Raw genomic sequence first — 43,151 nt, 5'->3', positions numbered from 1 at the left:
AAGAAGATTGAAGTTGTACCCAAGGAAGTTCCTTCTTTTGCCCTGCCTGTGGTTAAGCAATTGGAATAATGTGGGTAAAGGCAATTTTTTGGTTCGTACTGCTGGTATGGATTGCAGATATCTTGCAACCGGGATATTTGCAGTTTTATAACTGGCGTAATGCTGTGGCATTGGCACAAAAGCTTCAATTTTTATCGCCAACAGTTGTTTCTACTGCTGCACCTGGCGTGAATATGTCTTCTAATCCTGTCTCTACTCGCTATTCCCCTAAAGTTAAGGAATCTGCCACATCCGGAGATGGCCTAAATTCTCCTGATTGCCGTGTAGCTCAGAATGATTTTGAGGAAGTATTGAGTACTGCAAAGATTGGTTGTTGGCAGGTTTCTCCTGCTAATGCAAAAAGGCGTTGAGACAATGCGAATAATCTTTGAAACTGACGGTAAAAAGGAGGTTAGTAATTCGACTGTAACTAGTTTGGATGAGACAGCCGATACTAATTCGAGTGAAAGTTGGAGATATGCGATCGCCACCTCAGTTGTCATTGCAGCTATGGTCATTCCCCAGGTTTCTGGATGGATTGAATCTCAATTGTTAGTTAAATCTCTCCAGAATCTAATACTACCTAGAACTGTTGTTAGTAATAAGGTTTTAAATAACGGTCGAATTGCCTTTCCTACTGCGGCTGGTACTCCTGTAACTAGTGAATTTGGTTGGCGGACACACCCCATTACAGGCGATCGCAAGTTTCACAGGGGAATTGATTTTGGTGCAGCCAAGGGTACGCCAATTTATGCGGTTGATGCTGGCCGAGTAGTTTTTGCGGCTGACAGGGATGGTTACGGCAAAGCAGTTGTTATTCAGCATCAGGGAAGTTTATCCACTCTCTACGGTCATGCCAGTCAGCTGTATGTACAGGAGGGACAACAAGTTGTCCGTGGGCAGATGATTGCAGCAGTAGGTAGTACGGGCTTTTCGACGGGGCCGCATTTACATTTTGAGGTTCAGATTAATGGTGTAGCGCAGAATCCCCGCCCTTATTTACACGAGTATTTAGCTAATCGTTGAAGTTATTTAGCTATTGGCAAGAGCAATGCAAATTGTACCGATTTTTATATCAGGTGTGGTTGGTGCAGCCTGCTCTGTTGCATTTTCTTTCGGAGTAGCTTCACTGCCATGTGGATTGGTATCCAAGGGTGCGGATAGTGTTTGCCAAGTGCGTAGTTTCGGTAAGGCAGTTGATAGTTGGAAATTTGGGTTTGTTGTTGGTGGTTTAGTAGGATTGATTTTCAGTCCTCGTCATCAATTTATATCCCGTTTTCAACCTATTCATTTGTCAACTGCTTCCTTAATTACTTTAGGCATTTATTTCTCAATTTCTCAAGGTAATAGTGTTTCTTCATTGTCGTCAAATAGTTTAAGAAGCAGAGTTAATACAAGTTCTTACTCACCACATCTTTATTCACCACGGTTGAGTGCTTTTTTAGCAACAATTCGTTGGGCAGAAACAGGAACCAGTGAGTCAGAAAGTTATCGCAAGTTAGTATTTAACGGAACTTTTAATGATTTTTCTACGCACCCGTTAAAGAAACAGTGTGCTCCTATTAATGGTAAAAATGTTTGTTCGACTGCGGCTGGTGCTTATCAAATGTTGGATATAAGTTGGTACGACCTTCAGCCAAAGTTAAACTTAAAAGATTTTAGTCCAGCTTCTCAGGACAAGATGGCAATTGAATATATTCGTCGTAATAATGCTTTAAGTGACATTGAAGCAGGAAGGTTTGATACTGCTGTATGCAAAGTAGGTAGAATTTGGGCTTCGTTTCCTTGTAATAATTACAATCAAAATGCTAAATCAATTGCTCAACTAAGAACTTATTATCAGCAACATTTACAAAAGTTTGAAATTTCTAGAAAGTGAAACTTAGTAATGTTACTACCATACAATGACAATAATACTAATCCTGAATTTCAAAAACAACAGCTTTGGACTGCAATTGTACAGGCCAAACAGGATGGTTTAGACAATGAAGAGATTATAGAAAATGTAAGGGAAGCTTTGCCTGAAATAATGGTTTCTTATGCTGAAACTGTTTTAAAGCAGATTGACTTTAGAGCAAAATTATCACGTCCAGTTGTTGAATTTAACTTAGAATTTTTATTTCAGGTGATATACGAATCAGTAATTGCAGGTACAAACGATGATGAAATATTATCAATATGTGCAGAACACTGTACTTTAAATCAGTACGAGTTTGTACGTTATGCACTTGAATATATCCATCTCAATCGAATGCCCTCACAGTGGGAGCAAAATAACGTGTATCAAAAAATGATTGAGATAGTTAGCATCTCGCCAATAGAATCTTTATTTGAATATATAGAATCAATCAAAAATATTTATCTCAAGCATATTGGCTATGAAGTAGTGCAGCACAATCTTTATAATTTATTTTTAAAAAATAAACCAATTAGTTACTTTACTGATTTAGCCAATAAATCTAAAGATAAAATTATTAAAAACTATTGCTATAGAACGGCAGTGCTTGTTGCCCGTGCTACGGATAAGCCAATAGCTTTAAAGCAGGCTGTAGATGGCTCAATTATTTTAAAAGAGCCTAAAGGTTTAAATAGTGAAATTGCTAATAATGAGATTGCTAGCTCAAATGTTTTAACTATGGGACAAGCAGGAGAACTATTAGTTGATACTTTAGAAGATTTTAATATTAATGCTAAGTATGTTGATGCCAAAAATGGCCCTACTTTTAACCGTATTAGGGTAAAACTCGGACGGGGTGTGAGTTATAAAAAAGTAGAAGACATAGGTAATGACTTAGTACAGCAGCTTGGTGAAGAATTAGGCTTAAAAGTTGCGCCAATGGTGAGTGTAGTGCCTGGGGGAGTTGTATTTGACATACCCAGGTTAGACAGACAATTTGCTTATTTTCGTGATTATTTTACTTTTGAGGGCGAACCTGACATTTATTCGGTGTCTATCCCCGGTGGTGTTGATGTTGATGGCACTTATGTCGAAATTCCTCTTTATAGCGATAACGTGACTCATATCCTGGGTGGTGGGCGGACGCGGGGTGGAAAATCGCAGTTTGAGAAAGCCGCAATCTTATACTTAGTGCGACGATATCCCCCTTCTGTTGTTCGATTGGCACTTTCAGATGTTAAACGTGTGACCTTTTGTAAATTTGATGGGCTTCCCCATCTTGTAGCCCCAGTTGCACGTGATGCAGCGTCTACCGCTAACTTGCTTGATTACTTGGTCGAAGAAATGGAATTGCGCTACCAGGAATTTGAGCGCCACAGCAGTATTGAAACGATCGCACAGTACAACTCACGGTTCGCACCTGATTGCATCATGCCACGAGTGATTTGTCTAATTGACGAGTGTTTTGACCTGCTTTCCGATGATAACTACTGCGATCGCATTGAGACTGCGCTGATGAAGTTGCTTGCAAAAGCGGGTGGTGCAGGGATTCATGTATTGTTATATACTCAACGACCTGACAAAAACGTGATAGACCCGTTGATTCGCTCAAACTTTCCAGCGAAGACAGCCTTTGTTACGACCCGTCCTGAAGATAGTTGTATTATCCTGGGGGACGATAAAGATAAGCGTGCAGTTTATTTGCTGGGATACGGTGATTTTTTGTACAAGACGACTGAAGTTTTACGACTCCAAGCTTTATATGTTGCTGACGATGAAGACCCTGAATACTTTCAGCAATTACTCTTGGAAGCAAAAAACCAGAACGATCCTTATACAGCATGGAAATCCGGGTTAGACTTTGATGAATTTGTCGTTAGTTTGTATGGCGAGAGTAATGATAATGGTAAATCTAAAGCCACTACTGCTACTAAAACTAAGCAATCTAAGACTGATTTTGAGGGCAGTTTTAGTTTTAAGGTGCAGCTTGACGAAGAAGCAAGAAACTCAATTATGAATTTGCATCAAAAGGGCTATCAACTTGATGAAATTGTCAAAGCAGTATTCAATTTATCCCGTCAAGATGGTAGGTCATACAAGAAATTTAGAAACGTTGTCGAAGAATTTTTAAATAACTTTAAAGGTGGTGGTGAAGATGATATTTGAACTAACCATGCCTTTACCCCCTTGTATGAACGAAATTATTAACCAGGCACGGTCGAGTTGGCAAGCAAGTGCTGAACTTAAGAAGTACTGGACAAACTTAATTGGTGAATTTGTTAGAGAATGTGAATTTTATTTAGATAGTACAGTGTGGATTGAGTTTCATTGGTATCTCAAAAATTTTGCACGAGATAGTGATAATGTAGCTGCTGCCGCTAAATTTATTATGGATGGGCTAGTTACAGGACGAGCAATTCGTAACGATAACCTGACAGTTATCCAATCACCTGTTGTTCATTACTATCATCGCAGTAGTGGTGACGATGGTGTACTGTTAAGACTTTCACAATCACCTGATTTTTTATTAGATAATTTTATTGTATCTAACAAATTTTCTAGAAAAAGTTTAGAAAGACACAATCAAAAAATCACACATTTAATCTCAAACAAATTGTAGTTTATCTAAAGGATAATGGTAATGTTACGTTATAAAGAATATACTTGGTTGATTGGGAAACTAAAAGCAGGCAAGAATGTTAATTTATGGGGTAAACAGGATATTGGTAAGACTTTTACTGTTAAAAACTGTTTACTTAAAGATATTACTTTAAAGTCTGTTTATCTTAATCTTGAATATCCTTTTAGTGTGGCTCATCTATTTGATGTTATTCCTATGGGTTTTGATTTGTACTACCAGCAGGATTGGCAAAATATAGTAACCGAATTATCTGAAGGATTCAATAGACTACTTGTGATTGATAATTTTGATAGATTGCACTTTGTTAGCGATAGTTTTAGCGACGATTTATTGAGATTGCAACATTTGGCTAAACTAGAAAATTTTTCTTTACTATTAATATCTCGAATGCCGCTAAGATGTTTCCATTTTACGGGTTTTGCTAACTGTTTTGAAGAATTGGAATTAAACGAAACTAATACTTGGACTTTTGGAAAATAGATATGGGATTTCTAGATATTGTTATTTGGTGATATTCCAGTTCGGTTAGATTGTTGTTTTAAGCAACAAAGCAAGTTCGACTCTTGCTATCACCATTGGGAATGAAACTACTACTGAGACTGAAAATTAACGAGTACATATCTATTAAATAGTTTTGGAATTGTTAATAGAGTAAGGGGTAGGTTAGTAGTGTAATTCTCAGCAAATCCCAATTTGTGCCGGGGCGAGAGTAATTAAAAATCTTGTGACCTGCATTTTGGAGGGATGAATTATGTTGAAGAAGTTTGCGTTTAATGGCTTGAGAAACCTTAATGCTGCTTTTGGAATGGTGTCTTTGACTGCTATTGCTTTAGGCACTATAGCAACTTTTTCTGGTTTGGGCTTATTGTACTTAGCTAGGGGCGGATTCCCAATAGTTGAGAAAGAACGCTCTGGACAAATTGCCTATATTGGCACTGGTGCTATTGTATTGGGCTTTACCGGAATTATTCTTGCTTCCTTGGGCGGTGCTTTCTTAAGCATTGTTGAAGAATCGGAGGAAACTAATTCGAGTAGAAAAACTGCAAAAATAGCTGACATAAAACCGCTTGTATTAACAAAAACTGAGAACTCTGAAAAATCTGATTGTCTGCCTTTAATTTACACTTACACGGTGATGAATTTTGAGAGACATCCTGATTCAAAGTGCTTGGTTGCTTCTAGATTTGAGGAAGAACCATATCGGAAATTCGTACTTTACGAAGAATTACGTTCTCACCAAATTGACGACTTGGCAGTAATCTATGATGAAACAGATCCAGACAGATTAATTGGACAAACCTTCTCCTCATATAAACCTTTACCTTGTGAAGCTTTAGAGGAGCATTTAGATATACACCGACGCTATATTAATGCAGTTAATAGCGAAGAATTTAGTTATTGCTATTTGCGAGTATGTGCTGGGTGTAAGTTACTGCATGGTGCCAATAATATTGTTTGTGGGATTCATCCACATGGATGGTTTGACAATGGTTGCTGTCCAGATAAACAATGGGATGAACGTAAGGCGTTGTTTCCATTTGAAGATGATGCTGTTGTCGAAAATTTAAATAGAGAAATATCGTCCAATCAAGCGAATATTTACAAATTTTACGGCAATCTTATCTTGTGGGATGAATACGCTAACCGTAGGTTTTCTTTTTCCTACTCCGGTATCTTGCTTAAACATTCTGACAGACTGCTTGAGCTTGGTATGGAAGCAAAACTTCTTTCTTACATCCAGTATTTCCGTACTCGAAATGTAGTGGTCTTTGACTACGTAGCATCAGGACGAGTTTTAGAGTTTGCAAAGGAACTTAATGGCATAGCTCAAATTGAAGTTGATGGTGATGAAATATCTATCTTTTTTGATATATATGCGCCCTGTCATCGCTTTCGTCGTGATGGTGTATCGCTGCATCCCTACTCAACTTTCGTTCCTCAAGAACTTAGATATAACTACAACTTGGTTAGCTACGTTAACTACCTTAAGAGTAAAAAATCTGGAGTGCTGAGATGAATAAGGAAGTTTCTAAAAGCTGCGAGTACAAGTCGGTAAAATCACATTTTTGCAATTTCTGTATCTTGAACTGATAATTTCTCCAATTTAACAACTGCAAATTTTGGAAAACTTAGTTCATCTAATTGCTTAAAAAGGCAATTTATCCTCCTTCCTCCTGCTATTGGTTGGGATACGTATAAAAGCTTTCACTCAGTACGGGGGTTTCCCCCGCTACTGGGTGGTAAGTCGCTATAACGCCGCCCATCAGTAATTCATGGAGGAACCACATTATGTCTGCTTTTGCAATATCGCCTTTTGTGCAATCTGTTAATGATGTTTTGTTTCCAATCGAGTTGTTTTTGATGGTCTTCCCAATCTTCTATGTGATATTTGTCCCTGCTCAATCAGTATCACTTCAAGTTAGTAATAGCGTTGGGGTGATTTCTGAAGAGTTGCCAGTTTTGGAAACTCATGGGAATTTGACTGGTGTTGGTGCTGTTTCTGTTCGGGAAGAATTATCCAAACCAGAATCTTCCATTATTGAAACTGCGCCGCCAGTTGTTGAAACTGGGGTTGCGGATGAAGCTAGACAGCTTGTGCTGTTAGACGTTAAGGAAGAAAGGAAGAAGCTTTTGGATTTAGGTGCGCGTAAGCTGCGACAGTTCTGCAAAGAACGCCGAATTCAAGGCTATTCTACCGTCTACAACCATAAAAAACTCGATGGACTCGTTGATTTTCTGATCGCACAACAAGTGACTTCTGCTCAAGTAGCCGAGGTTATGGAAATGCTAGCTTAATTTTGGATGAAAAGCCTCGGTAAAAACTGGGATTGCAAAACTACCCCCTTGGGATAGGATAATACTTGCTTGATGACTCTTTCTATTAAGGTTGAGCTTCTAAAATGCGTCCTATACTTCTTGGCGATAGTGTTGGTAAACCTCTCCTAGCGGCTTCTTCTGCTACCTGCATATGGTAGTGGTGCTTTGAGCGACTAGGTTTTCGGTTCTTGCTCCATTCGCTGATTTCGACAATTTTGCTTGCCTCTGTACTTTTGCACTTCTTAGGTCTGCCTACGTTGACACCCAATACTTCATTAGCTTTTGCGATCGCTGACTCCTGGGTTTCTGACAAGATGGTACTTGATGTCCATCTTTTCTTCCACTTTGCTATTGAGTTTTCGGTAACACCAATCTCTTGGGCTAAAGCTACATATTTTTTGCCTTCGTTTAGCCCTAGCAGAATTTTCGCTCTTTTGCTAACTTCATCGCTGCTCGTTGCCGCTATGTGTTCTAGTGCTTGTTTTTCAAGAGAATTTAATATCTGAAGATGAGGCATCTAAAAATTTACCCCTCTTTACTGTACAATTTTGCCAAATGGAATGAAGCCTGATATACTCTTTTTGTAGCGTTCATTTTTTCTAAAAACCCACCCAAAGCCCTGTTTGCACCAGGGCTTTGAGGAGAAAACAAGCCCACCTGTTAGTAAAACAAGGCGGAACATTGTTTTGTCAACTTAATTAACTAGAGACATCATATCATGAGTTTAACCAGTTTTACAAACCTTTCTTTAGGTAGATGTATTTTTCCCAAAAATAACATCATAAAATCTCTCTTCAATCGCGCTGGTTTTAAATGGGTCAATAATAATATTTCTCTACTGGAAAAATTTTATTTAAGAGATTGTTTGATAAGTAATTGTTCATTATTTACATAAGTTAATTATTTTTTAATAATATTACTTCACTGTAGAAAGTGTCATAAGTTCTGCTGCTTAAGTTTTCCTGCTTTCTGCTGAGGCTTTTCAAAATTGAACTTATCTTTTTTAGGCAATTTGTAACCCGGAGTATCGATATGTCTGAGGTGCATAATCCGGCAATTACATATATTTCTCCTACGGAGTTGGTCGTTCATCCGAAGCTGATAGAAATATATGGTGAATATGAGGTTCGTCCCGCTTTAGAAAAAAGTATCTCGGAAAAAGGGATTCTGGAATCTTTAAAGGTATCTGCACGCACTGGTGTAAATGTTGTCTTGGCAGGTAAGTGCCGCTTGCAGATAGCCCGCCAGTTGGGAATTTCTGCTGTAAAGGTGGAATTTGTCGAGTCTAGTTCGCCTGAAGAAGATTTGAAATTAGTGCTTGATTTTAATCTTCATCGAGAAGGCGGAAAGACTCATTACCAAAAATTTCACGAGGGGCAGTACTGGGAGAGCGTACTTCGTCCCCAAGCGAAAGAAAGACAACGGGAAAGTGCCCGTCGTTTGAATGAAACGAAGTATTCAAATTTGAACACTTCGATAGATGAGAATCAATTTCAATTAAAGAAAGGTAAACCTGTGATTCAGGAGGTTTCAGAGAATCTAAGAATAAGCGTTGGTAGTTATCACAAGGGTAAAAAAGTATTTGAATATATTTCTCAATTAAGGGAACTGCAAAAATTTAAGGCAGTTGTTGCACTGGAGGCGGAATTTAACCGGAGTATTGATGCAGCTTACAAGTTTGTTTGCAATCAAGATATCTGTGACCAGGTGATAGACCTGATTGAAGCAGACGAGATAGGTAGTATAAGTGATGGTATCGCTTGGATGCGGAATGGCGATCGCAATCCGTTTCGGCGTTTCCAAATTGGTCAAGTATATCAATTTAAGGAAAGACTGCGGACAGAGTTAGAAATCGTGGGGCGTGTTATTGGTATAACTAATGAATTTGTTGTGTTTGGATTGAGGAATTTAGTAAATATGAACCTAGAAATTGTGAATCTACGTCCGCGACAGATTGATGCAGAGTTGCAAGATGAACCATCTGCTGAACAGAGAGCAAGAATACTTCACTTAATGGAAAAGTTTAGGGATGTTTTTCCAGTTCAGGTATCTTTAGCTGAATTGTTAAAACTACCAAATTTAACTGATAAAGAGGAGGTTTTATTGCGGATGTATGAGTCTGACGTATTTGAAAAAACTTGGGAGGATTATAAGAACCAAATGCAAGCAATGGAAGTGTCTACAAATAGAAAAAAGGATAATATTCGTGCTGCATAGGTAGCTGTGAGCAGTTAATCTAGCAGAGAATTTATCCCACAATTTAACGTTACCTAATAGATTAGCATCTCAATACTGATTGCAGTACGAGTTCATGTTTTGGGTGCCGAACTCGTATGGATATATTTGACTGTTTTTTGTGTTTAAGTTCTTTGGTGGAGTGTAATTTCATCTTCACTTATTGTACTAACTTCTGCCAGTTTTTGGTGACACTTTTAGGTGTTACTACCTTTGCATTCTTATTCCAAAACTATTTTCTAGATTTAGTAACAACTTTGCTAGAACTGACGTATTTAAATAGCTCTCAAAAAAAAGTTGGGTAGCCGCATTGTTGTTGGTGAAGCGTGTTGGACTAAATCTTAGCCTAAGCCTACGTATGTCTAAGCCTAAACAAGTATAACCTCTGTTTGCTTTCAACCATGAGACGATTACCAGTCGCCTCCAACAAGCGGATAACCAACCGCTTCTTAATCAAAATAAAAATTTCAAATTTAGGCTAACACATTTTGACCAACAGCGAGGCTACCTGATGCACTAAAACCATCAGGACAGTCACTCATGTTCCAAGAAGATTTCGGGGCAGATGTTGATAACAGGCCCCAATTAAGTCTTTCACAGCCTGCAAAAAAGAAAATTAAACCCCACCTACCCGCAGAATCTTTGGGTAAACGCTACATAGAGCGTTTTTGGCATCCATTTGGGGCGATAGTTGCCCCTTCTTTAGTAGAAGGTGCAAAACCAGCATGGCGCACTATCGATCATTACCTGCAACCTTCCCAATTGTGGAAGCTGCACCAAGATAAGTCAAAATTAGTAGGTCTGCGTTTTGACAACACAACCCGTTACGCCACAATCGATTTAGATTGTTTTGGCGACTACCATAACATTGAATCCATAAATCGCATCAAAGCGGCACTAGAGGAAATCGGCATAGTCGATGTTGTCATTCTCCAGTCCAGCTTTAGTGGTGGTTATCATTTGATTTTAAACTTTGCATCTACCCTGCCTACCTTTGCTTTAGCCTGCGCCTTAGAAATTACCTTGAGAAATGCAGGCTTTATCCTGCGTCAAGGACACCTAGAAATCTTCCCCAACACTAAACCATATAGTGCCAAACAAATAACCAACTACAAAGCCATCCGTTGTCCTATGCAACCGGGTAGCGGGTCATTTTTACTTGATGATGACTTACAACCAATTAGCGATTCCGTTTCTATCTTCCTCGATTATTGCGATCGCGCAGCCAGTCGGCAAGATTTAACCAAATTAAAACGGGTAGCGAACAAAGCCAAAAAACAAATTTCACGGGAGAGATATCGTAAGCAAGAGTCTGCTGATGCTGCACAGTGGCGTGCCAACTGGGAAGAAACAATTGCGATCGGTTGGACAGGACAAGGACAAACAAACACCCTCCTACAAATCTTTGCAGGCTACGGAATTGTCTTTCTAGACTTAAGAGGCAATAAATTAGTCGAATTTTGCGTCTCCACCGCAATCAACGCCCCTGGCTATAAGCAATATTGCCGACACCAACATGAAATCGAAGCTAGAGTACGGCATTGGGTAGAATGCACAATTCGTAACAAATGGTACAGTGCCTACGTTAGTTATCCAGAACGGCTGTTGGGTACATTCGCCAACACATTTGCAGAAGCCATAGCAGGGGTTAGCAGGATCGATCAACCCAAAGATAACGTAATTCCATTTGACCGTCGCCACCAGCAGAACTGGGAACGTAGCCAACAAGCCCAAAGACGCATCCAGATAGTAGTAACAGCAATAGAGTGGGATAGTGGGTTACCAGCAGGGGCTACTGAACGGGCAAAAGCTATACGTGCTGAGTATAAACGCCGCTTTAACAAAACTGTCTCTCAAGAGACACTACAAAAGCACTTACATTTGTGGCATCCCACACGCTACATTTTAGACCCTTGGGCAGAAAATAGCTTAAACCCTTATCAATCAAGCGAGAACGGGCAATTTTACGAATTTCAAAGCTCATTTGTAAAACACGATACTCAAAATCCTTGTGGAATAAGTAATTACGTTCATTCTTTCTATATGAAGGTTTTTTGTAGGTGTTTACCTCCTACTGCTACAGCCCCCCAAGGGCTGGAGTCAGCAGAGGTAGTTGAACAACCTGATGTTTCTCAGTCAGACTCAGCTGTCATCCTGCCTGCGGAAAATCTTGAATTTATAAATTCTTTTAATACTGCTGAAATTGATTCAAATAAAAGCAGTATTAAATTAGAGAATTCAGTTCATACAAATATTTTACAATCAAATCAATTCAGTTCTGATCAGGATTTTATATACCTGTGTAGCTCCGGCACGTCGTCAAAAATTGATAATCAAAACTTATCTAACACGGAGGATAACGGGCTGGGTGTAGTTTCGATACCTGCTGCGGTTCCATTAGAACAACCACTCCAAAACCCCAACAACGGCTTGCACGGTGCATCTGTTGGTGACGAGACTGCTGATGTTTCCTACCGCATTGAGGAACTCAAGCGAGTGACAAAACTACGGCTAATGGCTTTAACCCAAGCTAAGGCTAAGGTGCGCCAATACTGTTTAATCACGGGACATATTCTCAGCACTCAAGAACGCGATCACTTAGAGCAAAGTGCCAAAATGCAATTCTACCTCGATTCGGGTAACGAAACTTTAATTGCAGAAGCTAAGGAGTGGGCGGCTGCCAATCCTGGATGTTTACCATTTTCCTTGGAGTTAGAGAGCGAAAAATTTTGGGAAAGATGAGGGACATCAGGCGGTAAGATGTTTGGTATTTTAGACTTTAACTGCACAAAAAGAGGTGATTCAGCTTTACAGAAGTTATTATACTTGTGAGTAAAATTTGGTACAAAAATATAGAAGGAGATATGAAAGATATTTTAATGGAAAAACTGTTTAATCAAGCAGTTGAACCAATCTTCCAAGCCAACAATTTAACTAAATATTCAGCACTGAAACAAAGAGAGGATGAATTTAAATCACTGTTTAATATTGAATTAGCAGAATACGTGGACTCGAAAAGAGGATTTGATTTTTCTCTATTTATCCGCGACTTTTTAAGTGAAGATTGCTTGCCGTACAGGGACGCTATTCAGCAAAAATATGGAAAGCGGGCAGCAGATTTGATTGGGGAATTAATTTGTATTTGAAAGTAAAAAAAAGTTAGTTGATAGTTAGAATTTATGACTATACGGCCAGCGTTCCGTGCAACTTTAACACTATGTATCTGTATCTTCCTGACTTAATTGTTGCTCAAACTCAGATATTGAACCTGTAGTTACTGCTTTTTCTAACAATTGATTCAATAACTCAATATCATATAATTTATTTAATTTTTCTACTAATTCAGTAGAAACATCTTTAAATCGAATTGTTAGGATTTGAGCAATATATTTCTGGGTAGCTTCTGCTATACCTATGCGTTCTATGCTTGTCATGTATGTCATTTTTTGTTCAGCCTCAAAACGCTCCAATTCTGCTTTGAAATTTAAGTCTAACTCCGGTGGTAGAGTCATTAATCTATCTAGCAACCGGAATATTTGCTGGATTTTATCTCTACTATAGCCTAACTCATACATTCGTTTAATTAGGCTCAACTTCCACTGCAAACGACCAGTTAAATCTTGAGTTGTCGCTTGTGTCCGCAGGTGCGCCATCACCAGAACGGCAAAAGGACTATCACTTTGTTCTAATTCTGACCAACGAGATTCATAGTCCAGTAGCTTGACAATGGGAAATTGAAGACTAAGGCGACATCCCCAACGACCATAACTATACTCTTGTGGTCGCCAGTTGGCTTGATTATCCCCCAGAATTGCCAAGCTAACAACTTCTTGGTTATAACGGTCAAATATTCTGTAGTGGTAAGAAAACATCCGTTTAGTGAAGTTGGGATCTACTTGGCTTTGGATTTCTAGATGAATAAGCAACCAAGTTTCCTTTCCATTTTTTAGCCAAACTTTGATTAGCTTATCGACGAATTGTTTACCAATTTCAGATTCTCTCATCAACTGCTGCAATTCTTGATCGAGGAATTCATAGCCTCTCTCCCAGTCAATTTCTGCTTGAATATCTGGAAAAAAGAATGCAAGAAACGCCTCAAAATATTGTTCTACACCTTCCTTCCAAGCACCATCGTAATCAGCTCGTACTTCATTCATAGATTATTTCCAATCAAAATATCATAATCCCCTTTTTGAAAGTCAAGTAACTTTAAACGACATAAAATTTATGACTAATTTACATAACAACAAATGTTGGTTTAATGTGGAATTTTGTTGCTTGTCTTTTTGAACAAGAGATTACATACTCAAAGTAGTTTATTCAAAATAAATTAGGAAAAATTTATTGAGTAATATAGTTGCTAATTTCTTTATTTCATTAATTTATTGATTTTTGTTTATAAATTAAAAAGTTAGATTGACATTAACCTAACACAACAAAGTTTAGGTACTTTGTAAATAATATTATGACAAGAAAAAATAAAGAACAACCAGCCATGTCAAACAATACTTCCTCCAATACTAATGATAAGCCTCAAAAGCGACTGATAATTATAACAGGTGATAAAGGTGGCGTGGGTAAAAGTACCTTTGCACGAGCAATATTTCAACTTTACATTAATAAAAATTTACCCTGTGTTGCTTATGAAGCTGACTTAAGGAATCCTCAGATAGAAAGATATTTTCAAAAAGATTACCGCCCTATAATACGTTATATTGATATTTTTCATAGAGGTGGTGCTGATGATTTATTAATTAATCTAGATGAGAGTGATTGTCCTATCACATTATTAGACTTACCTGCACAATCTGGAGGTTTTTTTGAAAGTTATGTCAAAGAGCTTGCATTTTTTGAAGTTCTGAAAACTGAAATTAATTGTCGAGTGACAATGGTTTCAGTCATTAGTAGAGTTCTTGACTCTATAAATGTTTTAGAAAAACTTCGTGAGCTTTGTAAAAACCAAGTAGATTATATTGTTGTCAAAAATCTGTTTCATGGTGAAGAAGAAAAATTTGAGCGATATAATGACTCTTCCTTACGTCAGAATATGCTTGCAGAAGGTCTGATAGAACTTTTAATGCCAGATTTATTCTACAAGTCTTATGACTTTCTTGACCGTCATGCTTTAACCTTTAATGAAGGTCAGACTCATAAAGAAACAAATATTGTAATTAAGTCAAGAATTAAATCTTGGCTTGGTGAGTTTGAAGCGCAAATTAAGCCAGCATTTAATTTATTAGGTTTTGATATACAACCAGATGACTGTTACTACCCAGCAGTTGTGGAAAAATCTAAAGAGCTTAGAGAAAACGAAGAAAAAGAAAAAGCTAAAAACCAAGATGCAAATTTACCATCTGAAGATATAGCTGCTTAATTGAATAGTTTGCTTGGTTTTTATGTTTGGAAAGCGTTTTGTAATTACATCGGGTGATGCTCGTGTGGGTAAGTCCACAGTTTCTCGGCTCTTGCTGGAATTGTACTTGAAAAGTAAATGCAATGCGCGGGTTTTCTACCACGGTTATCGTAATAAGCTATCGATGTATAAATCAAAAGGTTTTGAAATAAACCATTTGGGATTGTCTAGGGGCGATTCGGATAGATTATTACTGGACTTAGAAATGTTTCCAAATATTGATGTAGTTTTGACAGATATGCCAGGTCAAAACCATCAAGAGTTCAAGTTTTTTGATAAAGATGTTGCACTGATAGAAAATCTTAACCATCTCGGATATCGCGTTACTTTCTTGCACCCGATATCACATCGTAAAGACTGTGTTGAAGATTATCTTCAGGATTTATACAACCATTTTGGTAGTCAAGTTGACTATGTTGTTATCAAAAATTATTACTTTGGCAAGCAATTTCGATACTATGAAGGTAGTCAATTCCAAGCCGATATTAAAAAATTAAATGGTTTGGAGCTAGTTTTGGGCGGGTTGCATAACGACTTTTACCAGTTGCTTGAGGATACTGGTTTACCCTATGCTCAACTTATTGAAACTGACTCCCCTCTTAATACTATTCAGCGTTCGATAGTATTCAACTGGATAGAGAATTTTAATAATTCTATTGTTTCTAATGAGATTGCTTTGAATTATTTAGGATTAGGTAATCACTGTACAGAACTAGCTTCTGTAGGTACAAATCAACAACATCCTTCCAATTTTGATGTAAATGAAGATATTGAATCTGAGGAATGGTAAGTATTAGCTTTACCAAATTGACAGTGAGGTTTTAAATTAACTATTTAAACAACCCATGACCAATATTGCAAAAGTTGTTGAAAAAGTTATTGCAGAATATTCTGAAGAAAAGAAAGCAGAGGTCACTGATTGGATACTTAAATTGGGTGTTCGACCTGATGACCCCTTGTTTAACCTATATGCGGAACTAGGTACAACCCAATTTGCGTTGCAGCAACTACCTGGTAGGCTTGACTCGCTTGTGGTGGGTTGGACTGACATGGTAGACGATAAGTTAAATAGTGCTTCTAAGGTGGCAATACAACAACAAAAAAGTGCGATCGCCCAAGCCGCTAAGGATCTAATTAAGATGACTAAGCAAGCTGGTGGGGCATTGCCTCTCTTGGGTGTAAGTAATTGGCGATTGGCACAAGTAGCGGGAGTGTTGGGTTTTGTACTGGCTTTGGGATCTGCAATTGGTGTTTTTACATACAAAACTATTGCTGAAAGTGTAACTTTTCAGCAGGCGGCTTCTGGAACTGCTATTTTACAACCTGAAGATAAAAAGCTTCTGGATTGGGCTAAATCCAATGAAGGTAAGGTAGCACGTAGTATTTATGTTAGAAACGCTGCCATCATTAAAACTTGCCGCCAGCAGAAGAAGTATTCAGGCGGCTGCATAATTGCAGTTGATTAATTTTTTAGGCAACCCAGCCTTTGTATCCCTTATTACTTGTTTTAGCTGTATCCTTTTGACCATTTTGGTTGGTTTTGACTCTTGTGTGGGTTTCTTGAGTAACTTCTTCTTCGATTTTCATGTCTGCAAAGCTGAGGATTCCCAGGCGGATAGCTTCCCGGATAGCGTTTAATCTATCTTTGACTCCTAACTTGATAAATGAATTATGTAAATATGACCTGACTGTACCTTCGGAAACATACATGACATTAGCAATTTCATTATTTTTCATGCCACCAGCCGCTAATTTGAGAACTGTAATTTCTTTATTAGAGAAATCACTTAACAAATCTAGTGAATTTTTATCGGCTGTGTCATTTGACCTAAGATTATCAATCAAAATGCGATTAATAGTTGGGTCAATCCATGATTCATTATTGTATGCAGCCATTACTGCTTCAATGAATCTTTCTCCTACTTCTTCTCTGGCATTATTTTTACAGTAATAGCAGTCTGCGCCATTACTAATTGCTGCGTTAATGGTATCTCGGCTGCTATTTGCAGTCATAACCACTATTTTAATTGACGTGTGTTTGCATTTAATTAAACTTATGACATCAGTGCCATTGATATCAGGTAAATCAATATTTATCACCACGATATCTGGCTTTTGTTGGTCAACAATTTCTATTCCTTCCTTTCCGGTTTTAGCAAGGCCACATACCTGGATTTTACCAGTTTCAGATAATATCGTCGCCGCACCGACCCTAGATATGTTCTCATTTTCAATGATGACAACATTAATAGGTTTCATATTACATACTGTTTGGTTTAGTATTGTCCCTGATAATAATACTTATACCACTTACTTTTTACTGTTTCTTAATCTTTACAGTTACTATAAATTAATCAGCTTATTTAAAAACTTTATTTTTAATTTTAAAAAATTTACAAAGTGATTGGATGGTTTGTGTAGTTTTCATTAAGCAATCTATTTACTAGGCAATTTTATTGATCAGTTTTAGTTTTAATAGTATTTATCAAACTTAGGGAGTAATAAACGATTTTTTATGAATTTAAATCAACTTTTAGGATGGATAGAAAATATTATTGTTTGGTCTTTAATAGGAATGCTATGTTTGGTCGGGTTAGGCAGATTACCTGTTAACCCGACAAGTTTGTTTGACTTTACTGCGTCTTTTTACTATTTTTCTGTTGCGGTTGTTATTTGCCCCAAAACTCCCTTGAGTTTTAATAACAAGCTAGTTTTGGGGTTTATAGCTTTTTCGTATGGTGTGTGTTTTGGGTTGATTTAATTTAATCTGTCTCTTGAACAGCATCCTGGTTTTTGAATTGTTGTTGGTTCTGTTCGCAGCGTGCTTGTTGCTCATCGAACAGAGCCTTAAACCGTTCAAATTCATTATGGGTAAGGTTATTGATGATGATAGAGTAATTCTCTGAGCTATTATTACGAGATGCTAGAAGTGCTTCTTGACTTGCTTCTGAATCAGGCGAATTTCTATCAAGGCTAAGAGTTTGTGAATCTTCTTCTGATTTTAGACTTGCAGTATATGCCTCACTTTTATAAATGATACTTTCTGTCTCTTTGTCTGGTTTTCCAAATATATTTAAGCGATCTAAAATTACAGGAATAACAAATTGTTGAATTTGTAAATTAGCGATAAAAGATTGCACTTTATCGTGTTGACATTCTTCTACTAGGTTGCCATTATTGTCGTCATTTTTATTTGTGAGGTGTTTTAGAACTTCTGGTTGAATTTTCGTTTCTGAGTACTGGCTGGCTTCGGGTTGTAAAGATGACTCTGGACTAACTGGATTAACAAAATTGACAGGTTCAATTTCTGTGGAGCTTAACTTGACTTCCTCTTGTGCTATTTCACTGATTCTATTTATTTCTGAATTTAACTTTAACACAGCCTCTTGTCGTTCCTCAGCAGTTGGAGGATTTTTTGCATATTCTTCAAATTTCTCATCAGGTATATTAAGCTGTGCGATTAATTCTCTGAGGAGACAAGCTTGCATTGCTGGAGTTAAACCTTCTACTGGAAGTTCGATTAGTTCTTTCATACTAAAATTACCTCTCTACTAAATATTTTTTGACATCTTTGAGTGCATTATTGATGCGATCGCTCATAACTTGAAAATCTTGTAATGTTTCATCACTAATGTTACTTACTTGAGTTTTTCCTTGTTTAACATATAACAAGATATTATCTTTTTTATCTTTAACTAGATAAGTTTGGTTTTGAGTTTGAGTGGCAATCTGATATTTCTCTGTTTGGACTGTCATAATGCCATTAATATCTTCTTGCCCAATTGTCTTAACTACACGTTGAGCAAGACTGGTCATCTCATTAACTTTTTCTAATTCTTTAATGTCTTGTTCCATTGCCTTAAAAGTATTCTCAAGACTAATATTTTCTTGAATGTATAAATTAGTTACCTCTTGAATTCTATTGAGATATGTGTCTGATTTACCGAGTTTTTCAGCCGCCATATACCAGTCTTGGAGATTTTGCACTGTATTAGCTTTCATCCGCTCGATAATGCTATCCATCGCTCCAACCTGCTGCATTTTAGGTTGAGCAAGTGATGCGAGTGCTTGGTCAATATTTGGTTGTTGGCTTTGTTGTGATGAAGAAATACTCTTGTTTTTAGCAATTAATGAGTTATCTGATACTTGTGTATTGGTAGAAATAATATCGCTACTAACTTTGGTGTATTCTACAGGATTAAATACAGCATATCCTTGGGAAGTTTGTTCTACTTTGTACCCTTTTTCTTGGAGATAATTTTTAACTAATTGGTCAGTTCCTTGTGCGCTTCCAACTATAAAAGAGCTTTTTGCTGCTATTGCCTTATCAAGTAAGGGTTTATAGTGATTTTCAAATGTTTGGGCAATTTGCTCGCTTGTTACTCCACGCCACGGGCCAGATCCGGACACCATAATGATGTCTTCTTTTGAATAATTTCCTGTGTTGGCGCGTTCCCCCCATGCTTGCTCGTAATTTCGTGTGCTTGAAGGTGTACCGGGAGGTGCAGCTGATTTACCGATAAACTGGGTAGCTAATTGGGCCATCGCAATGTCTTTTTTCATGTGTTCAGCGACGGCGGCGTTTATAGGTTCGAGTTGGGAGAGTGGATTTGTGGGCCGCAGAGCAGTCTGTTGGGACTTGTCGTGCTGGGTTTGTACTGTAGTTTGTTGTATTTTTGCAACTACATATATATACGCTTCGCTAAGAGCTTGAATAAATGCGGATTCTTTACCCTTACCCTGCCACTGTTGATCCTGGGCATTAGTAATGCTTGTACAATTCTCTAACCAATTGATTCCCCCACGTTTGGCGATCGCCTCAGTTAGCCGGGGATGTTGTTCGAGTTTAGCTTGAAGCACTTCTACCATTAGCTGGTATTCATCAACTGATGGATGCAACTGCTTTTGGTGATTAAATGCGTGTTCAGCGGATGCGTATGCTACCCCTTGAGGTTTTTGGACATGGGTTTCTAATCCATACTGCCCGGCGGGGGCTTCTGGATTATTATTGACTGAAACTTGGTAATCGTTTTGCAGCTTGCCTTGTTCTTTGGCAAGTGCAGTGGCAAGGCTGAGTGCTAGTCCCAGCCCATCTTTAGAGTCTGGGCTGATATTTACTGGAGTTGCAGCTTGTTTTTGGATGGTTGGGAACGGAATAATTTTGCCATTGACATAATCTCCTAGTGGCTCTATGAATAAGCCATATACCTGACTTTTACTCGCTTGAGTTTGGGTAAGTTCTTTTGGTGAATGCTTCTCCCATCTCGCCCAGGCTTGCTGGTAACTTGGGTCTTGAATCATTTGGGTGGTAATTTTATATTGCTTACCTACCCGAAAAGCAACTTGCTCGCCGTTTTTACCTTGGGCGATCGCAATATCTCCCTCATTGATACCATAAGTTTTTTGGTAGTCTACACCTCTGGTAGTGTGTATCCTACCGTGTCCGCGCATAGCATCGATGGTTGTGTTAACTGGTACTGTGACAGCTTCACCGTGCAGATGCAGCGAATAAACCATTGGTACTGGTTTGCCAGATATAGTCGGGTTGTCTGGAATCTGAGGATTAGCAGCGCGTGCCGCAGTAGAATTGCCAATGGCGATAATTTCTTCGACAGTTGGTTGGTTTGAAGAGTTTGAGGGTATGTTTTGGGTGACTTCTCTGAGGCTGGTATAACTGCGCTCTACTTTAATTTCTCCCCCTGGTGTCCACTCGTTAGCTTTGATGGTGAGGTCGTTGTTGCTTTGGACTACCGCACGCGGAGGTTGGTTTGAGGTGAGGAAGTTCTCAAATTTTTGGCGAACGCTGTTTTCTCTGCCCAGATCATTTTTAATTGACCAGATGTTGATAGACCATCTGCCAGCCTCAGTATTCAGTGCAGCGTGTTCGTTCTTGCAGTTAAAGCGGGTTACTGTACCTGACTCAAGTTTAAACTCTTGGTATGGTGCGTCCTGATTCTCTTCCCTAGTCCATGCCATTCGTTCCTTAGCAGCGCGATAGCCCCAGTCAGAATTTCCGATATTGATGCTGCGGGCCTCCGTCGCGGCGTAGGAGTCATCGCGGTGGTAGTTAATGCCAGCGCCGGGGTTCTCGGAATAAGTTACCAGCACAATATCAGCGTCGGGATATACTTGTTTGACAAGTTCCATTAGCTTGTCGTCCTGTACCCCTGGCTTGAAATCTTTATCCTTCAAATCCCATTTTGCACCGACCCATGCGACTTGTCTCAGTGGTGCATAGTTAGATTTGTCATTTTCAAGTATGGGTTTGAGGTGGGTTTCAAGATGCGATCGCAATTGTTCTACTTTTTCCTCGCTTACCTTACCCAATATTTCGATAGCTTTAGTTGGATCGGCTTGACGGGAGTTGGGTAGTAATATTGGTTGATTCTTAGCTTCTAATTGTGTATTCTTTACTACTTGTATCTCAACCGCGTTTTGATAGACTTGTGAAATTCCTGCAACTGTGGCGTTAGTATTTAATTGAATATTAGTTGTATTCTTTTCAGATAAAGCTTTAGCAGGAACAATTGGTACTGGAGAATCTTCTTGATTGAGTTCTCTTGGACGGTTAGGAAGTGCTTTTAGAGCTTTTTGGTAATCACTATTTTCTGGAATATGGTTTAATTTTAAAAGACTACCTTCAGTTGTAACTTTTTCATTTAACTCTGTAATAAGCTGTTCGTAGCGGTCAAAACCATCAACTTCACCAATATTAATAGGTTCTCCAAGTAAACTATTAAATTCTTTCTTAATTTCCTCACTAATTTCATTTTTATTAAAAATAAATGTAGCTGTGTTACTCTCAATAAAATAATCGTTTTCAGTAGATTTTGATTCTAACCAAGTGGCTACAAAGATTGCGTCTTGTGCAGGAACTACTAATCCAAAAGCTTCTTTAGTTTCTGTCTGCGTTCCATCGGGGGAAGTATATTGTTGATTTGGATTATAAAAATATACAGTTTGTTGGGGAATGATTGGAGTCGGTTGTGACGGTGTGTCTGCACTTTTGATATGACCACCAGCACGGTTAATAAAGGTTTGTCTTAATTCGCTACTGATAGTAGTTTCATCAAGTACGAATACAGTCATTCCTTTTTTGGCTTCTAACCGAGCTTGTGATATAGGAAGCTGTTCGTATGATACTCCTATTTTTTCGAGATACTTTTTGGTTTTTTCGGTTATATTTTCATCAACTGCTAATCCTAAAAGCCCGACTAATTTTTGTTCTTTATCTTGAAACATGATTGTAGGGCGTTCGTTAATTTTACCGAGTATTTGGTTGCGTTTTTCCTGCTGCTCGGTTATGACAGTCTTTTCATTACTTATAAGCTGGCTGCGTTTAACCCATTTGTCAGGATACTGTACTGTTTCTGGATCAATAGTTATTTTACACGTACTTTCATTACTGGTAATCTGTACAGGGATAGTGGTTCGTTGTTGGTTTGGGCGAATAATACCCGTATCAATTAATTTTTGTACAGTGCTAGTTTCTTTCCTTTGCCACTGTTTTTGTACATTCCCTTTATTTAAATCAGCTTCGAGACGTTCATTATGCTGACCAATAATACCGAGCGATTGGTCGCCAATTTTAGCAATATAAACGTGCTTTTTATCAAATGCCCTGACTAAAGTTTCTTGAAATGCTTGGTTGTTAATTTCCTGTTTCTTGTATATTGGATTCGTAATATTAATTCGTAACAGATTTCTCTGAGATGTTTCTGCTATAGCATAGGCATTTTGTCCAGTGATAATGGTTTGAATTTTAAGATGTAACTTTTGCCCATTGCCAGGCTTTTCTGCTAGCCAGCCTTGAGCAATACCTTCTTTGATTGATTCTTTATCAAGATTGCCTAGTTTTTCAGGTTTATTACCATTTTGAAGATAAATAGTATAGTCTTCCCGAATCAGGTCAACCTTTTCGATTGTTAACATTACAGGTTCATTATTAAACCTTTGGGAATTTCCAAACTTATTAACTTCGCCTACTTTGAAAGTGAGTTCTGGTAATCCGGGTACTTTGGTTGTAACAGAGGTGGTGTATACTTCACCTTTTTCAACACTGCCAATAGCAATAGTACCAATTGGTAGCCGGGCATTACTTTGTTCAATATTTCCAAATGTTTTGTAACTACCCTCTTGATTCTGGATTTCAATTACACTTTTTCCATCTTCAGCTAGATTAAATCGAATACTCTGAGGTTGATTTTTATTAAAAAACTCACTATTCCGGTCAAATCCAGTGATACTAAACTCGGTAAACTTGAGTGTATCTAACTGACTGATAATCTCTTGAGGAAAGGCAGCAAAGGCGAAATTAGAAACTTTATTTTGGCGATCACTACTTTTATCATTACTATTCTCACGAGTAGTTGATACCGCCCAGGTGGCAGCTGCCATTGCCAGCTTTTGGTCGTCTGGAATCGAATTATAAAAGCCCTCGGCTATCTGGTAAGCTCTTTGGTAAAGAAGTTTAATTTGACCTTCGCTTAGTTCAGGCTGGAATGATATTTTGTTAGATTTTATTTCTTGTCCAAGAGTAATTCCTATCTCTTCGAGTTTATTTTCTTGCTCCCTCGCCAGTGTTCCTAATTTTCTAAACTTGGGTTTACCATTCTCAGTTTCATCGTTAATTTGAGCATAAACTAAATATTTATGTGGACGGTTATTATTGCGCTTATCTTCAGATATTTCTGATAGTTTTATCGTAATTGTATTAGCTTTCCAGATAAATTCATTATCATACTGTAGAAGATTAGTTACACTTACTTGATTACCATTAGCAAGGGTAATATTTGCAGACGGCCCTTTTTCAGTTTCTTTTTGTTTAGATAGCTCACTTGCTCGGTTGAATGATTTGTCGAATTCTTTTTTGATGAGGGTAGCTCTTAATCGCTGTTCGTGAGAAAATTCAACCCCTTTAAATAAAGCTTGAAATTGAACGATTTCACGCGATTCTAGGCGAGCTTTTTCAAAATACTGATTGGTTTGAGCAATTAGCAACTCAACAGGTGAGTATCCCGTCGGTTGAATTATATTGTCAATATAAACATCTTTCTTCTTATCCTTAATATAGTTGACTTCACGGTGAAGAATCCGACTATTGCTGCGAATAATTTCAATTTCAGGTTTTTTGGCACTTTTGAAAAGGTCAACTGCAATTTGATTTTGAAATGCTGCCTCGGCAATCATTTCACGGTACATTTGGGTATTAATGTTCATCGCCACTAGTGTATTGGTGGGTTCTTGCCCAACAGTTTTGATGAACTCTTCCATGTAACTGCGATACTTGCTTGGAATTTCCTTCCCTTCAATACCCTTGGATTTTGCCCAGGCTTCTGTTTTGAATAAATCTTCGTAGTGTTTGGCTACCTGCTGTACGTATTCAATTTGGTCTTTCTCGCTACCAAAGCTTTTCAGAATCGTAATTTCTGACTCTAACGCCTCAATTGCGGTAAGGTGATTGTTGATAACACCCACACTAATGCCATCGCTCATGTGGATGGCGATTTCCTCAAATTCTGGCTGACTGCCATCTTTTTGGTAAAAAGATTGTTTTTTAAGTTTGACAGTTGGAGCGTAGGCGTTTTCAGGAAGGTTGCGCTCTTTTGCTTCGATGGTTAGGTTGGGATACTTGCTTGCCCGCTCGAAGCCGATACAATCACCATCGTAATCGCGTGCTTGACGCTCTTGTTCGGACTCTTGAGGAAGAATTTCTAATTCATAACCAGCTGATTTTAGTTCTAAAATATACTGATTAAATTTGTTAGTAAACTCGATTTTATCTTGAGTTTCCAGCTTACTAATATTTTGGTCTAAGTAATTTTCAATACCTTCTAATCGAAGATTTTTTCCTTGAGCTTCTGGCAGGATAGATTTAATTTGCTCATTAAGACGGTTGTAAATGCGATCGCTTGTTTCGTCCGAGACAGCGATCGCACCAACGAGAGGTTGACCATCAGGCCCAAGGATATCTTCTACAATTTTGTTAGTTGAGACGCACAGACCATTTGAGTTGAGGAAAGGGGAGCGGAAGTTGAGAACTTCTTCGTCATCTTGATAATGCGGTATGGAAATTTCCCCATTTTGCAAGTCTTTGGAGGGAATGACCATTGCTCGCTCAAATGTGAGCGTCTTGCCGATGGCGATTTCTTTCCACTCGTTTTGGACGAACCGGGCGAGTTCGCGCTGTACTTTCTCAGTTTCGAGAAGTTGCCCCTCTCCTTGCAGGTCAGCTTTGATGAGTTTGTAAATAAACGAGTCAGTAGCAATGCGATCGCGCAAAGTCTCTAATTCTTCTGCTACTGTTGGATCTTCTGCTGCTTGTTCTTCTAGGGTGGTTGCTTGTTCTTCAAGAAAGGCTTTCCGTTTCTCGTACTTTTCGCAGTAAAGTTGTGCAAGTTGCCGAGGATCATCCTGTGCTTCTTTAAGCTTTTTGGCTTCAAGTTCTAATTTTTCAGTAAAGTCTTTCAGTCCGTTAGGGAATGAAGCGAGTAACTGCGATATAGCTGTCTTGCCGAGTTCAGATTGTGATTTTTCACCTAGCCAGATACTTTGCCTGTACAATCCAGGTTGAATTTGAGGCTTAGTCGGGCCATTAGGATTATCTTTATCAGTTCCCTTGAACGCAGATAAGGGAAGAATTAAGTCAATTTTAGTTGAGTTATTAGGGTCTTGATAATTAAGGATTTGCTCAAGGTTAGCAGGGCGTAGTGTACCTTTACCAAAGCGGTATTTGTTATCATCTCCGTCTCGATCAGTCCAACCAAAGCGGTGCTGAATTACTCGATATTTATCACCTTTTTGATGCTTGGTTAATTCGTGATATAGATCTTTTGATATTTGTCCATAACAGTCTCCTGTTAGGCGATATGCTTGGTCATTACTGATAATGCCGCCATTTTCACCATTATTATCATCAACTATTAGGATGTTTAACTCTTTATTGACAGCATTTCTACATGAACCAAGAAAGATAGACCCGTAAGCACCTCTATCTTTGTTATCAGGGCATAATTGTCTAATTGTATCTAGGCATTCTTCGGGGCCATATAATAACCGAGTTTTTGATGATAATAATAATTTATGACCTTCAGGATGATTAGTTAATTGTTCCACAGTAGACTTTTCGTCCATATGCCCGAACGAAAAGTTTACCCCAGGAAAGAAATATTCTATTAGGGTATTATTAAGTCCTTCCTTTAACAGCGAATCTGGATTATGTGTATTACCATCTGTATGAATCCATTGATTTAATCTAGTGTCAAAATGTTTAGCTTGAATTGTCATATATGAACAATTAAACTTATAAAATTAAAGATAAATTTTCACTTTTTGGCACTAAAATACCCGTAGAGTTTAATTTTACTTTCTCTTTATGAGTAATCTATTCAACAAATTTCTAATATCAACTAACAAAATGTTGGTATTTAAAAATACTTATTTATAGAAACATTACTTAGTTTATTCCTAATAAAGCCTTATTGAACCTAATGCCATAATTTAAGTATGCCAAAAAATATACTGACTTATTGATTACTTCTTGCTTAACCCTAAATCAGTAGTAACATTCTTCATGTTTACCATTGTGGTTATGTTTGCAGTTTGAGACGGAAAGCTAAATTCGTGTGGTAGCACCTTGATAATTTTATGCCTCCCAAATTTTTTTAGTCTCTGTACATTTAAAATAAAGTCTTAAAGTTTCATCAGATGAAAGGCTTGAAGTATCGTACTTATGGTTGGGTGTAGGAAATAATAAAGTCGTGAAGTTTGAGAGGTGGACTCTCCAAGCGATCGCAGATGGAAATAATAAAGTCTTAAACTGTCATACAGAAGAAAACCCCTATACACCGCCCATTTTTGGGCTTTACCCTATTAGAGGGTAAGGTGTGAATGTGCCAGTTACTTTAGGACTTTATTTTAAATTTCAGGCGTTTATTTTAAATGTACACTCTCCTGTCGTTATTCAATTTTGAGTGTGTCCTTTGTTCTAGCTATTATTTTTATTTAAAGTAACTAGAACAAAAATAAAACTGCCTAAAAGCTTGACTTCTCAGTATATTGAGCAAGATTCAAGTAGGATTTTTATATAAAAGACATAATCTTGTATAGTGCTGTAGACGTTCTGCGTAATATTTAGCTTTAAATTGGTTCTCTAATTCTTCCAATTTAGATGTTTCTATAGGTTCTAAACCCAAATAATTATGATACGCCTCATTAGCTTCATTAAGAACACTATAAGATTTATATGATGCTTCATTTTTAACCATAAACTCTATCAAGCTTTCTATAGTGCTACCCTGCCAAGAATCTGAAATATTATCTTGAAATCTTCCTCTTTTAGTCGATGTGGTATCACTCCATAAATCACCAAAAGGTATATCTTGATTTTTAAATTGTTTGAGCCATTCTCTAAAACTTATAGTCATTTTTCACTTCTCCCTAGTCAGTTTTTAGCCTGTTGGCATACCTATCAGAGCGATTTGATTGTAATCGTCACGTCGCACTGGTAGATAAAGCAGCTTTACACATAATCCTGTATTTCAGGATTTATATTTTGTGGCAGTAATGAAGTAAATTTTCCCATTTTGCTGGTTTTATTAGTCGATGGATATAATTTCATCGATGTTGAAAACTTCAACTGTAGCATTTGGACTGTTCATATCTGTAGTTTGTTCGAGTAGACGTGTTGCTTCCTCAAGCAATGCGCTTGCGTTCTGAAGCAGTGTTCGCACCTGGGTTAACTTGTTTCGCCGTTCGATACCAAGTTGTGCTTCTATATACCGCGCATCATTATGATGGCTGAGGTGAATTACCCGTACTTGTTGTTCTTTCTCTGAAGGTGCAAATATTGCGTTTTCGGCGGTTAGTTTATAGTATGAGTACGTACCACTGGGGCGTTTAACATTGTAGATGTGGAGTTCGCAACTAGGTGGTGCGATGTACTGTCCGTCCAAGTTAGTAAGTCCAGTACGAATATTATCTAATGTGGTGGCGATCGCCTCGACGGCGGAGACAATACCTAACGATTCTGGTGACTGTGGGCAACCGCGCCTCATCAGCATCATAATGGCAGCAGAACGACGAGTCAGGCGAATTTGTTCTTGATACTGGCGCATTTGTTCTTCCCGGATACGAACAAGTTCGAGTTCTTCATCAGGGGTTAGTTCAACCGTACTCCCACAAGTTTTGTAATTTAAGCAGTCGCCAGGGTCTATGCCTGGGTGCAGCATCATACTGGCACAGTCAAATCCAAGTCCACATTTTTTCTTAGGCATGGGTTATCGTTTTTGTTCTAGTTACTTTTATAATTTTATATAGCTAGAACAAAGAGGCTTATGGGCGAGATAAACGATGTTAGAATTTTTGCGCCTGAGCAAGATATTGCGTCTTGGCAATCGTTGTTTGAGAAGATGGAAGCGCAGGGACTGGTTGAAATTGTCCAAAAACCAGATAAATTTTATGAAGTCAGGGGAAGTGAGAAACTTAAACGAGGGTATTTCAAGATTAAGCTGTTGCGCTGTGATTTGTAAAAACATTTGAGTGTCTTAGCTAATAAATATGGTTAAACTAAAAACCCAAGAATATATAGCCAAGTACAGTGCTGAGTTTCCTGACGGAAGAATTAATCGTGAGCTTCCCTTCCCCACAGATACAATATCTGTAGTTTCCGATCCCAAAAATTGGCATTGTTATCCAGAAAACGTAGTCAGGATTTACTTGTCTAATTACGATCAACAGGTTTGGGTGGTGGGAGTAGGAGATTATCAGCACCCAACTATTTGTAACAGAGTGTTTGAAGAATTAGATGACGCTTGCAGCTTTATTGTTAATCGTCCTGATGCTATTTCTAAACAGTGGCTTGTTGAAAGCGGATTCGATTTTTTAGAACCTCCTGTATCAAAAGCTGAACGAATTGGTTGAAGTTGGCAATCGAGCGAATAAAATGAATAAAATTACTTTTCTCTAAAAATAAGATTAGAAATTATGTCAGAATATATTCGTCAAAATAGTTAGAAAAAATAAGTGTAAGTTGACAAATAAAACTATTAATTATATTAAGGTAATTCTGTATTGTGGCTCTTGGCTTATGAGTGCTGAATTCTTACTATATTAAGAGAAAAATATTGCTGACTTGCCACCAATTTTACAATTGTATTTTTTTAGTTTAGGATTATTCTTATAAGCTTAAATTTTTCTCACCAACAGGCTCAAATAGCTATCATACAAACTTCTTGATGTCCGGCAACTGCTTGTTCCCAAGTTGAATATCTCCAGAATTTACCACTGTATTCGCCTCCAAAAATCATAGTTTCAAAAAGCTGTGGTTCTTGATTAGGGAAATTAGAATAATCCTTCCCTAAAAAGATGGTAGATACTCTTCCCCACGAAAAAGTATCTAAAGCTACTTGTATATTGTTCTCATTTTTCCGCCAATCAGACCATTGCTCAAGACTTTCGGGCTTAATAGGTTGTTTATTTTCATCTAATATATAAAGCTCATCGAGTATATCCATATAATTTCTAAAATTTTGTGTCATAAGATAATTATCGGACAAACTTATGTGTATTGTGTACAGTTTGTCACCTCAGTCTTCGTACGCGACGTAAGGGTAATCTATCGCTTAGGCAACTGTCTTTATTGTGAGAGTTATGTTGTCAGAATTATATTTTAACAGACATTGCAGAACTGCAAAAATGCAAAACAATGTAAAATTGTTATATTACTTTCAACATTTATGACAAAAACAAGAGTTATGTCACAAGAAAGTAAAATTATAGAATTAGCTAACTAATTTTGGAACAAAATCTAACTTTTGATTATGTGCATAGATGAAACAATAGCATCTGATATTAAAGAAGCTGTAGCTAGGGTTTCTTGCTATTTAGATGATTTTGGCAGTCATATTAGCCACTTAGATTTTTCAATTGAAAATTTAGAAGATTTAAAAGAAGAATTTGCAGAAGGAACTGATAAAGATTCAATCGATACTTATTTGTACATTGCCCTATCCCGAATAAAATCTACTAAAAATCGACTAGAGGAAGATATTAAAATTGTTAAAATTTACTTGAATTATTTTATTGAATCCTCTAGTAAAATACCTGAATTTACTTACAATTATGAAAAAAATAAAATCGAAAATAGACAAAAAAAATAAAAGTTATGCCTAAAAAAGATGTCTGGGTAGTATTTGGCCATTTTCTAGATTTAAATTACTATTACGTATCAAATACTGAATGGACTTTTGAAATAGAAGAAGCTTGCTTATTTAAAACTAAGGAATTAGCCGAAAGCACAGTAGGTAGGCTAAAAACTTATGAGAAAAAGAATCTAGAGTTTCACGGAATCAACCCAGATAGCTTGTCTGTTGAACGCACCCGCCTTGAAGTTAGCGAATTTCTACATTTTACGGTTTAATTTACCTCTAATAAATATAAATGCAAAAAATTGTACTTTTGATGGTTAGACACCAATAGACAAAACAATTTTTTATGCCCTACAAATCCACAAATAGCTGCCCCCAAATTTACATCCAGCTTGACAAAGAACCTGGATTGCTAGACGAAATTTTTAAAACCTAAACTGTTTAGTTTGCACTTGGTGACAACTTCGCCAACAGTGTCTTAGCCAGTCCTACCCCTAATTCTAAGTAGATTAAATTCTCTCTATCTACAGATTTACTACTGCTCAATACCTCTTTGCGATCGCGGTTTATCTATTAACGCTTGTTGGGTAAAGAAACGCAAACTTTCAATCTGCTCAATTTCGTTTGTGGTTAGTCGAGTTGGTATTTCTTCGTACCAGGTTCTCTGACTGTAGCAGGTTTGCATCACAGGAGTATTATCCCCATGACGGTAAACACTCAGAGTATTGCTATCTAAGCTGGCACTCAACTCCCGTCCTTTGATACGGAAGTTATTGGTAACAAGCATATAGTCAGTGATTATAGAAGGCAAATGTTTGAGAGTAGAAGGCAGAAGGTTAAGAGAAGGAGGAACAGGAGAAGATTGCTCTTCCAGGAATTGTTTAGCAGTGAGACCGTTTTCTTCTGAAATATCCTGTTGTGGGTGCTGTTTCTTTGGATGCGGCTGAACTTTTTTCTTGGTCTTATTTGCTTCCGAAGTGGGGTTATATTCTAATTTTGGTTGTATTATCGAAATCTCACTTGGATAATTACTGTTTAGTGTATATGTACTAACAAGTGTTTTGGAGTTACTATCGGTATCACCATTGCTATCACTTGCACTGCTGCTAGCAAATTTATCACTATGTAGGTAATTATTATTACTTAATATTTTGCTATTTATGTGGTTAACTGCTCTGGCTTTAGCTTGTTGAATTACTTCTATATCTTTATCTGGGTCGTACATGATTCCATATTCAGACCGCAGTTTGTTCCAGCTATAAGGTTTGTATACTTGATAACCTGCAATTTTGACATCATTATGAATGTAGGTAAAGCCTAGTAGTTCTTCCCCCTGCATCTTAGGCAATACTCCAATGCTGTTTTCTTCCAAGCGTTCAATGAACGTAGAGACGGTGGGACTGTCCTTAATGGCTTCTCCTATTGCTTGGCGAATAATTTCCTTACTGGTTGGAGTTTTGTGTTTACTGTTAACTGCTCTAATGCTTTTTGATCGGTTGGGGCTGGTAAGTGTAATAATGCCGTACTCTTTCTCTAACCTAGAGGCAACAGCTTCATTTGTTGTTGGAGTCACTTCTAATCCTAATTTCGCCGCGATGCGTCTAGTTGAGACTTGGGAGTTGAAATAATCATAGGAATCATTAACTAAGCTGCCATCTAACCGAATCCGGGAGGCGATTATATGCAGGTGTTCGTGGTTGCGATCGTGGTGGCGTACTGCAACAAACTGACTGGTAGCTGCTACAGATGATTCTTCTTTGGGCAAGTATCCCATATCCTTGAGATATTCTCTTGCTACATAACTGTACTGACTGTTGGATAAATGCTCGTGGTAGTTCGGGCGGTGTGCGATTGAGATGATGAGGTGAGCACACTGCCGTTTAACTGCTTTGTTGGTGTACTTGATGGTGAGAAACTGCTGGTTAAATTCGTCTGGCTTTGTTCCCATCATATTAGTATCGACAATCGCAGCATCATCTTTCCCCAAGACATACTTGAGCGTGTCGATAAAATTGGGTTTTTTGTAGATGACAGGAATCAAATTGAGACAGTTGAAAGTGAGGGCTATAGAACCTACAATGCCTTATTTATCTTGGCTTGAGGGTGATTTATCTGGAACGTCTATGTTAAATGCAGCTGCGATGGTCTGATCTACAAGTGCGATCGCCTTATTAACAGTATCTAAAATTTGCTGGTTGTTTGTTTCTTCCGCTAAGTGAGATAACATCATCAGTTCGCTTTTAAGGTTTCCAGCAGTAGCGCGGATAGTTATCAAGTCGGCAGACGGTTTTGCCGTTAGTACCCGCCTTAATCCACAGGAACGTAAATACTCAGATGCAGTTACCCCTGTGGCGATCGCTTTTTCCTCAATGGTAGTTTTCTCTTCCTCAAAGAGGTATACCTTGATGGATTTAGTTCGCTTTACGGGGTCATTTACCATACCTTAGTCATCAAAAAGTCAATATAAAACGGAAGTAGTGTTTATTAGAACTACATGATAAACGATTGTATTGAATATATTGTCAATTAATCTAAATTTATTGCGAATAATATAAGGATAAAATAACCCCATTGAACATACCTTGTTTTAGTTCTGGATTGTGCGACAACAGCAATGGTTTATTGTGGATCAGTACTGATGTAAGCTCATATACAGAGAGGGGTGTAGAGTTTTGTTCCAAGACAATTGATGTTTAAAGTAATGCTGAAATAGTTGGGTCAATTTGCCCTCAGAATACCTCAATCATGGGAATTGTGAGAGTTGATTTATCAGTTAACAACATATTTTTAATTGAAGAATTAGACCTAATTTTTAATTGATTGGGGTAATTAGTGTGTGAATTGGGGTAGTTAGGAGTAAATACGGGGGTAAGTTCTCCTACAGTGTGGTTAAAGTAAGAGTATTAACAAATAGCTTACTGAAAAGCTTGGTTTGCAGATTATATAGAAGTAAGGGTATGGCAAGAGCGAGTAAGCCTGCTGATTCTGTTGAGTTAGCGCGAATCATGCGGAATAAGGATACTGAGGATGGGATAGTAATTAACTATCTCCAGTCGAAGAAGCGAGGGCAAACCGAGTTAGTATGTGAGGCGTTGCGGGCGTATTACCTACCTTTTGCACTATCGGCTGCGGGAGTATCTGGTATGGAATTGCAATTGGCCCTCCATGATGCGATCGCGCAACTTGAAGCCCAGATAATTAAGATGAAACGGACGTTTGGGATGGAGGGGTTGCCCCAGGTAGTTCTTGTTAATCCTCATAGTGGAATTTTCTCGCAGGGTGTGATTGGCTTACAACCAACAATTGGAACAGTAACTCCTGTTTCAACTAATTTGGTTCCCCCTTCGGTTTCTTTTTTTGATTCCACTGAGCCAAGTCCTGACTCGCTACCTGTTACGGCAGAATCAGTAGGGTCAAATGTTTTGGAAGAAGATTCTGAAGATGATGGGTTCTTTAATGATGATGAGGATGACCCGATTGCTAAGGCAGAAATAGAAGTTGATGCAGGATTTCGTCTGGAGTAAAGGGATTATCAGGAATGGCTGTTAGGTGTTAGAGAAAAGCGTATTCTTTGCCTTCGCTTGTGATACTTACGTAATTCCCTCCTTTGTCCTGTTTGTCATTATGGGCAGTATTTTTCAGAGTACGATGGCTACGCCTGCCGCAGGCATCGCGTTAGGCACTGTTGCTAAGAAGTGCTTTGTAAAAAGGTACAAAGCACATTGAGAAGAAGTTTTTGCCCAAGCACCTACATTATTCAAAGTTTCGATTAAACCATTTCGCCATACACTTGGTCAAAGCTTGTGATCGAGTGCATTAACAGTATTTGACCGAACTAGAGAGGCGATCGCATTCTAACTCCGGAGGTGCAATTGCCTTCATAATATTTCATTTGTAAAAGTTGCAATCAACAATTTTGCAGCAAAGCAAATTTGTAATAAACCCCATTGAACATACCTTGTTATTGTACAAGACTGCCCAATTGTGGTGCTTTTAGTGAGGTAAATGTGGGGATGATTGAGGTAATACTGGGTGCAATAATCACAATTACATTGTTTATTTCACAAGCCAAAGACAAATATTATTTTGTAATTCAACTTTTAGTTGATACAGAATTAGGGTGTGATTGGGGTAATTTGTTCATGATACAGGACGTAATTTAACCAGCGTGTGTTGAAGAAATTTTTAATACATTAGTCTACTTAGAATCTACAGTTTTGGTTTGGTATTAGTTTTATAGAAGAAAATGATTGTAATGGTTTTTTCTCTACTTACTTTGTATGTAAAAAACCTGTTAACCCCTGTAAAGAAAATGTTTTGCACTACAGCATCATTCCTATTTCAGGTAAATTAGTAACAATAGGAAAAGTTAATAAAACATCAATATATATGCCTAAAATTAAGGAGAAAACAGACGTAAAAAAGATAGTAATTACGATTGACATGGGTGCAAGTAAAACCAAGGCTATCGTTCAGGAGTATCCAGAAGGAAAGCCTGTTGTTTTACTTTTAGACTCAGAAATAGCGGATGTTGCTAAAGCCTCAGTTGAAAGCGTCCAACCTGAAGGTAGTCCTGAATCTCGTGCTTGGGTAGGGATAGGCGATGAGTATTTCGCCTTGGGAGAACTTGCTCGTCGTCGGTTTGGGGGTATATCGCAACTGAGGGAGTTAAAGTATGAACTAGCAATTCCCAAAATTTGCGGAGCATTTTGGCTGGCTAAGGAGAAGTTGAACCTGGGTAATGATGTTGCAGCTTACTTGAGTGTCCTGCTGCCGCCGGGTGAAGTGCAAGATAAGGAACAGTTACAAATTCGGTTGAAGGATACGTTTCGGGGATTTGATACACCAGCAGGTAAGATGCGGGTGAAAATGCTTCGTTATGATGCAGCTTCTGAAGGTAGTGGAATATTTTTCCACCGTAGGCGAACGCTTGGCGATCGTGTACCTGTTTCGATGTACGTAATGCTTGGTTATCGCAACACGAGTATTTTCACCTTTCGGAGTGGTTCGATTGGTGCAGGAATAACCAGCAATTTTGGTATGTCTTGGTTAGTAAATAATTTGATTTCCAAAACATCGGGACTGAGCCCTGATAATTCCAATATTATTGAGGTACTGATAGAAGCTGGAGCCAGTTGTGACCCCCAGGTGATGCAAAAACTCTCACGCAAGCGCAAAGGTGATGAGATTCAACTTGATGGAGAGTCGATGTCCAAAGCTTTATTACTTGCTAGAGACGAATATTGGCGTGCGATCACCAGGTGGTTGCGCTCAAAGATGGATGAGGATATTGAAGAACTAGTATTTTGCGGAGGAACTGCGGATTACATTCGTCCAGAAATAGATGCTTACTTCCAGAAAGAGGGGATGAAAGTATCCTGGCACGCTAATATTTTTATACCTGATGAAATATCTTCTGGTATGGGCAATCGGATGGCGGATGTTTGGGCTTTTCACCAGCACATGATTATTCAGTTTGATAAGTTAACTGGTTATATACGCTCTGAGGTTGTACCGTTAAATAAATCTGTTGAAGGTAATACAAATAATACAGGTGAAGAAGTCAAACGTAGGTATAACTTTACGCCTTGTGAGCGGCCTAGTACCTTTATTGCTGTAAACGAAAATGTTTGATAGGTTCAGGCAAAAATAAATGTAGTAAAAAAAGAATCAGCTAGAGTGAAGTGCTGCATAAAACAGTACTTTCTAACTGATTCTTTGAGATTTTAGTATGGCTGTTGCTCTAGCATTTGGGAGCAATCAACGTGAGAATTGGTAATTTCTGGAGTGTGCTGAATTACAGAGTTAATTTGCTCCATGTCTGCATATTGTTGTTCTCGTCTTTTGCGGAGTTCCCATGATTTACGGTTATAAGCTAACAAGTCTTCCAAACTCATGTTGAATTTGTATTTGGCGAAATTCAATAATTGTTCTGTGGTGTAACGACAATCTTCAGGACGACCAAAACAAATTTCAAACTGAAGCTTAAAAGCTTTCCAATCGAAATTGTCAGACCCCAGTTGCCGTTGTGATTCGCGTCCGTAAAGGTCACGAATTGAATAGAAAATTGTGTTGTATTTACGCACGTCGAATGATTCAATCTTGAATTGCTCCATTGTTGAATCATCGACTGTAGCAGCTTGAGCTTTAGTAGATTTATTAGCAGCCATAGTTGTTTCCTTGATGAGTGTTTCGCTTTTAGCTGCGTCAGCATTAGTCAAAAAAATAAATCCCACTCTGTATGAGCGAGATTTTCTGTAAAATCAGATGATTTGTGATTATTTTGCTAATAAACGTTCGCGTTGTAGCCAAGTACGTTTGTTGACTTCGAGTAATTCTTCTAAGCCTTTGTTGAAGTGCTTAATGGAATAGTCAACCATTTCTTGTACACTATATTTGGGGTTTTCGACTGAGCCGAATGTAGCAATAAATCTGGCTTTAAAAGTATCCCATTGTGTTTTATTCCAGTTAGTCTGTGACTGCGCTTGAATAGTTTTACCCCAGGTTTCTTGTAGCCCGTAGTAGACTGCTTTAAACTTACGCTCGTTGTAGTCAGCAATTTTGTAAATACCCATTGCGTTGTCATCAATTAAACTAACTTTTTTGGTTCTAGTAGCCATAATTTTTATCTCCTATGTGAGAGTTCCTTTTTAAGGATTTGAGCGTTAGCTATAGTGCTTTCTCTTCTTTATTTGGACGTAAGTCCGTGTAAAAAATAACAATCTTAAATTGGAAATGAATGCTAACGCCTCCGCTACTATCCTGTTTTCAAAAATTTTCAAATAGCCCTGTTGTGTCACTATCGCGGTAGCGGCAGCTAGTGAGCGATACCTTCTCCTGTCAAAGACGCTCCGCGTAGCTTGCTTCCCCGCAGGGGTACGGCACACTTCTCTACGAGAGGCTACGCCAACGTGAACGCCGTATAACAACGCCCATGCACACCGACCGCCGAGAGCGATCGGTTATGATACAAAGGCGATCTGCGGCAGGTGATGGACACCGTTATGCACTTGAAGTCATATTTAGGAGTTGCATACAAAAATGAAAACTCAGTACTTTACAGCGACAAGTCTTGATGGCTTCATTGCGACTGAGAATGACTCACTAGATTGGCTGTTTCCGCTTGGCGACCTGAATGACTCCAGCTATCCAGAGTTCATTTCAGATGTGGGTGCGTTGGCAATGGGATCAGCAACTTACGAGTGGATGGTACGCAACGCCCAAAAGGTAGCTACTGAGACTGGCTTTGCGTGGCCATACACTCAGCCAGCCTGGATATTTTCTAGTCGCAAGCTGACAATAATCGAAGGTGCGAACATCCGATTCGTCAATGGAGATGTGCAGCACGTCCACACCCAAATGCGAGCTGCTGCTGGCACTAAAAACATCTGGATAGTTGGAGGCGGAGATTTGGCTGGTCAGTTCTACGATGCTGGTTTACTGGATGAGCTGATCATCCAGGTTGGCTCGGCCACCCTCGGCAAGGGTAAGCCGCTATTCCCTCGCAGAGTACTAAGCCCAGTTCTGCGCCTAGTGTCTGTTCATCAGATGGGTGCTGGCATGGCTGAGTTGCGCTATGAAGTACACAAAGGCGGTGTGAGTGGAGCCGCCTAACAATTGCAATGTAGCGGACTTTTGAAGCTCCTGATTGTAATGCAAAGGCTGTTTGCCGCGGCTGATTGCAACCGTAGTATCAATTGCCAAAGGAGGAAAACTGATGAGTTCATTTGTCCTTTGTTTTCAAGATATTGACAAAACAAAACTCAAGGTCGTTGGTGGTAAAGGCGCGAACCTGGGGGAACTTACCAAGATTGAAGGAATACTCGTACCAGATGGCTTTTGTATTTCTAGTGAAGCTTTTAAAAGAATAATTGGGGAAACGTCGTCGATTAACGAATTACTCGATCAGTTATCGCTTCTGAAGGTGGAAGACCGGCATAAAATCAGTGAACTTAGCGGTGAGATTCGCTCTTTCATCGAAGGGATAACCATTCCTCAAGACATTAATGAAGAGATCACCCGCCTTCTCTCCAGGCTTGGAGAAAAAAATGCCTATGCAGTACGATCTAGCGCAACTGCTGAGGATTTACCGACAGCCTCTTTTGCAGGTCAGCAGGATACGTATTTGAACATTATCGGAAAGGAGGCAATCTATCAGCATATCAGCAAGTGCTGGGCATCGCTATTTACTGAGAGAGCAGTAATTTACCGCCTCCAAAACGGCTTCGACCACCGTAAAGTCTACCTGTCTGTGGTTGTTCAGAAAATGGTCTTTCCGCAGGTGGCAGGAATTTTATTTACTGCCGATCCCGTCACTTCTAATAGGAAGGTGTTATCCATTGATGCGGGCTTCGGACTTGGTGAAGCTATGGTCAGAGGTCTGGTGAATGCTGATATCTATAAAGTGTGCAACGGCAAGGTGATCGATAAGAAGATATCTACTAAGAAACTGGCTATTTACGCCTTAAAAGATGGCGGGACGACAGAACAGGAGATTGAGACTGAACGGCAGAATAGGCAAGCACTGACAGATGAGCAGATTTTGCAGCTTGAGCGCATCGGTAGAAAGATTGAAGAACATTTCGGCTGCCCCCAGGACATCGAATGGTGTTTGGTTGATGAGACATTTTATCTTGTCCAGAGTCGCCCCATCACGACTTTATATCCCATTCCTGAAGCAAATGATCAGGAAAATCATGTTTATGTATCTGTTAGTCATCAACAAATGATGACCGACCCCATCAAACCATTGGGATTGTCTTTATTCCAGTTAACAGCTGCTCGACCCATGTATAAAGCGGGTGGACGTTTGTTTGTTGATATCACCCATGATTTAGCTTCACCTGTGAGAAGAACAATTCTGGTAGATGTTTTGGGAAAATCCGATCCGCTTATAAGGGACGCACTTATGACCATACTAGATCGGGGAGATTTCATAAAATTGTTACCAGATGACAAGCAAGAACAAAGTTCCGGTAACAGCAATAAGGGTGCATCGTCTTTGGATTTTCAAACGCTGACCGAATACGATCCGGCGATCGTTTCTGATTTGATTGGGCGTAGTCAAACATCGATAGAAGATTTAAAACAGAACATCCAGACGAAATCAGGAGCGGATCTGATTGATTTTATTCAAGAAGATATCCAGAAATTAAAGAAGAGTTTATCCGATCCACAAAGTTTTGGCGTGATTATGACTGCTATGAATGCTTCATCGTGGATCAATGAAAAAATGCAGGAGTGGTTAGATGAAAAAAACGTAGCAGACACGCTTTCTCAATCTGTACCCAACAATATTACTTCCGAAATGGGTCTGGAACTATTGGATGTCGCAGATGTGATTCGTCCTTATCCTGAAGTAATTGATTATTTACAACAAGTAAAAGATGATAGCTTTTTGGATGAATTGGTTAAGTTTAATGGCGGAAAGGAAACCCAAGACGCTATCTATGCTTATCTCAGCAAATACGGAATGCGATGTGCCGGAGAAATCGATATTACAAGACCTCGTTGGAGTGAAAAACCAACTACACTTGTCCCCATGATTCTCAGTCATATCAAAAACTTTGAGCCTGGTGCAGGCGATCGCAAATTTGAGCAAGGGCGACAGTCAGCTTTGAAAAAAGAACAAGAGTTATTAGAGCGATTGCAGCAATTACCGGATGGTGAACAAAAGTCCGAACAGACAAAACGAATGATCGGCTTAATCCGGAATTTCATCGGTTATCGTGAATATCCAAAATACGGCATGATTAATCGCTACTTTGTTTATAAGAAAGCTTTACTCAAAGAAGCCGAACAACTCTTACAAGCGGGCGTTATTCATGAAAAAGAAGATATATACTATCTCACTTTTGAAGAACTTCGCGAAGTCGTAGGCACAAATAAAATTGATTACCGGATGATCGGCAAACGAAAAGATGAGTACAAATTATATGAAAAACTAACTCCCCCACGTGTTATTACGTCTGATGGTGAAATCATTGCAGGTCGATACAAACGCTCAAATCTTCCAGCCGAAGCTATTGTAGGTCTACCTGTTTCCTCCGGAGTTATAGAGGGACGAGCGCGTGTCATCTTAAACATGGAAGATGCCGATCTAGAAGATGGAGATATATTAGTCACCTCCTTTACTGACCCTAGCTGGACACCATTGTTTGTATCCATAAAAGGCCTAGTTACCGAAGTTGGTGGTCTAATGACACATGGAGCAGTTATCGCACGTGAATATGGCATAAGTGCAGTTGTTGGAGTGGATAATGCTACCAAACTGATCGATGACGGACAGAGAATTCGGGTTAATGGAACGGATGGCTATGTAGAAATCCTCAGTTAATATACTCTGTAATGATGACTTAATCTATGAGTTGACTTCTAGCCATCCAGTACCTTTTACAGAGAGTTGTCCGAGACTAGACTACCTTGCTGTAAAGAAGGATCATCTTTGTTTTCTTCTTCTAGAAGTGCTTCAATTTGAGTAAAAAGCTTATTAATTTTTTTTAGCTTTTTCTCATCATTCCAAATTTTACTTTTTCTAAGTGCTTTGTATATTTTATCAACTTTTTCTTTTTGCTCTTGGTTATGAGATGATGGCTTACTTTCTGACTGTTGCTGAAGAATATTTCCTACTAGAATCCTAATTTCAGATAGTGATAAACTTTCTATGATCACTTTATTTAAAACTTTCTGTCTTTCATCATCATTTTTTATCCGGTTGATTTCCTTAGCTTTTGTATATTCAATTTCACCTTTTTGCAGTGCGGTTTGGATATCTAAATGGAGTTTGAGTAAAGGAAGACGATTGGCTACAAATGACTGCCAAGTAATTTTTCCTAACCTCAAGAATACATCTTGTATGATTCGTCCTTCATCACTAACCATAACGTTATGGTTAGAATTACCTTTGCTTTCGTTATTCATGTCATAGAGCAGTTTGACCACTGTCTCTTGGTCAACATCGAGTTCTTCGGCTAGTAATTCGAGAATTCCGATAGTTTCCTCGTAAGCATTGAGGTCTTCCCTTTGGAGGTTTTCAACTAAGCGGAGTTTACGAGCTTTTTTTTCGTCGCATTCAATAATGACTACAAGGATTTCCTCAAGTCCTGCAATTTCACAAGCTTTGAGACGGCGTTCACCAGCGATCAACTCATACTTATCTTCGTGAATCTTTCTAACAACAATGGGTTCTAGTAACCCTACTTCCCTAATGCTGTCAGCGAGCGATTTGAGTTTTACAGGGTCAAAATAGCGACGAGGCTGACTCGGCGGAAGGATGATTTGAGATAAAGGTAAAGTGGAATCAGATAAAGATTGTTCTTCTTCATCTCCAAATAAATTATCCAGTCCAGTAAGTTTTTCTAGTTCGCGTTTTTGGCTCATAGTTGAATAATATATTTTGTAATTTCTTCGAGTATGCTAACTGCGGGGTGGTTTTTCTTGTGGAGTGCAAGTGGTAGATGTGCTTGGGTTGCGTCAGGAAAAGCTGTTGATTTAGGAATGGGGGCAGTAACGTGTATCCGTCCTTCAACCTGTTGTTTAATTTCTTCCAGTATTCCTGTGTCTTGAAGATTACGATTATCGTATTTGGTTGGAATTATACAGGCAATTTGTAATTTCTGGTGTCCTCCTTTTTTGAGTCGGGCAATTGTTTCTAGCAGTTGGTTGGTGCCAAGATAGCACTTATATTGCGTTTCAACAGGAATAATAACGTGTGAAGCAGCTACTAAGCTCATAATGCTTAGGATTCCTAAAGAAGGCGGGCAATCAATCAAAATATAATCATACTGGTCAAGTACATTTGATAGCACAAACTTGAGCCGTTGGCGGTTGTCGATGGTCAAGTCATGAAAAATTTTTTGCTCCGTACCTGCCAATTGGATATTTGTTGGTACAATGTGCATCCCGTGAATAGGTTTTTCCCATATATACAGGGGAGTTTCTTCAGCGATCGCACCATAGATAGTTTGTTCAGTTTGCAGCTTGACTTCCCCTAATCCCATAAAAGCTGTTAGTGATGCTTGTGGGTCCATATCCACAAGCAGTACACGGTGTTTTTTAGCAAGGTGGTATCCAAGATTGTGTGTAATAGTTGTCTTAGCTGCACCACCTGACTGATTGAAAGTGGCAATTATTTTGGTTGATGACATATATTAATGAAGCGATTTTGTGAACCCATGTCAGCGATTCTACCAAACAGTGGATTTTTATTTTGGATTTTTGAAAAAAAATAACGCTAGTTCAAACCAGTAAACCTGTCTGGACTAGCATTATTCAGTTAATTGGTTCTAAAATGGAGGTTCTTCATCTAAGTCTTCATTTGTCGAAGTAACGTTATCTTCGAGTAGTTCCTTAACAAAATCAGGAGTTTCAGGCGAGTGAGAGTTTTTGCTAACTTGGGTAAGTTCGTTAATAGGTTGTGTTGAGATAAAGTTTCTAATTACGAATGTGGCAATCTTTTCTTTGTACTCACCCCTGTTATCTACTACTAAATCAAGATATCCTTCTGCTGTACCATGTACGCCTTCTCCCTGTTCGTTGATGACGACAGCAGGTGCGCCCTTGGAACGGAATGGTATCTCGTCAGTAACGACTCCTTCCTTGGAACGGTAGTAGAATTCAGCAATTCCAAAAGCAATCAAGGAACCTTCTTTGTCGTGGGTTGTGTTCACTGATTTAAGATTAATAGTTGCAGTATTATGAATCATGGTCGTTTGATTTGTAGATTGATTAGATGGTTAATCGCCTATGATTTACACTGCATAAGCGATTTGTAACTTTCTAAAAATTTGCGTTAGCTACAGCCTGTGTTTCGTTTGGTGCAGAAGTAGATGTAGATTCTTCCTTACGGGGTGAACCTAATAATTCGATGGTGTTGATTGTGATTACAGGCTTTTGCCGCATAGTGCCAGAATTTTTATCAGCCCAACGATCAAATCCAAACTCACCAGTAATTGCAATCTGAGT

General features: G+C 38.5%; 38 protein-coding genes (1 of these 38 running past the window's edge). 22 read left to right on the top strand and 16 right to left on the bottom strand.

The genetic code is table 11. The features are described from left to right. Positions 1-68: 68 nt before the first annotated feature. From AACU25_RS36255 to AACU25_RS36220, 8 genes are all read left to right on the top strand, one after another. A complete protein-coding gene (locus AACU25_RS36255; RefSeq protein ID WP_096585442.1) occupies positions 69-410 on the top strand; it encodes a hypothetical protein in 342 nt (113 codons plus the stop codon). Between the two features lie 4 nt (positions 411-414). Continuing rightward, entirely contained in the window at positions 415-1,065 is a 651-nt protein-coding gene (locus AACU25_RS36250; protein WP_096585465.1) for a peptidoglycan DD-metalloendopeptidase family protein, read from the top strand. A gap of 25 nt (positions 1,066-1,090) precedes the next feature. Continuing rightward, complete coding sequence (locus AACU25_RS36245; protein ID WP_096585440.1) at positions 1,091-1,918, top strand: glycoside hydrolase family 24 protein; 828 nt, start codon at positions 1,091-1,093, stop codon at positions 1,916-1,918. A 9-nt stretch (positions 1,919-1,927) separates the two neighbouring features. Further along, positions 1,928-4,102, top strand: a complete 2,175-nt coding sequence (locus AACU25_RS36240) for a DNA translocase FtsK (RefSeq protein ID WP_096585438.1) — start codon at positions 1,928-1,930, stop codon at positions 4,100-4,102. After that, positions 4,092-4,556: a hypothetical protein gene (locus AACU25_RS36235; protein WP_096585436.1), complete on the top strand. Its 465-nt coding sequence runs from the start codon at positions 4,092-4,094 to the stop codon at positions 4,554-4,556. Before AACU25_RS36240 ends, AACU25_RS36235 begins: the two co-directional genes overlap by 11 nt. Before the next feature lie 21 nt (positions 4,557-4,577). Continuing rightward, the gene (locus AACU25_RS36230; RefSeq protein ID WP_096585433.1) at positions 4,578-5,057 is read left to right on the top strand and encodes a hypothetical protein; all 480 of its coding nucleotides are present in this window, start codon (positions 4,578-4,580) and stop codon (positions 5,055-5,057) included. 271 nt (positions 5,058-5,328) lie between these two features. Continuing rightward, positions 5,329-6,594: a hypothetical protein gene (locus AACU25_RS36225; protein ID WP_096585430.1), complete on the top strand. Its 1,266-nt coding sequence runs from the start codon at positions 5,329-5,331 to the stop codon at positions 6,592-6,594. Between the two features lie 272 nt (positions 6,595-6,866). Next, complete coding sequence (locus AACU25_RS36220; RefSeq protein ID WP_096585427.1) at positions 6,867-7,373, top strand: hypothetical protein; 507 nt, start codon at positions 6,867-6,869, stop codon at positions 7,371-7,373. A gap of 85 nt (positions 7,374-7,458) precedes the next feature. On the opposite strand, the gene AACU25_RS36215 is transcribed toward AACU25_RS36220, so the two are convergent. Beyond that, positions 7,459-7,911, bottom strand: coding sequence for a helix-turn-helix domain-containing protein (locus AACU25_RS36215; protein ID WP_045873776.1), 453 nt, complete (start codon positions 7,909-7,911; stop codon positions 7,459-7,461). Positions 7,912-8,426: 515 nt separating this feature from the next. Between AACU25_RS36215 and AACU25_RS36210 the strand changes: the two genes are divergently transcribed. The 3 genes from AACU25_RS36210 (at position 8,427) to AACU25_RS36200 (ending at position 12,775) form a co-directional block, all read left to right on the top strand. Further along, positions 8,427-9,611, top strand: a complete 1,185-nt coding sequence (locus tag AACU25_RS36210) for a ParB N-terminal domain-containing protein (RefSeq protein ID WP_096585424.1) — start codon at positions 8,427-8,429, stop codon at positions 9,609-9,611. Between the two features lie 558 nt (positions 9,612-10,169). Then, positions 10,170-12,371, top strand: a complete 2,202-nt coding sequence (locus tag AACU25_RS36205; protein ID WP_096585421.1) for a hypothetical protein — start codon at positions 10,170-10,172, stop codon at positions 12,369-12,371. An 86-nt stretch (positions 12,372-12,457) separates the two neighbouring features. Next, the gene (locus tag AACU25_RS36200) at positions 12,458-12,775 is read left to right on the top strand and encodes a hypothetical protein (RefSeq protein ID WP_313934715.1); all 318 of its coding nucleotides are present in this window, start codon (positions 12,458-12,460) and stop codon (positions 12,773-12,775) included. Positions 12,776-12,844: 69 nt separating this feature from the next. On the opposite strand, the gene AACU25_RS36195 is transcribed toward AACU25_RS36200, so the two are convergent. Further along, positions 12,845-13,786: an RpnC/YadD family protein gene (locus tag AACU25_RS36195; RefSeq protein WP_096585418.1), complete on the bottom strand. Its 942-nt coding sequence runs from the start codon at positions 13,784-13,786 to the stop codon at positions 12,845-12,847. Between the two features lie 308 nt (positions 13,787-14,094). Between AACU25_RS36195 and AACU25_RS36190 the strand changes: the two genes are divergently transcribed. The 3 genes from AACU25_RS36190 (at position 14,095) to AACU25_RS36180 (ending at position 16,508) form a co-directional block, all read left to right on the top strand. After that, complete coding sequence (locus AACU25_RS36190; protein ID WP_096585415.1) at positions 14,095-15,003, top strand: P-loop NTPase family protein; 909 nt, start codon at positions 14,095-14,097, stop codon at positions 15,001-15,003. 163 nt (positions 15,004-15,166) lie between these two features. Beyond that, entirely contained in the window at positions 15,167-15,832 is a 666-nt protein-coding gene (locus AACU25_RS36185) for a hypothetical protein (RefSeq protein ID WP_242048724.1), read from the top strand. 55 nt (positions 15,833-15,887) lie between these two features. Continuing rightward, positions 15,888-16,508, top strand: coding sequence for a DUF6753 family protein (locus AACU25_RS36180; protein ID WP_096585410.1), 621 nt, complete (start codon positions 15,888-15,890; stop codon positions 16,506-16,508). Between the two features lie 4 nt (positions 16,509-16,512). Here the strand turns inward: AACU25_RS36180 and AACU25_RS36175 are convergent, their stop codons facing one another. The 5 genes from AACU25_RS36175 to AACU25_RS36155 form a co-directional block, all read right to left on the bottom strand. Beyond that, positions 16,513-17,301 carry a response regulator gene (locus AACU25_RS36175; protein ID WP_096585407.1) on the bottom strand — a complete coding sequence of 263 codons (789 nt, stop codon included), beginning with the start codon at positions 17,299-17,301 and terminating at the stop codon, positions 16,513-16,515. A gap of 503 nt (positions 17,302-17,804) precedes the next feature. After that, positions 17,805-18,575, bottom strand: a complete 771-nt coding sequence (locus AACU25_RS36170; RefSeq protein ID WP_096585404.1) for a hypothetical protein — start codon at positions 18,573-18,575, stop codon at positions 17,805-17,807. A gap of 7 nt (positions 18,576-18,582) precedes the next feature. Beyond that, the gene (locus AACU25_RS36165; protein ID WP_096585399.1) at positions 18,583-26,328 is read right to left on the bottom strand and encodes a hypothetical protein; all 7,746 of its coding nucleotides are present in this window, start codon (positions 26,326-26,328) and stop codon (positions 18,583-18,585) included. Positions 26,329-27,110: 782 nt separating this feature from the next. After that, on the bottom strand, positions 27,111-27,467 hold the full coding sequence (locus AACU25_RS36160) for a hypothetical protein (RefSeq protein WP_096585395.1): 357 nt from the start codon (positions 27,465-27,467) through the stop codon (positions 27,111-27,113). 171 nt (positions 27,468-27,638) lie between these two features. Beyond that, the gene (locus tag AACU25_RS36155) at positions 27,639-28,316 is read right to left on the bottom strand and encodes a hypothetical protein (RefSeq protein ID WP_096585392.1); all 678 of its coding nucleotides are present in this window, start codon (positions 28,314-28,316) and stop codon (positions 27,639-27,641) included. Between the two features lie 60 nt (positions 28,317-28,376). Between AACU25_RS36155 and AACU25_RS36150 the strand changes: the two genes are divergently transcribed. Both AACU25_RS36150 and AACU25_RS36145 read left to right on the top strand, forming a co-directional pair. Beyond that, complete coding sequence (locus AACU25_RS36150) at positions 28,377-28,571, top strand: hypothetical protein (protein ID WP_041457400.1); 195 nt, start codon at positions 28,377-28,379, stop codon at positions 28,569-28,571. Between the two features lie 28 nt (positions 28,572-28,599). Beyond that, entirely contained in the window at positions 28,600-28,962 is a 363-nt protein-coding gene (locus AACU25_RS36145; RefSeq protein WP_096585390.1) for a hypothetical protein, read from the top strand. Between the two features lie 287 nt (positions 28,963-29,249). Here the strand turns inward: AACU25_RS36145 and AACU25_RS36140 are convergent, their stop codons facing one another. Continuing rightward, positions 29,250-29,579, bottom strand: coding sequence for a hypothetical protein (locus AACU25_RS36140; protein WP_190445658.1), 330 nt, complete (start codon positions 29,577-29,579; stop codon positions 29,250-29,252). Positions 29,580-29,861: 282 nt separating this feature from the next. Here AACU25_RS36140 and AACU25_RS36135 point away from each other — a divergent pair, with 282 nt between their 5' ends. Both AACU25_RS36135 and AACU25_RS36130 read left to right on the top strand, forming a co-directional pair. Next, positions 29,862-30,200, top strand: a complete 339-nt coding sequence (locus AACU25_RS36135) for a hypothetical protein (RefSeq protein ID WP_096585383.1) — start codon at positions 29,862-29,864, stop codon at positions 30,198-30,200. Positions 30,201-30,205: 5 nt separating this feature from the next. Further along, positions 30,206-30,460, top strand: coding sequence for a hypothetical protein (locus AACU25_RS36130; RefSeq protein ID WP_096585381.1), 255 nt, complete (start codon positions 30,206-30,208; stop codon positions 30,458-30,460). A gap of 263 nt (positions 30,461-30,723) precedes the next feature. Here the strand turns inward: AACU25_RS36130 and AACU25_RS36125 are convergent, their stop codons facing one another. Both AACU25_RS36125 and AACU25_RS36120 read right to left on the bottom strand, forming a co-directional pair. Continuing rightward, positions 30,724-32,229, bottom strand: a complete 1,506-nt coding sequence (locus AACU25_RS36125; protein WP_321206605.1) for a relaxase/mobilization nuclease domain-containing protein — start codon at positions 32,227-32,229, stop codon at positions 30,724-30,726. 42 nt (positions 32,230-32,271) lie between these two features. Then, positions 32,272-32,628, bottom strand: a complete 357-nt coding sequence (locus AACU25_RS36120; protein ID WP_096585378.1) for a plasmid mobilization protein — start codon at positions 32,626-32,628, stop codon at positions 32,272-32,274. Positions 32,629-33,145: 517 nt separating this feature from the next. Between AACU25_RS36120 and AACU25_RS36115 the strand changes: the two genes are divergently transcribed. Both AACU25_RS36115 and AACU25_RS36110 read left to right on the top strand, forming a co-directional pair. After that, complete coding sequence (locus tag AACU25_RS36115) at positions 33,146-33,712, top strand: hypothetical protein (RefSeq protein WP_096585376.1); 567 nt, start codon at positions 33,146-33,148, stop codon at positions 33,710-33,712. An 865-nt stretch (positions 33,713-34,577) separates the two neighbouring features. Continuing rightward, entirely contained in the window at positions 34,578-35,822 is a 1,245-nt protein-coding gene (locus AACU25_RS36110; RefSeq protein WP_096585374.1) for a ParM/StbA family protein, read from the top strand. A gap of 92 nt (positions 35,823-35,914) precedes the next feature. On the opposite strand, the gene AACU25_RS36105 is transcribed toward AACU25_RS36110, so the two are convergent. Together AACU25_RS36105 and AACU25_RS36100 are read right to left on the bottom strand one after the other, a co-directional pair. Next, positions 35,915-36,409 carry a hypothetical protein gene (locus AACU25_RS36105; protein WP_321206606.1) on the bottom strand — a complete coding sequence of 165 codons (495 nt, stop codon included), beginning with the start codon at positions 36,407-36,409 and terminating at the stop codon, positions 35,915-35,917. A 57-nt stretch (positions 36,410-36,466) separates the two neighbouring features. Beyond that, on the bottom strand, positions 36,467-36,808 hold the full coding sequence (locus AACU25_RS36100) for a hypothetical protein (protein WP_096585371.1): 342 nt from the start codon (positions 36,806-36,808) through the stop codon (positions 36,467-36,469). A 421-nt stretch (positions 36,809-37,229) separates the two neighbouring features. On the opposite strand from AACU25_RS36100, the gene AACU25_RS36095 reads away from it, so the two are divergent. Further along, positions 37,230-37,802 carry a dihydrofolate reductase family protein gene (locus AACU25_RS36095; RefSeq protein WP_096585369.1) on the top strand — a complete coding sequence of 191 codons (573 nt, stop codon included), beginning with the start codon at positions 37,230-37,232 and terminating at the stop codon, positions 37,800-37,802. A 52-nt stretch (positions 37,803-37,854) separates the two neighbouring features. Further along, positions 37,855-40,524, top strand: a complete 2,670-nt coding sequence (gene ppsA, locus AACU25_RS36090; protein WP_321206607.1) for a phosphoenolpyruvate synthase — start codon at positions 37,855-37,857, stop codon at positions 40,522-40,524. Between the two features lie 56 nt (positions 40,525-40,580). Here ppsA and AACU25_RS36085 read toward each other — a convergent pair whose 3' ends face one another. From AACU25_RS36085 to ssb, 4 genes are all read right to left on the bottom strand, one after another. Beyond that, positions 40,581-41,567, bottom strand: a complete 987-nt coding sequence (locus tag AACU25_RS36085; protein WP_096585364.1) for a ParB/RepB/Spo0J family partition protein — start codon at positions 41,565-41,567, stop codon at positions 40,581-40,583. Further along, entirely contained in the window at positions 41,564-42,334 is a 771-nt protein-coding gene (locus tag AACU25_RS36080; protein ID WP_096585361.1) for a ParA family protein, read from the bottom strand. Before AACU25_RS36080 ends, AACU25_RS36085 begins: the two co-directional genes overlap by 4 nt. A 138-nt stretch (positions 42,335-42,472) precedes the next feature. Continuing rightward, positions 42,473-42,892 (bottom strand): hypothetical protein, encoded by a 420-nt coding sequence (locus AACU25_RS36075; protein WP_096585358.1) that lies wholly within the window; start codon positions 42,890-42,892, stop codon positions 42,473-42,475. 73 nt (positions 42,893-42,965) lie between these two features. Further along, positions 42,966-43,151 carry the 3' portion of a single-stranded DNA-binding protein gene (gene ssb, locus AACU25_RS36070; RefSeq protein ID WP_096585356.1) on the bottom strand. The gene runs 198 nt beyond the window's last position, so 186 of the gene's 384 nt are visible here — the last part of the coding sequence; its start codon lies beyond the right edge, outside the window — the gene reads right to left on this strand; its stop codon occupies positions 42,966-42,968.

This window comes from Tolypothrix tenuis PCC 7101, from assembly GCF_963874875.1.
In the GTDB taxonomy this organism is placed as follows: domain Bacteria; phylum Cyanobacteriota; class Cyanobacteriia; order Cyanobacteriales; family Nostocaceae; genus Aulosira; species Aulosira tenue.
Note: the sequence above shows the minus strand (reverse complement) of the source record. Positions and strands in the feature narration are given on the sequence as shown.

What these genes read in the sequence shown, in the direction of transcription:
- AACU25_RS36180 (WP_096585410.1), top strand. Translation starts at nt 15,888, where the DNA reads ATGACCAATATTGCAAAAGTTGTTGAAAAAGTTATTGCAGAATATTCT.
- AACU25_RS36205 (WP_096585421.1), top strand. Translation starts at nt 10,170, where the DNA reads ATGTTCCAAGAAGATTTCGGGGCAGATGTTGATAACAGGCCCCAATTA.
- AACU25_RS36115 (WP_096585376.1), top strand. Translation starts at nt 33,146, where the DNA reads ATGGCAAGAGCGAGTAAGCCTGCTGATTCTGTTGAGTTAGCGCGAATC.
- AACU25_RS36150 (WP_041457400.1), top strand. Translation starts at nt 28,377, where the DNA reads ATGGGCGAGATAAACGATGTTAGAATTTTTGCGCCTGAGCAAGATATT.
- AACU25_RS36210 (WP_096585424.1), top strand. Translation starts at nt 8,427, where the DNA reads ATGTCTGAGGTGCATAATCCGGCAATTACATATATTTCTCCTACGGAG.
- AACU25_RS36165 (WP_096585399.1), bottom strand. Translation starts at nt 26,328, where the DNA reads ATGACAATTCAAGCTAAACATTTTGACACTAGATTAAATCAATGGATT.
- AACU25_RS36250 (WP_096585465.1), top strand. Translation starts at nt 415, where the DNA reads ATGCGAATAATCTTTGAAACTGACGGTAAAAAGGAGGTTAGTAATTCG.
- AACU25_RS36100 (WP_096585371.1), bottom strand. Translation starts at nt 36,808, where the DNA reads ATGGCTACTAGAACCAAAAAAGTTAGTTTAATTGATGACAACGCAATG.
- AACU25_RS36240 (WP_096585438.1), top strand. Translation starts at nt 1,928, where the DNA reads ATGTTACTACCATACAATGACAATAATACTAATCCTGAATTTCAAAAA.
- AACU25_RS36195 (WP_096585418.1), bottom strand. Translation starts at nt 13,786, where the DNA reads ATGAATGAAGTACGAGCTGATTACGATGGTGCTTGGAAGGAAGGTGTA.
- AACU25_RS36185 (WP_242048724.1), top strand. Translation starts at nt 15,167, where the DNA reads ATGTATAAATCAAAAGGTTTTGAAATAAACCATTTGGGATTGTCTAGG.
- AACU25_RS36145 (WP_096585390.1), top strand. Translation starts at nt 28,600, where the DNA reads ATGGTTAAACTAAAAACCCAAGAATATATAGCCAAGTACAGTGCTGAG.
- AACU25_RS36175 (WP_096585407.1), bottom strand. Translation starts at nt 17,301, where the DNA reads ATGAAACCTATTAATGTTGTCATCATTGAAAATGAGAACATATCTAGG.
- AACU25_RS36235 (WP_096585436.1), top strand. Translation starts at nt 4,092, where the DNA reads ATGATATTTGAACTAACCATGCCTTTACCCCCTTGTATGAACGAAATT.
- AACU25_RS36120 (WP_096585378.1), bottom strand. Translation starts at nt 32,628, where the DNA reads ATGGTAAATGACCCCGTAAAGCGAACTAAATCCATCAAGGTATACCTC.
- AACU25_RS36080 (WP_096585361.1), bottom strand. Translation starts at nt 42,334, where the DNA reads ATGTCATCAACCAAAATAATTGCCACTTTCAATCAGTCAGGTGGTGCA.
- AACU25_RS36075 (WP_096585358.1), bottom strand. Translation starts at nt 42,892, where the DNA reads ATGATTCATAATACTGCAACTATTAATCTTAAATCAGTGAACACAACC.
- AACU25_RS36140 (WP_190445658.1), bottom strand. Translation starts at nt 29,579, where the DNA reads ATGACACAAAATTTTAGAAATTATATGGATATACTCGATGAGCTTTAT.
- AACU25_RS36230 (WP_096585433.1), top strand. Translation starts at nt 4,578, where the DNA reads ATGTTACGTTATAAAGAATATACTTGGTTGATTGGGAAACTAAAAGCA.
- AACU25_RS36225 (WP_096585430.1), top strand. Translation starts at nt 5,329, where the DNA reads ATGTTGAAGAAGTTTGCGTTTAATGGCTTGAGAAACCTTAATGCTGCT.
- AACU25_RS36155 (WP_096585392.1), bottom strand. Translation starts at nt 28,316, where the DNA reads ATGCCTAAGAAAAAATGTGGACTTGGATTTGACTGTGCCAGTATGATG.
- AACU25_RS36130 (WP_096585381.1), top strand. Translation starts at nt 30,206, where the DNA reads ATGCCTAAAAAAGATGTCTGGGTAGTATTTGGCCATTTTCTAGATTTA.
- AACU25_RS36245 (WP_096585440.1), top strand. Translation starts at nt 1,091, where the DNA reads ATGCAAATTGTACCGATTTTTATATCAGGTGTGGTTGGTGCAGCCTGC.
- AACU25_RS36135 (WP_096585383.1), top strand. Translation starts at nt 29,862, where the DNA reads ATGTGCATAGATGAAACAATAGCATCTGATATTAAAGAAGCTGTAGCT.
- AACU25_RS36220 (WP_096585427.1), top strand. Translation starts at nt 6,867, where the DNA reads ATGTCTGCTTTTGCAATATCGCCTTTTGTGCAATCTGTTAATGATGTT.
- AACU25_RS36110 (WP_096585374.1), top strand. Translation starts at nt 34,578, where the DNA reads ATGCCTAAAATTAAGGAGAAAACAGACGTAAAAAAGATAGTAATTACG.
- AACU25_RS36215 (WP_045873776.1), bottom strand. Translation starts at nt 7,911, where the DNA reads ATGCCTCATCTTCAGATATTAAATTCTCTTGAAAAACAAGCACTAGAA.
- AACU25_RS36170 (WP_096585404.1), bottom strand. Translation starts at nt 18,575, where the DNA reads ATGAAAGAACTAATCGAACTTCCAGTAGAAGGTTTAACTCCAGCAATG.
- AACU25_RS36190 (WP_096585415.1), top strand. Translation starts at nt 14,095, where the DNA reads ATGACAAGAAAAAATAAAGAACAACCAGCCATGTCAAACAATACTTCC.
- AACU25_RS36085 (WP_096585364.1), bottom strand. Translation starts at nt 41,567, where the DNA reads ATGAGCCAAAAACGCGAACTAGAAAAACTTACTGGACTGGATAATTTA.
- AACU25_RS36255 (WP_096585442.1), top strand. Translation starts at nt 69, where the DNA reads ATGTGGGTAAAGGCAATTTTTTGGTTCGTACTGCTGGTATGGATTGCA.
- AACU25_RS36095 (WP_096585369.1), top strand. Translation starts at nt 37,230, where the DNA reads ATGAAAACTCAGTACTTTACAGCGACAAGTCTTGATGGCTTCATTGCG.
- AACU25_RS36160 (WP_096585395.1), bottom strand. Translation starts at nt 27,467, where the DNA reads ATGACTATAAGTTTTAGAGAATGGCTCAAACAATTTAAAAATCAAGAT.